We start from the raw sequence: 57671 nt of genomic DNA, 5'->3' as shown, positions 1-57671 counted from the left end.
AAATCAGGGTGATAAGAACATAAATCACGCCGAAGATGAACTGAGCTGTGCCTACACGCGGCTCAAAAGACTGGCTGGACTGAATATGAAAAGCCATGACAATAACCTGTTGTTCTGGAGCAAAGAAGAGATCAGCTCCGTTCCTTATGATTTAACTTTAGTAATGTGGACAGTACCGTAGGCCACTGGCTGGGCTGCAGACCCGTGAAGTGCCTCCGCGCAGGCCGTCAGTCGCACTGCCATAAAGGATGTGTCCATAAATCGACCTGGCCATAGGGATGCTCTCTTATGGAGGCCTTTATGGTGCGGTTCTGGATCTAAAGCGGTATTACTTGATGACCTTGACCAGGCCGGTGTAGCTGCTGCTTGGGTTGAAGGCGCTGAGCTCTTCTTCATCTGTAAATCTTACGGTAACAGCGCAGGAGCCCTGCAGGACCAGCAGAGGATTGTTGGTCATGGAGTCAATGGAAGCACTGCCGCTGAGGTTTACAGGAACCTCGAGGGTGAACTTGTGCTTTTCATTTGCTGGAAGAATATCGCCCTTCATGTTCTGGCTGACAGTAGCTGTCTGCACATTGTTTACGAAAACATCAGCCTTAACGCTCTTGATAGGAAGAGAGGTAGCTGACTTGTGCTCCAGGATATAGGTGATGATGAAGTGAGGATTGTCGCCGCTGCCGTCCAGAGCCAGACTTTCAATTTTCAGGCTGGGAGCGCTGGCGCCCTCAGGCAGGGACTGACAGGAAGCTGCAAAAAACGCGGCAGCTGCAAGGCTGATTAACTTAAGGGATTTGAAAAACCTGGCCATGATATCCACAGGAAAAGAGTTGCCAATACAAGGGTAAGCAGCGTCAGGATGATGCAGGAGCAGCTGGAAAAAGCTGAAAATGCAGACGGGACTGTAATCTGGCCTTTGGAGACTTGCAGTCGATAAAGGCAGGTGCAGGTCCTGATGCTCTGGCATTACAGAGCAATGGCGAGCAGGTGCTGCTGGCAGCTTTGTGGTCATGGATCCTGGTTGCAGGGAACTTGAAAACACAGGAGCTGCAATACCTTATGATGCTCAGAACCGCTTAACCGGACGCGCAATGGAAAGTAATTTTAGCACTAAAGCCCGGCCAAATTGCGCAGCTTGCGATAAATATGCGCGTCGTCATATGCTTGGACATGGCCCTGGTATCAGCATGTTAATCTGCAGTTCAGTGGGGTAAATGAACGTTTGGATAAAGGTATGAACTGTACTGCGGCTGCTGGTCTGGAAGCACTTATTGAGGTCGCAGAACAGGGCGGGTGAATTGGCCGCAAAGTCAGTTACGGACTGATTTGTGCCGTAAAGATGGTTATGGGGGGCCTTAAGATTTGGTGGCTTTTTATAGAGGGGCTATAGCAGCTGATTTTGAGGGAAGTTTGTTGTGAGGCATTGCCGCAGATGAGGTACATCAGCCTTGCATCTGTGCTTTTACGGATGCATGCCAGTTGACCAGGTTCGCGTGATTTAAGCTTCAGGTTAGAAGTGATGTATAGAACTGATAAGAGGTTAAAGGGCTGACTGTGCTGGTCCAATGGCTGGACCATTTGTGTTGTGCACATATGTCTGCGTCAGCAGATGTGGTTGTCAGGTCAGCTCCTGCTGGATTTTATTATCTTAAAGACACTGAAGTTTGTCTGCTGTCAGTGCAAAAGCATGTAATGTATTGCTGATCCGGAACGGGTGATATCCGGATAATGTCTGCTACACAGAAATCTTAAGTCGTTTTTCGTTTTTATGCTGCATCCTTTTTAAGAGGAGCGCATGGTGGCATTTTTGTCTGCCATAAATCAGGATGCCAGTCACCCCTATGCAAGATGACTGACGACATTGTAGTTGTTAGTATGTTTTTAATGGAAATCGTTAAAAAATTCAAGCGAAATTTTTACAGACCGGGCTAAATATTTGATCTGAAATAGATATACATGTGATTTTTAACTGAAATCTGTAAGTATGTGAGAATAATAACTTTTTGCTGATAACCCGGGAGGGCCTGAATCTGCCCCTCCTCAGGATCTGCCTTTGACCCAGCCATTAACCTGGCATCTGTCAGTCAGGTCCAGGCCTTATTGCGGTATGGTCATCAGCACAGGGATAAAGCATTGTTTACCATATGCTTTGATGGGCTGCTGAGTCTTGATATGCCGGTGCTCAGGAAGCTGATCACCGGCATGCAGTGCTGCATTAGCCGGGCTCCGGCGTGCAGTGCTGCACCAGCCGGGCTCCGGCGTGCAGTGCTGCACCAGCCGGGCTCCGGCATGCAGTGCTGCACCAGCCTGGCACCGGCATTCAGTGTTGCAACAGCCGGGCACCGGCATTCAGTGTTGCAACAGCCGGGATCCGGCGTGCAGGGCTGCATCATCTGGGCTCCGGCATGCAGTGCTGCATCAGCTGAACATGGCTGGAACATAGAGTGCCAGGCAGTAGCCTGCGCCCATGAGCCATGCAAAGAGCATCAGTGCCAGGACAAAAGGTCGGGAGCCGGCTGCCTTGAATTTGTCAAAGCTGGTATCTGTGCCAAGGGCGGTCATTGCCATGGTGAGCATAAAGGTGTCTATATACTCAATGGTACCGTTAAGCGGGATCTCCTTGACGGTTTGAGCACCGCAGGCATCCTGAATAAAGGTGTTAATCACGATTACAACCAGAAATCCTATGGCAAAGTACGGAATGGTTATCTGTGATTTTTGCTGGTGGCTGCTCTGCTCAGCGCGGCGGGCACGCTGCCAGGAAAGAGCCATGGCCATGATTACCAGTACCGGAGCAAGCATCATGACGCGAATCATCTTGGTAATGGTTGCTGTGCCTGCAATGCCCAGGGCATCTGAAGGATCCATGGCATTACCGGCAGCTGCCACATGGGCTACCTCGTGCAGGGTAGCACCGGTATAAATCGCTGTTCCCATGTCACCAAGTGCGTCCAGCCAGCCTGCGTAATACATTGCAGGGTAGAGGAACATGGCAATGGTTCCGAAGATAACAACTGTTGACACAGCTACAGCGGTGATGTGGCCAGGGCAGCGCACAACAGATTCAGCGCCCAGAACGGCAGCAGCTCCGCAGATAGCACTGCCTGTTGAGGTCATAAGTGCAGTCTGCTCGTCCATTTTGAGCATTTTGCCAAAGAGTATGCCCAGTAAAATAGTGCTGACTACAATAACAAGGTCTACTACAAAGGCAGGAAGACCTACGGCATAGACATCTGAAAGAGTAAGTCTGAAGCCAAAGAGCACAATGCCTGTTCTCAGGATTTGCTTAGTGCAGAATTTGATTCCTGGAACCCATTGCTCTGGCAGCCTGTTTCGTAATGTGTTGGCGTAAACCGTTCCTATAATGATGCCTATGATCAATGGACTCAAAGAGAGTTTCTTAACAGCCTCAAACTGAGCGATATAGAACGAGGCAAAGGAAAAAACGGCAATTAACATCACACCACTCAGGGTGCCGACACGTTGACCTTTGGAAAACATAGGTTGGTCTCATGCAAGTAAAATTAAGGCTTCTGCATTCCTGTGAAGCGATTGACTGGCGGGCCCTGTCAGTGTCATCCCCCTTGGGAACGCCATCAAGATACGCCAAATGCAAAATCAGATCTAATACTATTTGGTAATGCACTATAACATTTTGTTATAACGGCTTAAGAGCCAGGCATAAGAGTAATTGGATGAAAGCCCATAAAAATAAGGATTTTGGTATATAATCAAACGAACACAAAAGATAAAATTGTCCGCATATAAGGAATGGTTTTACTGTCAAATTTTTCCTGTGGAATAATACAATGTATTTAAAAACAGCCCGTTTTTACAGCATTTTTAATTGAAGGCCATGGCAAGGTGCGGGAAAAGAATGTTTTGGGGGAGCTGATTTGATTAGAAATTTACTGATGTGAAATTTGCCATGATTTTGCGAGGTACTGTAATTTGTTTCCCCTCACTATGGTTATCATGAATGCGTGCATCGCAAGCGTTTACGGTTACAGGGTCACAAGGTATAACCGGGTGAATATTCAGGCAGTAAAATCAGGACTGAGCAACTGCCAGTCAAACAAAAGCCCGCAGCTGTAGGGAAAAATTGAAATATTTGCGAGTACTGATAATTTAATCTGTATTGTTGCGCAGCCATACACCGGCATTAGCCTTAGCTGTAAGGAATAACAGTGCGCATACGTTTGCGGAGCTAATATCCTGGGCCTCTGTGCCATAAGTTATACCTGTTACGCAGAGGTGACATACTCCACTTGATTGCAGAGCAACTCCTGTCATTCCAGGTATTGTCCAGCCCAGCCCATCGAGGCCTCGGCAAGCACGCCGTGCGCAAAGATCAAAACAGGCCCATAAATGCGGCGTCACGGTCCAGGGCATGGCTGAGGCCCTTGGGCCCTCTGTGGATATGAGTGTCCATAAACTGAGGTTATCAGTGACAGTGGATATCTGCACTTCTTTGTCTGAGTGGACAGACTGGCAGTGCTGCAGGCCTCAGCAGACAGGCTGACATGGTCGCATATTGCTGCAGTGGACAGGCTGGCAATGCTGCAGAGCACCGCAGCGGCGCAGAAGCGCAGCTGCACTGCTGCAGTGTGCTGCAGCGCCTGTGCTGCGCTGCTTTGTGTGGCAGCAGATTTTTACGGTGGGGATGGGGACTGGACAGGGAAGCTCGAAGTGGCAGGAACTTTAGAATGTGAGCGGGGATGCCTGCTGGGCGAGCTTTTTTACGTAATCGATAAAGCGTATGGTCATAGCCATCTGGGGGCCAGGGGACTGTACAAAACACAGGGAGCGGGTGAACTTGATGTCCTCTACAGTAAGAGGGCGCAGCAGTCCCTGCTGGACCTCGCGGGCAACAGCATAGCGCGAGAGAATACAGAGGTTTTCCGAGTTCTGGGTAAACAGTTTGATGGCCTCGGTATTGCCAAGGTAAATCTTGATGTTGAGGTCCCTGAGCTTGATGCCGCGACTTACAAGGGCATGCTCAATAGCATCAAGGGTACCTGAACCATGTTCACGCAGCACCAGAGGCAGGGTCATGAACTCTTCAATGGTCAGCCGACCATTGAGACCGATTTTGTTTTTGGCTGCAGTAAGTATGGTCAGCTCATCTTCCATAAATGGAGTATAGGTGAAAGTAGGCATGCGGGTGATGCCCTCTATAAGGCCCAGATCAATGGTTCTTTCATCAAGGGAACGCTCGATAAATCGTGAGTTGCCATTGAGCATGGAAATATCTGCGTGAGGGAAGTCCTCAATGAAGCGGGCCAGGTAGGGCGGCAGAACATACTGGGCAATGGTGGTGCTGGCGCCCATGCGCAGCTGTCCCACATGATCGTTATGCAGCAGATGCATTTCATAGTTAAGAGCGTGGTACTCCTGCAAAATGCGATCGGTATGGTGAAGCAGCAGCTCGCCGGCCTCGGTAAGAGCAATCTTGTTGCCCTGGCGTTCAAAAAGCAGGGCCTGGTACTGATCTTCAAGATTCTTGATATGGCGGGTTACTGCCGGCTGGCTGATAAACAGATCCTGGGCTGCCTTGGTAAAGGACAGATTCCTGGCTGCAGAATAGAATACTTTTAGTCTGAAGTCTGGCATAGTTCTGTCCCTCTGAAACAGTCCTGTTTAGACAGGTCAGGCTGTTGTAATCATGGCGTTTTGTGGCCCCGCTGCCATTATCGCGGCCTCATAACATACAGCCTAATCAGCATGCATGCATTCATTCATTCACATTAACCTGCATGCACCTTAACCTGCATGCAATTTTACCTTTATGTATGCACCTTAAACCTGCATGCAATTTTACCTGTATGCATACACCTTAACCCGCATGTATGCAGCTTAAGCTTTATGCAGACAAAGCCGGGCCCATGGCATTACTTACAAGGTGACTTGCTTATGCGCAGCGTATTTTTTGAAATTGCCTTGCATGGTACCTGGCAGTAATGAGCTGGTCTGGGCATACATGTTATTCCCTGACAGTAGCATTTCAAGCATAGCACAGAGACCATGGCGTATATGAACATCAGTAACTGTTCAGCCTGACAACATAAAGCATAAGTTGGGGACACCTGAGGTGATGATGCAGTTGCCGATGGACGGGATGGGGGTTGGACAGTCTGGCTGAAATCGCATGTATGCCTTATTTGCAGGCTGCTCAAGCCTGCTTTTGTTGCGCTTAAACAGGTCGGGGGGCACTTACTGTTGATGACTGCCATGGGCAGTTGTAACAACTTATGTGCTGTTATGGGGGGCAGGGCAGCATTTTCAGGGGCCTGAGATCGGTGATTTTCAGGGATTTTGCTTGCATTTGAGCCCCTTAAATGGTATAAATTGAGCCACTTTGGACTGCATATCATTTCCTGTGTTCTGTACAGGCTTCAGTTCGGAGGATGGTGGCTCAAATGACCCGCTGTACGGGACTGTCTGTGATTCATCCCGTAAGTCATTGCCACTACGTCATCGCCCGATGGCGTGCAGGCAGATTTCCTGTTTTCTGACCAGCTGCAAGACCGCAGGCGTCAGAGACATTAAAGTTGCCCTGCAAATCAGGTGCAACTTTTAAAAGAAGCCCCAGTATCGGGGCTTTTTTATTTCCAAAAATCCACTCAGCAGTCTTTCAGGCACATCTTTTCTTCCTTAATTTCAGACTTCATGCACTTTACCGGCACAGTGTTCTTTATGCCTGTAACAGTGCTGTCTGTTTTAAAGCCGCTCAGGCTCAAGCAGTGGATCGGACCAGGGTGAGCATTTGCCTTGTCATGGAAAGATTTCCGGTTAAGTACGGATTGCATCCGGCTGAATGCCGGGACGGGAGCAGAGGCTGCGACGTTTTCAGCCCTGCAGTGAGGGTAAGTCGGAAACTGTGTCTCAGTGATAAAGGACAGTGGTAGATTTCGGCGCAGACCCTGTTTTTTAAGAGGTATTAATGGCTGGAAGTTTAGAGCAGAAGCTTCAGGAGCTCATCGAGCCAATAGTCCAATCATATGGCATGGAGCTGTGGGGACTACGTTATCGTGCCGGTAGAAATACCGCACATTTGCAGATTTTTGTAGAAGGCAAAGACGGTGTAGATGCCGATGCCTGTGGTGAAATCACCAACACGCTGTCACCCCTGCTGGACACAGCTGATTTAATTGATCCGGCCTATATTCTGGAAGTTTCGTCACCTGGTATGGATCGCATTCTTTTTACCAGGGAGCAGCTGGCTGCCAGTACAGGTCAGGAGGTCACAGTTTCTTTAAAGATTGCCTCCGAAGGGCGCAGAAAGATTGAGGGCAAACTGTTAAGTGTTGCCGAGGACGGAAGCTTTACCGTCATGGACAAGAATGCCAACAGCGAGTTTGTAATCGCTTTTGAGAATGTTTCAGTGGCACGTATTGTCCCGGATTTTTCAGCATTAATTTAGGAGAGATGCTAAGGCATCATCAAAGAGGTTATACCAGATGGGTAAGGAAATCATTGCGATAGCCGAGGCGCTCTCCAATGAGAGAGCAATTCCAAAGGAGAAGATTTACGAGGCTTTGGAAACTGCTTTGGCAACAGCCACCAAGAAGAAGTACACAGTAGATATTGATGTACGCGTTGAGATTGACCATAAGGAAGGCAATTACACCACCTTCCGTCGCTGGGTAGTAGTGGACACCGACGGTCCGCTGGCCAACCCTGCTCAGGAAATCTCCCTGGCTGCCGCCCGTGAAGAATATCCAAACATTGCTGAGGGTGACATCGTTGAGGATGAAATCCCTTCAGTAACTTTTGACCGTATCACCATTCAGACTGCCAAGCAGGTTCTTTCCCAGAAAGTTAAGAATGCCGAGCGTGAGCAGCTTATTGCCGAGCAGCGCGATCGCCTTGGTCACGTTGTAAACGCTACTGTAAAGCGTCCTGGCCGTGAGTTCATGATTCTTGATCTGGGTAATGGTGCTGACGGTATTCTGCGCCGTGATCAGATGATCCCTCACGAGACCTTTGGCCGTGGCGATCGTATCCGCGTTCTGTTAATTGACATCAAGCCTGAGGGCAAGGGTCCACAGCTGGTATGTTCACGTACTGCTCCTGAGTTCCTTGCTGAGCTGTTCCGCATTGAGGTTCCTGAGATTGGTCAGGACGTCATTGAGATCATGGGCGTCGCCCGTGACCCAGGCTCACGTGCCAAGATTTCCGTACGCTCCAAGGACAAGCGCATTGACCCACGCGGTGCGTGTATCGGTATGCGCGGTGCCCGTGTAATGGCCGTTTCTAATGAGCTTTCCGGTGAGCGCATTGATATCGTTCTGTGGGATGAAAACCTCGCCCAGTACGTTACCAATGCCATGGAGCCGGCTGAGGTTTCCCGTATCGTTATTAACGATGAAAGCCACAGCATTGATCTGGCTGTTGCTGACGACAATCTGGCTCTGGCCATTGGCCGTAATGGTCAGAATGTACGTCTGGCCTCCCAGGTTCTGGGCTGGAATCTTCAGGTTAAGGCTGAGAGCGACATGGATCGCGAGCTTGCTGAGGAAGCTGCTCAGATCGTCAAGTTCTTTGTTGAGAATCTCGACATTGACGAGGAGTTCGCTCAGGTTCTGGCCGATGCCGGCTTCCACACTCTTGAGGAAGTTGCCTACGTTCCAGCTGAAGAGTTCCTTGAGATTGAGGGACTGGACGAGGAGCTGGTCAAGGCTCTGCAGGATAACGCCCGTAAGGCAATTGCCGCTCATGAGGACGAGCTCAAGAGACAGGGTGCAGACGAATTAATCAAGGTTCCAGGTATTGATACCGAGCTGGCCATTGCTCTGGTTGGCAAGGGTATTAAGACCATGGAAGATCTGGCTGAGCAGGCCATCGATGACCTTCTCGATCTGGGTATCGATGAGCAGCGTGCCGGCGATATCATCATGAACGCCCGCAATCTTACCTGGTTTAAGGATGAGAGCACCAACGGTGAGTCTCAGGAAGAGCCTCAGACCGATGCAGCTCAACAGTAAAGGGGAAAGTAACATATGGTAGATGAGACCAAAACCACTGAGGAAAAGTCTCCTAAGCGCATGTCTTTAAATCGTTCTGCCCACTCAACTGTTAAGGTGCAGGATTCCACCGGCAAGCGTAAGGTTGTACAGGTTGTTCACAAGAAAAAGCTGAATTTCGACGCTGAGCAGCTGCGCAAGGAGCAGGAAGAGAAAGAGCGTCTTGAGGCAGAGGCCGCAGCAAAGGCCAAGGCCGCAGCTGAAGCCGAGGCCAAAGCCAGGGCTGAAGCTGAAGCCAAAGCCAGGGAAGAGGCAAAGGCCAAGGCTGCTGCTGATGCTGCTGCCCGCGCTGAGGCCGAGGCCAGGGCCAAAGCTGCCGCTCAGGCTGCAGCAGCTGCCAATGCTGAAAAGGCTCAGGACAAGAACCGCGTAGAGGAAGACGCTGAGACTGCCAAGTTAAAGCGTGCTCAGGAAGAAGAGCAGGCCCGCAAGCTTGAGCTTGAGACTGCACGTCAGGCCGAAGAGGCCCGTCGCCTTGCTGAGGAAAATGAAGAGCGCTGGGCTGCTGAAGAAGAAGAGCGTCGTCGTATTAATGAGTCTGACGGCTTAAGCACCGCTTCTGTTTACGTTCGTGAGGCTGAGGCCCGTCAGGAGCGTGAAGAAGAGAACCGTGGCCGTCACCGTACCAGTGACCGCACTGGCGGCAAGACTGTTACCAAGAAGCGCGAAGACAGCGACACTTCCGGATTTGCAGGCCGTGGTGGCCGTACAGGCAAGAAGGTACAGACCCGCAATCAGCGTTCTGTAAGCGGCGCAGCCAAGGCTAACCAGCAGCAGCATGGCTTCAACCGTCCAGTTGCACCTGTATCACGTGAAGTTATTCTGGGCGAGACCATTACTGTTGCCGAGCTGGCTCAGAAGATGGCCGTTAAGAGCGCCGAGGTTATCAAGTGCCTGATGAAGCTGGGCGAAATGGTAACCATCAACCAGGTTATTGATCAGGGTACCGCTCAGATCGTTGTTGAGGAAATGGGCCACAAGGCTGTTCTGCGTAAGGAGAACGAGCTTGAGGAGTCCCTGCTCGCCGATCGTCAGGTTGACGCCAAGGCTCAGCCACGTGCTCCTGTTGTTACCATCATGGGTCACGTTGACCATGGTAAGACCTCTCTGCTGGACTTCATCCGCAAGTCCAAGGTAGCTGCCGGTGAAGCCGGTGGTATTACCCAGCGTATTGGTGCTTACCACGTTGATACCCGTGGTTCAGGTATTACCTTCCTTGATACCCCAGGTCACGCCGCCTTTACCGCAATGCGTGCCCGTGGTGCTCAGGTAACCGACATCGTAGTTCTGGTAGTAGCTGCTGACGACGGCGTAATGCCTCAGACTCTGGAAGCTATCCAGCACGCCAACGCCGCCAAGGTTCCTTTAATCGTGGCTATTAACAAGATTGATAAGCCAGGTGCCGAGCCTATGCGCGTTACCAACGAGCTTATTCAGCATGGCGTTATCCCTGAGTCCATGGGTGGCGAGGTGCAGTTCGTTGAGGTATCCGCCAAGACTGGTCAGGGCGTTGATGAGTTATTAGAAGCCATTCTGTTACAGTCTGAGGTTCTTGAGCTGACTGCCGTAGCTGAAGGCCTGGCTTCTGGTGTTGTTATCGAGTCCCGTCTTGATAAGGGCCGTGGTCCTGTTGCCTCCGTACTGGTACGTGAGGGTACTCTGCACAAGGGTGACGTGGTTCTGTGTGGTCTTGAGTATGGCCGTGTACGTTCCTTACGTAATGAAAAGGGTCAGAACCTCGACGATGCCGGTCCATCCGTACCTGTTGAGATCTTCGGTCTGTCTGGTGTTCCTGATGCCGGTGACGAAGTTACCGTAGTACGTGACGAAAAGAAGGCCCGTGAAGTTGCTCTGTTCCGTCAGGGCAAGTTCCGTGAACTCAAGATTGCCAAGCAGCAGAAGGCCAAACTTGAGAACATGTTCAAGGACAACCAGGCTTCCGAGCTCAATGTTGTGCTTAAGGCCGATACTCAGGGCTCTGTTGAGGCTATCTCTGATGCTCTTAACAAGCTGGCTACTGACGAGGTTAAGGTTAATATCATCGGCTCAGGTGTTGGTGGTATTACCGAAACTGACGCCACTCTGGCTACCGCATCCTCCGCAATTATCGTGGGCTTCAACGTCCGTGCTGATGCTCCAGCCCGCCGCGTAATTGAGACTGAGGGTGTTGACCTGCACTACTACAGTGTTATTTACGACCTCATCGATGACGTTAAGAGCGCCATGTCAGGTATGCTCAAGGCTGAAGTTCAGCAGCGCATTATCGGTCTTGCTGATGTGCGTGAAGTATTCCGTCATCCAAAGTTCGGCTTCATCGCTGGCTGTATGGTTACCGAAGGCGTGGTCAAGCGTTCCGCTCCAATCCGCGTGCTGCGTGACAACGTTGTTATCTACGAAGGCGAGCTCGATTCCCTGCGTCGCTTCAAGGATGACGTCAGCGAGGTCAAGAACGGCAACGAGTGCGGTATCTGCGTTAAGAACTACCAGGACGTACGCGTTGGAGACCAGATCGAAGTGTTCGAGAACGTCGAGGTCAAGCGTACTCTGTAGTTACGCTTTACCAGCCCCTGAGGCAGCATAGTACTGCAGCGCAATGTGCTGCAGTCACTGCCGCCAGATGGAGCACGTGGGGCTGCTGTGCCTCCGCCCAAAAACTCATACCCATATGGCTTAATGAGTTGGCAGGGCAGCAGGTGCAGTCAGCCCCTTTCATGAAAAAGGCTTCATGCTTTAGATAAGGATGAGGCTTTTTTTGTATTTCCGGCCCCTCTGCACGCAGAGCAGACGCACCAGCTGCGCCTGACGGCCGTGATGCCTGATAAGGGTCATAAAGCTCAGGGCAGGCACGTACACCGCCTCAGCCCGTATTATGCTGCTGTGCATCCTGCAAGCCTGCACCTGCAGCTTAGCATCCTGCAATTCTGCTGCTGCAGCTGACCTGCATGCTACTTAGCAGCATACATCATGCAGTGGCTCAACATGCAGCTGAGCATCAGGCTAAGCCCAACCCAGGGGCTGTCCTGAGTACTGCAGAGCATGTAAGCAGCAGGGCCAGCCACAGGCTGGCAATGCTCAAGTGCATGAGCCTTGCGGCTAATTGCTGGTTTAACAGCGTGAAATGACCGGAAACAGGCCCGTAACCACTAATACACCAACGTAGGACTACGTGGGTCGTGGAGAAAAGCTTATGGCAAAAAGTTATGGACGCAATGAGCGTATTGCCTCTTCGTTATTACGTGAGGCTTCACGCATTCTTGCAACTGAAATTAAGGATCCGCGCATTCAGATGGCCACAGTGACTGAGGTCCGTGTTGCCCCTGATCTGCGTAATGCAACCATTTTCGTATCCTTCATTGATGACAGTGAGGACAAGGTCAGCGAGGCCATGCAGGTGCTCGATAAGGCCAGGGGCTATATCCGCTCTACCATGGCCTCCCGCCTGAAGATGCGCTACATGCCTAAAATCACTTTCAGCTTTGATACCCTGATTAAGGAAAGCATGCGTATCGATGCCCTTATTGCCAGGGGGCTTGGTGATTCAGATGAGCCAGGCCTCAGGGTAGATGAGGACTACGACGATCCTGATTATGACAATGATCAGGATGATGACAGCAACAGCAACAGGGCTGATGACGGCAACTCTGACAAAGACACTTTATAAATCTTTTGAAGAGAGCAAAACTCAGCTGTCATAGCAAGTTTGAAGAAATTTCCAGCTACTGAGAAAAAGTTCTTAAACCTGGATTTTTCGCTGCATTTCAATGAAAAAACCCTCCTTTCTGTACAGATCGGAGGGTTTTTTGTTGATTATTGCTGATTTTTGGGGTTTCATTTTTTGCTTTTATGTATCTATGGGGCGGGCAAAAAATAAAAGGCCTGAGCCTTTTGAATCCTGATGGCGGATGGAGTGAGATTCGAACTCACGGAGGACGCAAATCCTCGACGGTTTTCAAGACCGTTGCATTCAACCGCTCTGCCATCCATCCGCATCGGTTTTGCGCACATTATACCTGGTTTTAACTGATATGCAAGAAAAACAGGTAAAAAGGGTTCACCGCGCCTGCATACAGGCTTTTGTCGGGGATTTACCGTCCACTATGTCTCGTTTAAGGAGTGAGTCAGATGTAGCACCTGTGCCTGGGGCTGCGGCAGTGCCTGTGCCCTGAGTCTGTGGCAGAACCTGTGGCTGAATCTGCGGCAGAGCCTGTGACTGAGTCTGCAGCAGCACCTGTGCCCTGACTGATCACAGGATAAAGCACAGCAGTATGCAGTGGGCAGGCTCTCATTTAGATTTGTGCGCCTGGTTTGAGGGCTCAGCATGGAGATGCAGCTTCAGCTGCATTTTTACTCAGGGCAGGGCGGGGCAGGGCAGGATGGGCTTTGTTGCTGAAAGTCATCAGTGTTGCCGCCATGTGGTTTGCAGCCAGGGGGTATAGCGGCTGACGTTGTCGATGGATTGCAGCTAATTGGGGCATCTGGCACTGATGTTTATGAATGTGAGGACTGTTGCTGTCATTTGGAGATCAATTTTGGAGAGGTGGTGAGAGCTGTATCTCAGAAATTTGGGGGATATTGCTCACATTATGATGGTTTTGCTGCACTGTTTTTGAAGCGTAATTTTAGAGTCGATCTGGGGGAAATTGAGTGTCAATGATGCTCTGTGCGGAAATATTTAGATTCTCTATTCTGATAAATATAATGTTTGACTTTATTTTGTCCTGGCGAGGGCGTGATTTTTGACTTAATTTTGATCTTGAAAAACCGCGTCCAAATTGGTGCGATAATTTTCATTTATGGTGCTTAATTCAGGAATTATGGGGCCTGATTCATATTTTTATTGCCCCATAGGGGCGGGGCGCGTAAATTATCACCATCGACTTCAATCTTGCAATTAAACAGGAGACTTTCCATGTCTTATTCACAGCAGGTTTTCTCTGAGCTTTCCGCTCGTTACTCCTATCAGCCAGAATTCTTACAGGCCGTTGAAGAGGTATTAGGTACCTTACAGCCTGCTCTCGACAAGAATCCTGCCTACCAGAAGAATAAGATCCTGGAGCGCATCGTTCAGCCTGAGCGTGTTATCCACTTCCTTGTACAATGGGTTGATGACAAGGGTGAGATTCAGGTAAACCGTGGCTACCGTGTTCAGTTCAACTCTGCTATCGGTCCTTACAAGGGCGGCCTGCGTTTCCACCCAACCGTTAACGAGGGCGTATTAAAGTTCTTAGGCTTTGAGCAGATCTTCAAGAACTCCTTAACCGGTACCCCTATCGGCGGCGGCAAGGGCGGTTCCGACTTCGATCCTAAGGGCAAGTCTGACAACGAAGTTATGCGTTTCTGTCAGGCCTTTATGGTTCAGCTCTATCGCTATATCGGCAACACTATTGACGTACCAGCTGGTGACATCGGTGTAGGCGGCCGTGAGATTGGTTACCTGTACGGTGCATACAAGCGCATCACCACCTCCTACGAGGGTGTATTAACCGGTAAGGGTCTCAACTGGGGTGGTTCCCTGGCCCGTACTGAGGCTACCGGTTACGGTACTGTTTACTTCGCTCAGGAAATGCTCAAGGAGCGTGGTGACTCTCTTGAGGGCAAGGTCTGTGCTGTTTCCGGTGCCGGTAACGTATCCATCTACTGTTGTGAGAAGCTCTACCAGGTAGGTGCCAAGCCAGTAACCGTATCTGACTCCCGTGGTTCCATTTACGACACCAATGGTATCAACGTTCACATCTTAAAGCAGGTCAAGGAAGTTGAGCGCGCCTCCTTAACCCGTTACGCTGAGCTGGTTCCAACCGCCAAGTATGTTCCTGTTTCTGAGTATCCAGAGGGCAGACACTTTGTATGGACCGTTCCATGTGATGCTGCATTCCCATGTGCCACCCAGAACGAGCTCTTCCTCGAAGATGCCAAGACCTTATTAAGCAACGGCTGTAAGTGTGTTGCTGAAGGCGCCAACATGCCATCCACCATCGATGCCATCAACGCTTTCCTTGCTGCCAAGATTGCCTACGGCCCAGCCAAGGCTGCCAACGCCGGTGGTGTAGCTACCTCCCAGCTTGAGATGGAGCAGAACGCCTCCATGACTTCCTGGTCATTCGAGAAGGTTGACTCCAAGCTGCACGAGATTATGGTTAACATCCACCGTAATGCTGCTGAAACTGCCCGTGAGTTCGGTGAAGAGGGTAACCTGGTATTAGGTGCCAACATCGCCGGCTTCCGTAAGGTAGCTGACGCAATGATTGCTCAGGGTGTACTCTAATCAGCCATATTCAGCTGACCTGATCAGCTGAGCAAAAGATTGAAGCGAGGGCTCGGGCCACCGGAAACTTTCCGGCAGCCTGGGCTCTTAGCTTTTCAAGGGCTGACCAGCAGCCATAATGGCTTCTAACGTCCAATCCTTTCCTGTCCAGTCACATCTCATCTCATCTCATCTAATCTAATATAATCCAATCCAATCCAATCCAATTCATCGTGCCCCTTCCCATCCCGTCATATACCATTTCATCCCATATGATTTAGTCATATCACGTCATTCACTACGCCTTGCACATCACATACTTCACTGCGCCCAGCGCATCACATCCTTCAGTCCTGCCAGCACAGCACATTAAATTCAGAAATTTATTCAGCTCTCTCGCTTGCATCAAATCCATGCTGAGACAGTATTTTCCAATAACGCCTTGACCAGTCCAATGCTGCCTTACTATAAGTTCATTACCCGATGCATGCCATAATCAGTAAATCTCTGTAAATTACTTTATAAAGTGTCATTCAGGTTTGCGTGTCAGAGTTCTTTACTTCTGAATTGGCAGGTTGAGGCGATTAATCGCGACAAGAGTGCGTGTTTCAGTTATTAAATTTCGCAGGCAGCTGCTCCTCCCAGTTTTTCCATGGCTTGCAAGGCATTACCAGTGATGGCCTGCTGCAAAGCGTATAGCGTTTTACATGGGTATTGGGAGGTGCCTTGCGACTGCTCGTACATTTCCGAAATTTCTTTGATTCCGTTAGCTCTTGTTTTATCGTCTGTGCTTTTAGCCCGGCTGTTTGCAGGCGTGTTCATCTAATTATGGCGATCCCTGTAATATCCAAATTTCCTGTCAGCTGACGGGGAGTTACTTCAGTCCTTTTGCTTGCTTCATCTGCAGTGGCCTGGGGCTGTTCGTAGTGATTTGCTGGGGGCAAGGGTCAGTAGTAGCGTGTCATGGTGATGGGCGAAGCTGACGGGGACGAGGCATGGATATGGCTATGGATATGGCTATGGATATGGGGTATGGGTGATGTTTAGGGTTAGTGGAATTTCGGATGCTGATGAGGGAAGCTGGCAGTACTTTCTACAGGTACTTTTGGTGGGGGAGTGTCTTTTCTTATAGATAGGAATATGTGTATATTCGGTCTGTATCAAGTCCGCACTGTAGATGCTCATGTTTTCCTGGATGCCGGTGGTACGTGGTTTAGCTTATGCTTCGCGCAATTTGTTTTGTGGTGGTACTTTTTGATTAGGGGGCTGAAACTTTTTATGAATTTATACAGGTGAATCTGATTTGCAAGATGCAAATATTTTTCATCTGTTTTGCGCAAAGCGGCATTCCTGCGTGGTGGGTCATTATGGGTACATGATCAAGCTCACTATAACAATCTATAGATGTAGCTTTAATTTTTTTGTGATGCTATAAATAGCTAATCATTATTCGTCAAATTACATGGAAAGCTGTATCAATAACACCTCATAAGCAGATGATACAGCAGGCGCAGTATACCTGCGCATTGTGGCAAATCGTTATAAATACGGTGTTTTTGAAAAGCTAATTTGATTTGTTGCATCAGTAAGGCGCATTGTCTGATCGCATGTTTACTTGTAGACAAGTGCTTTGCTGAACATTTCAGTACGTGCAAATCAAACATGTTCTCTGATACCTGTCAAAGCAGGGTACAGAAGATTTCTGGAACATGCCGGTTCATTGAAGAGCCGGTGAACACCTGGAGCAATTTCTGAAAGTAACAGCGGTGTGGTCCCCTTGTATATCATGCCGTGTCTGGCTCCATAGAGCCCTGCCTCCTGACATGCGCAACTGTGCGGGTGTGGGGAGTGGCTGATATGGAGGTCCTTATGCAGCTTATGCATTCAGGCATAGTTGAGCTGTTTTTGGACAGACAAATCCGTATACAGCAGTTTTATGTAACAGGCATGCAGGTCTGGAATTTCCTGGTGCCTGCCAGTCCCTGCCTGTCAGGGACCAAATTACAGTCGCGAGGACTGTGAGTATTTTGCATGACTAATTCATGCTGCGATTGAGCGCTCTGACTGGTTACAGCAGCGCATCTGTCAGACAGACAAAAGGCAGATCTTCATTTCTTTTTTCCCTTTTCTACGCACCATGGGACAGGTAAGCCTGCATCCCACGATTTTTGCCATGCCTGCAATGTACAGGCACGGTCGCCCTGTTGCACCCCAAAAGTTTCTGGTGCTGGTGTTAAATGGCTTAAATATCAGAAAAGGGAGGTATTAAATGACTGATACGTCAAATTGAAAGAGCATCAGCTGGTGCTGCCTAAGCGTGATTTTCATGCTGGTCAGACATGCTTCAATGTGCTGATGTTCTGTTGTTTTTTGCTTTTAATTTTGCTGGTGCCTGAAGTTTATTGATTGTGCGCGCCGCAACCTGATGCCTGACCTGGCAAGGAGCTTTATCGTTCTGGTAATTCCTGCTGGCAACAAAAGTTTGCATTCATGCAGGCCTCAATACGCGGGACAGGCATGCTCTGGCAACGGCCCGGAGCGCTGCGCTACAGTCGCGGCTCCGTTTTGAGTTCGGGGCGCGGTATGACCAGGTAAGGCCAGGTGCGCTTTTCTTTATTTACTTTACTTTGCTTTTTGGCTGGCAGGATGGTCTTTTCGGTACCTGGTGATTAAACAGCTTGCCGGTAAGGGCCAAAGGTCAAAAGGTTTCTTTAATTTTGTAGAAAGGATTTCTGCAGATATATCAGGCTGCTGTCTGATGTGCGGCATCTGTCTCCTGTCTCAGTTTGTTTTCATACAGGAGAGGAGGACGCAGATCTTTCAGAGAGCATGTCCTGATTCCCTTTATTTATTACTGTGTGGTGGGAGCTTCTGCAGTTAAGGCTGTGCCTTGCGCACAGTTATTTTGTTGTGATCAACTATTCTGGATTGTCGTTATGAGTTGGTATTTCAGGCTTCCTATCAAGGTAAAGCTTTTGCTGAGCTTCAGCTGTCTTATTATCCTCACCCTCACCATTACTGGTTCAGCTCTTGTTTCCATGAAAAGGTCTCAGGAAGTAGCTACATACGTGCACTGGACCCTTGAGGAGCGTTATCAGCGAATCAGCCGTGTTAACGATGCCGGACGTAAGCTGCAGAAGTCACTGTTTATTTTCTGTTCTGCCAAGGAGTACGGCTTTAAGGCTCCTACCGTACAGGAAATGACTACCATGGCCAGCAATTTCAGACGTTATGCTGATGCTCTGGTTCCTGGCAGCTACCCAAATGAAATTGGCGGAATTAAGCGTGATGCTGCCAAACTGCTTGATATTCTTGAGCAGCGTGTAGTTCCTCTCGTGCGCGATGATAAGGGCCGTGAGGCTATCTTCGTCTATGCCAATGAGCTGGTGCCTGTTTTTTCTGATATGGAAGCCAAGTTCCAGTACCTTAGCAATGGTTTCTTTACTGAAGTATTCCGTCAGGTGGACAGCATTGCAGAGGACACTCCTGTATATATTGTTCTGGCAATCAGTGTTCTGGCTGTAATCTTTTCCCTGATTATTGCCATGATGACCTCCTCTTATATCAAGAGCGCTGTATTCATGGTAATTCAGGATCTCAAGCGTCTTGAGGAGCAGGACTTTTCTGTTCCGGCTCAGAGCAAGTACAACGATGAATTTGGTTACCTCACCAGATCCCTTGAGAGTCTGCGAGTCAATCTGTCGAGTGATATCAATAATCTGGTTAATCTTGCAGATAACCTTGCAGAGGAAATGCATCATGCCAGCGCTCTGGCCGAGCGTCTTGAGCAACATGCTGCCGAAACCGAAAATCGCTCTATCACAGTAGCAGCAGCGGCCAATCAGATGGTAGCTACCACTGAAGAAATTGCCAAGAACTGCGATCGGGCTGCTTCCATTGCCCAGACCTCTGCAGATAAGACTGCTGAGGGTATGACCAAGGCCAAGGAATCCATTAATGCCATTTATGAGCAGTCTGAAATTACCAAGACCAATGGAAAGCAGATTGAGGAGGTGGTTAACCAGTCACGCAGCATTAACAGCATTGTAAATACCATTGATGAGATTGCTGCCCAGACCAATCTGCTGGCTCTTAACGCTGCCATTGAGGCTGCCCGTGCCGGTGAGGCTGGTCGTGGTTTTGCCGTGGTTGCCGATGAAGTTCGTGCTCTGGCCAGCCGTACCAGCTCCTCTACCAGTGAGATTACCGACAAGGTGGATCGCATGGTAAACGTAGCCAATGAGGCCAATGATTCCATGGGCCGCTCTGTTACTGGCATTACTGCACTTGCTGAAAACACCTCTGTGCTTGACCACGTCTTAAATGACATTCTCAATAACGTACAGAATGTAAACAACCAGATCTCTCAGATTGCTGCCTCAGCTGAAGAGCAGAGCACTTCAAGCAACGAAATTTCCGCTTCCATGCAGGAACTGACCAACACCACCAGGGATGTGGCCAAGATTGCTGAGGAAACCAGCGAACTGGTTAACAACTCATTCAATCAGATTGAGAGCTTCAAGGCGCTGATCGGCCGCTTCAAGCTGTAAGGGCCGACAGTGGGCTCAGTTACGTCACAGCCTGGCTGAGCCAGATCCCGGCGCCAGCTGTGAGCAGGTGCAAGGTTGCAGACGGCCGCTCTCCGGCCTTGCAGGCAGCGCTCAGAGCGGGGCGCCGCAGGCCCTGTGTCCTGTTATTTATTAAAGATTAACTTTCACCTGAGAGCCCATAAATATGGGCTCTTTTTTGTCCTTTGACTTTGACCGGACCCTGAAAAAACAAAAGGTCACCATGGAGGTGACCTTCAGTGTTTCGGGCCGGGCAGCCGCCTGGAGCAGCCGGAAAGCCGCCTTGTGCGGCGGGGCCGGGCTGCCTCCTGGGGCTGACTGGCTGCCGCCCTGCGCGGCCGGGCGGCATTCTGGCGTGGACAGGCTGCACGTGGCGCACCCTGGGCAGCGCGGCATGCTGCCGGAGCTGCAGTTGCTGCGTCGGGATTAGATCTTGTCCAGGCCCAGTACTTCGTTCATGTTGTACAGGGCTGGCTTGCGGCCAGTAACCCACTTGGCGGCGCGGATAGCGCCACGGGCAAAGGTGGCACGTGAGGTAGCTACGTGCTCGATGCCAACCTGCTCGCCGTCGGTCAGGAACAGGGCCTTGTGCTCGCCTACCACGTCGCCGCCACGAATGGAGCTGATGCCTATGGTGCCGTACTGTCTTTCACCGGTAAAGCCATTGCGGCCTGCAACCATGACGTCCTTGAGCTTGACGCCACGGGCTTCAGCAGCAGCCTCACCCATGGCAAGTGCGGTGCCGGAAGGCGCATCTACCTTGTAGCGGTGGTGGGCCTCAAAGATTTCAATGTCAGCATCCTGCATGATGGCAGCGGTCTTCTTAATTAAGGCCAGAATGACATTCACGCCTACGGAGAAGTTGGCGGCAAATACTACAGGAACAGCGCTGGCAGCTGAGTTGATACGGCTCTTTTCCTCATCTGTAAAGCCAGTGGTACCCAGCACTACGGAGCAGCCGTTTTCACGGGCATACTGCAGAACCTTTAAGGAGCAGTCAGGACGAGAGAAGTCGATGAAAACATCAGGAGCAGCGGTGAGCTTCTCTACTGAGTCGACCAGTTCACCATTAAAACCGAGAGGAATCTGAGAGTCACTCCTGGAGATTCCGGAAACAACCTTATATCCTTCCAGTCCCTGGCAGCATTCAAAAATAGCGTGTCCCATGCGGCCTGAAATACCGACGATGCAGACTTTCAGCATATAGAGTACTCCTTTACGTAGACATTTAGATGGCGAACTTTCTCGTCTGTTTTGGTAAATCCATGCTTGAGATAAAAGCGTATGCCTGAGGTATTCATAGGCTCAACACACAGCTTGATCCTTGAGCAGTGGTTGAGATAGCAAACTGTTTCACAGGTAAGCAGCAGAGCGGATGCCAGTCCCTTTCTCATATGGGGAGGGTCAATATACAGGGCATTGATATAGGCTTCTCTGAACTCAGGAATCTGAGCTCCAAGAAAGCCCATAACCCGGCTGTCGTCTTTTCTGTCAACAGCTACCAGTATGGTGTATTTGCCCGAGCGAAAACGCTGGGTCCATACTCTGGTAAGCTCGGGCAGGGTGTAACCTGGTCCTTCAAGTCGGCGCTCAAAAGGAATGGAACGCATCTCTACAGCGGTAAAGAGGGCCACATCTTCCTTGCGGGCAGGGCGTATGTTCCAGAAGCGTCCCTGGGTATTACTGGTTACGTCTCTGTCAGCTGTGATCATTGAGTTCCTGCTGATGTCCAAATCACTTTCCTTGCCTGGTGCACTGTATTTACAGTTCCGTTCTGAATATGCAGCCAGATTGAGGATCCTGGCATGCTGCACAGCAGTTGCTGTCTTTCAGGCAAGTTCTATTGTAAAAATTTTTCCCCAAAATGTCTCAAAAATGCCGTTCAGCCCTTAACTTATAAGAATACTGAGCCCTTTTGGTGCAAAAACAGCAAAGCCTTACTGCCCGGTAACGGACAGTAAGGCTTTGTCATCTTCAGGTACGTGAGGTCAGGCTGGCGCTCAATGGGCCTGTGGGGGCCTTATTTAGCCCTGAGGTTCCTTATGGACCCTGCATCTCATTATGGAGGGGGCTGCTGTGCCTTATGTGGGCCCTGAGGTTACTTATGGAGCCTGCATCTCATTATGGAGGGGGCTGCTGTGCCTTATTGAGCCCTGAGGTTCCTTATGGGGCTGCCTGAGTATTCAGGGGGCTGAGAGCAACAGGTCAGAGAGTTTCGTTGAGCAGCTCGTAGGCACTGCGGCGGGTGGTTTCGGTAATGACCGATCCTCCAATCATGCGGGAGATTTCCTCGATACGTCCCTCGCTGTCGAGCATGGTTATGGTGGAGTTAACTCCGCCCTGCTCATTGAATTTGGCCACTACAAACTGGGTGTGAGCCTTTGCCGCTACCTGAGGCAGGTGGGTTACGGTAATGACCTGAACGTACTGCCCCAGCTCCTGAAGCAGGTCGCCTACAGCTGAGGCGGTGCGTCCGGAGATACCGGTGTCGACCTCATCAAAAATCAGAGTAGGGGTGGATTTGACTGAGGCTGTCAGCACCTCAATGGCCAGGGCAAGGCGTGAGAGCTCACCGCCTGAGGCAACAGCGGCCAGAGGGCGCAAGTCCTGTCCCAGGTTTGCTGAGAACATAAAGCACAGCTCGTCACGGCCCCCCAGGCGAGGACGACCCTCCTCATCACGGCGAATCTGAATGTCAAAGCGGGCATCAGGCATGGCAAGAGTGGTGATCTTGCCTGAGATGCTGGCTGAGAGCTCAGCTGCGGCTTTTATACGGGCCTCGGACAGACGTGAGGCTGCAGCTTCATATTCTGCACGGGCCTTGCGCACTTCTTCTGTCATGGCAGTGATGCGGTCTTTAAGTCCAAGGAACTCAGTTACCTTGCGCTCAATACGATCGCTCATCAGATAGAGCTCACGTGGCAGACAGGAGAAACGGCGGGCCAGGTCATGAGCCTTGCTCATCTTGCCCTCGAGCTCATTGGTGCTCATTTCCATGCCCTGGGATGCCAGATCCTCGGCAATGCTGGTGCCTTCTTCAAGATGGAGAATGGCCGACTCAATATTTTCCATAATGCGGGAAATATCAGGGTCAAAGGCTTTGACCTTGTCCATTTCCATGAGGCGCTCACGCAATATGCTTACTACATTGGAATCGCCACCTTCTACTATGGCCCGGAACTGAGCCAGGATATAGCTGAACTGAGCCTGATGCATGGCACGGTCAAACATGGCCTCAAGGTTTTCATAATCACCCTCCTGAAAATCAAGGCGGCGTAATTCCTCAAGGTCATAGCGATCCTGACGGTAGGTAGCAGCTCCCTGCTTTTGCAGATCAGAGAGTTTTACCAGGTCCTGGCGCAGCTTCTGGTAATTGTTAAAGGCGGTATTGACCTCATTTACCAGAGGGCGGAGCTTGCCAAAGTTATCTACAGTCTCAAGCTGATGCTTTTCATCCATAAGGCGGACACTGGCGTGCTGACCATGAATGGCAACCAGGTGCTCACCAAGGTCGCGCAGCTGGGTCAGGGTAGCCATATGACCGTTGATATAGGCTTTGGACTTGCCCTCAGCTGTAACCACGCGTCGCAGCACCAGGTCTCCACATATTTCAGCTGTGGACAGCATCTCAAGACCTACAGCCTGGCCGTCAGCCTGGTCACATGTCATGGCGGCTGCCTCAGCCTCAGCAGCTGCAGCCACAGCAGCAGCTGCCGCAGTGTCTGCTGTTTCATCAGCACCTGCCGGGGCATCTGATGCCTGGGCAGTCATGGATAATCCTGCTGATCCTTCAGTGCCAGCAGCAACGGACTCCGGCTCTGGCTGGCCCTGGGCCGGGGCCGGGCCCTGGCCATAAGCCTGTGCCTGGTCGGGCGTGGCTGCATGGCTGTGGTGGGCAAGGGCGTTGAGATCTGCTGGTATGGTGGTCTGAGGTCGGGCATTGGCCGCTGCAGCACGGGCAGCTGCCGATCCGTATGGCACCTTGTCATCAAGAAAGCCGTACTCTCCGAGCAGGCCTATAACGCGGGCATTATTTTCAATGGAGAACTGAGCTGAAACCTCCAGCTGCTTTTCTCCCTGACGGACCATATTGGCGTCAGCCTTTGAGCCCAGCACCAGTCCCAGGGCATCAACCACCAGGGATTTGCCGGCACCTGTCTCACCGGTAATGCAGATCATGCCGGGAGTAAAATCTACTTCGGCCTGAACTGACAGGGCAAGATTGCTCAATTTAAGTTGTTCTAACATGGTTGCTCCGCGATCGGGCTGCTGCGCTGGCTCAGCCCCTTAATGATCGAACAGCCCGCCGGGCTGCAGTGCGCGCCTGCACCCTGCGGTGCAGTGAATGCTAATTCTAATCCGAATCGGCCTTTTTCTGGATTACAAATTTATCATAACCAGGTAAAAAAATATTTAGAGCAGCCCCTTAACTGCAATGCTCCCCTTACCACCAGGCATGCCAGTCAGATGGTTATTACAGCTGCCCATTCAAGCAAGGCTGCCCTCAGCCCACATGCTACAGCCATGGGCGCTGACCTGCTGATAGAGCCGTCCTGTATCCGCTGACCGTACGACAGCCATCTGGATACGCAGGCCACGTTCGTGCGGCTGCCATGGCCAGCCATGGCGGCCGGACTATGCATGCCTTGCCATACCATGGCGGCCGGACTATGCATGCCATGTCATGGCAGCAGGACTATACAGGCTGCAGCTGACAAAGCGGGTAGCAGGCAGGGGCAATGATGGCAGGTGTACAAAACAAAAAGGGATCAGTGGAAACTGATCCCTTTTTGTAGGGGCCTGCATTGCCTTGCTTTGTCCTGGCGTGGACTTTATCTTCGGCAGGCGATTGCCCAGAGCTCTGTCCCAGAGCATGGGCTATGGCTCTGAGCCATGGCTATGGCCTTGGGATTGGCCAGCGTCAGCACCTGCGTCAGTGCCTGCATCAGCGCCTGCGTCAGTCAGAAGTGACGAGGCTCTGGCCCCAGCCCAGTTTCTGGCGCAGGATGCTGTAGTAATCGTAGCCCTCAGGGTGGATAAGCTGCAGCGGGGATTCGTGCTGGCTGACGCATACTACGCACTTGGTGTCGGCACGAATGGTTACCTGGCCGTCGCAGTTGACGTTGACCCACTCAGGGACATCTTCTTTGAACTCAAACTCCACTTCAACATTGCGTTTGCCTGGAAGAATGATAGGGGAGCAGTTGAGTGACTGAGGGAACATTGGGACCAGGGAGAGCACATCAAGGTGCGGCTCGATAATAGGACCGCCAGCTGACAGGGAGTAGGCTGTGGAGCCGGTAGGTGTACCGATAATGATGCCGTCACCTCGCAGGGAGTACATGAAGCTGCCATCAATGGAGACGCGGCAGACAATCATGTGTGCCAGAATGCCTGAATGAATGACTGTTTCATTCATGGCAAGGGACTGACCAATCTGTTCTTCGGCGCCGTCCTCATCACGACGGAAAACACGCACATCAAGGAGCATGCGGTTTTCGATGGTGTAGCGGCCCTCAACAATTCTGTTCAGGGATTTCTCGAGGTTCTGCGGACTGACATCAGTAAGCAGGCCCAGATGACCACGGTTAATGCCCAGCATGGGCACGTTGAAATCGACCATGGAGCGGGCGGCGCCCAGCAGTGAGCCGTCACCGCCCACTACAATGATCAGGTCAGCATCACGGATGCCGCGACGGGAAATGATAGGAATATCGTCGAGGTTAAAGCCTACGGCGGTGTTCTGATCGATATAGGCTTCCACGCCCAGATTTTTGAGCAGCTTGGCTACTTCGGAAATGGCTCCGCCTACAGGTCTGTGATAGACCTTGGAGACGATAATGGCCTTGGAGATCCTTTTATTAGGGGTGTGGTTATCGGCAACAGAACTCATAGTTTATCCTCGCAAACTATCTCACTTAACCATTACCAGAGCAGCTCGCCTGACCATGCCTGGCACGATGGCTCAGGTCGGGCTTCATGGAAGCCATGCCCCGGTGCATGCATTAATGCCTGCATGATACAGGCTGTGCCTCATTGCCCGGAACAGTTCAGGTATAAGTCTGAGCGCTGATGCAATGCATTATGGCAGCACCCTCAATGAGCACTGATGCAGCTTTGGTTGTCAACATGGCAGACAGTCCTGTCTTCCACTCCCTGCCTGTCGGGCAGTCATGGTCGCCTCGTACGGTGCCGTGATGAGATGGAGTTCAGCATTTGACAGTTCTCAGGCATACAGTCGTTTGGGCCTGCCTTCGTTTGCTGCCTGCCATGGGGGGCATGGCAGTTCTGCACTGTTCACATCCGTATGAGCTCGGGACTGATCTTTGTACATGGTGCTCTCCAACTGTAAATAACAGTTAAGAGGCAGTCATGCCGCATGGTTAAGGCTGCAGCGGCCGCTTACAGTAGCTGCCATGGGGCAGTCAGCCGCTGGTGAGTATAGTGATGCTTATCTTAACAGTTGATGATCACGGGGATCATCGCGGGCATACTCATATACCCTTATGCCTGATCCTCATTGTTACCTGAGCATCTGGCGGTCTGCTTAGTTTAACCTATTGCCATTTAATTAACAGCGCCGCAACGTGCAAGGAGCGGCGCTGTCTCACTTTTGCGCACGACATTTCCCAGTGGCACAGGGGCATATTCCCACAGGGCTCATACCTCTACAGGGACGCGAACAGGGATAGCTACTGGGCTGAAACATGGTCGAGTGCCGGGACAGCGACTGGGCTGAAACATGGTCGTGTGCCGGGACCGGCTTCTGGAGTTGGGGCTGGCACCAGAGGAGTGGACATATTCTGCTCGGAGTCTTGATGGATGGGCGGGCGGGATTAGCAGGATTAGCCCAGGTGAATTCAGCCATGTCAGGCGGTGCATTATTATTGTGACGGGTTCAAAAGTCGTGTGTGCACTCCTGAGAGGGGCTTATGGACTGACGGAGCTGGCAGGGGGAAATTTTATGATCAGGGCAGGGCCGATAAATCGGCATAAATCAGCGGGTATAAGTGCATTTGACCATGCTTTTGCAATTGCTAAAAAAAGCTGGTAATGATAGTATTGCGCACAAATTTTCAGGCGAATCATGCATGGGAAAACAGCCCTGAGTCAGGTACCTCAACCTTGTGACGCAGCTGCTTTTTCAGGCCTGATACCTGGGTTCCCTTCTTGTTGACAGACAGCGATTCTGTTTCCTCCCTCCTCTTTCTCACTCTCAAATAAACATAAGTTTCAGTGCACACACTTACCAGATCATGCGATTTCTCTGGCTATGGGGATATTGTAAGTTGTGAGGCTGTGCTGAGAGTGTATATATACTGTGAGGGTAATGACGGGGGTTGAGCTGGCCTGATGGCAGGTCGGCGGCATGACAGAAAGCTGCTATCCGGATGTGCTTTACATGTTACAGAAACTGTTCGGTTTTGACCCTAAAGTCCACAGCATTAAGCCAGAGATTCTGGCAGGTATTACTACCTTCCTGACCATGGCTTATATTCTTGCCCTTTCTCCAAACGTACTGGCTGCTGCCGGTATGGACAAGGGTGCCCTGTTCACCACTACTGCAGTTGCTGCAGCATTTTCCACTCTGTTAATGGCCGTTTACGCCAAGCTGCCTTTTGCTCTGGCACCGGGCGTAGGTCTTAATGCTTTCTTTGCCTATACCGTCTGTCTGACCATGGGCTACAGCTGGCAGTTTGCTCTGACCGCCGTATTAATTGAAGGTATTATCTTCATCATTCTGACCATCACCAACATCCGTGAGCAGATAGTAAATGCCATCCCAATGTCATTGAAGTATGCCATCTCTGCCGGTATTGGTCTGTTCATCGCTTTCATTGGCCTGCAGAACTCCCAAATCATTGTCGACAATCCTGCCACTCTGGTGACCCTTGGTGATATCACCCACGGACCTGCTCTTCTGGGCATGATTGGTATTCTGATTACTTCAGTACTGCTCATTCTCAAGATTCGCGGTGCTCTGCTGCTTGGTATCATCCTGACCACTGTCGTAGGTATTCCTCTGGGCATTACCCATCTTGATGCCGTTATCGGTGTTCCTCCATCAATGGAGCCTATCTTCTTCAAGTTTGAGTTCGACAAGATCTTTACCAGGGAGATGGCCATCATTGTCTTTACCTTCCTCTTTGTGGACATATTCGATACCATCGGTACTCTGGTAGGCGTATCCAACCGTGCTGGCATGATCGACAGCAATGGCCGTATCCCTCACTTGAAGAAGGCCTTCCTGACTGACGCTATTGGTACCACTGCCGGCGCCGTTATGGGCAGCTCCACCATTACCACTTTCGTTGAGTCTGCTGCCGGTGTTGCCGAGGGTGGCCGTACCGGTCTTACCTCCTTTACTACCGCTGTCTGCTTCCTGGTAGCCCTCTTCCTTGCTCCATTCTTCCTTGCTGTGCCAGGCGCCGCTACCGCTCCGGTATTAATTCTGGTAGGTCTGATGATGATGAGCCAGGTTCAGAAGATCGACTTTGGTGACTATGCCGAGTCTATCCCTGCATTCATGTGTATCATCATGATGCCTCTGTCCTACTCCATCTCTGAAGGTATTGCTCTGGGCTTAATCTCCTTTGTTCTGCTGCACCTGTTAAGCGGCAAGTTCAAGCGCATTACCATCGCTACCTGGCTGCTTGCTGCTGCTTTTGTGGCCAAGTTCGTGACCATGTAAGACAGCTGCACCAGCCTGACTGCACAGCCCTGAGATTGCCGTGCAGTCATGCAGCACTGCAGTCGTGCATACCAGCTGCCTTTCTCGCAGCTGATGGACAAAATGAAGGTCCTGACATCGCAAGATATCAGGACCTTCGTGCATCTGAGCTCTGGATAAGAGTGCCGATTTCTTACCTGAGAGCAATACATGGCCTGACAGTGCGCTTTGTGACCTGAGCACAATACATGGCCTCATAGTGCGGCGGGCGCGCGCGCCATACTTGTGTGACGCGCTGTCAGGTAGTCGGCATCAGCCGCCGCAGCATCTTCAGCTGCTGCTTTGGGCCAGCGGCGCGCCAGCGCAAGTTCAGTCATGGTGGCTGCAGGTCAGTCTGTACTGAGTACTGCACAGCCGCAACCACCAGTGCTCCTGCCGCTATATGGCCCGACATGGTGGCTCCAGGCATCAGGTGGCTGAGGCTCAGCAGGGCCTGCTGCTGCGCGCTGAGGTCAGCCTGTCAGGTGGTCTCGTGGCTCTGCCCTGTTGGGCCAGGCTGGCCTGCTGTCTGTGGCCGGCAGGCTTGCCAGACCAGGTCGGCTGGCTGTACCTCTTAGCTGGCTGGGCCGGTTGGCAGGCTGGGGCCAGTTAAAACAAAGGGCCCGGACTTGTGGTCCGGGCCCCTGTGCCATGACGGCTTGCAGATATCCAAAATCAGACAGTGAGAGCCGATTCCGGTATCAGATCTGAGTTATCAGATCATGTGCAGACCGTTGATAAGTGGCAGCTGCTTATTGTAGAAGTCCTTGATCAGGTTCTTGACGAGCTTGCGCTGCTCTTCTGGCTCAGTAACTGGCTTGCCCTCGTTGTTGAGAGTGTTCTTGCCGGAGGTCAGGATTTCCATGACGTCCTTTTCCATGACATCGTGGTTCTTAGGTCTGTTGTGCTTGAGGTAAATCTGCAGCACCATCAGGGTTACCTTGCCAACGCTCAGGGCGCCCTGGGTTACAGGGGAGCTCAGGAAGGCAAGAGGAGTGTCATTGAAGTCATTGATAATGCTGATATTCAGTGACTTGCACTTTTCCTCATTGCGGGCAATGGTGTCTGCATCGCAGATAGCCGGCTCACAGTTACCGGAGAATACCAGAGCGTTAACAGCCTCGGTGATGTGCTCAATGCTGACCTTACCCTTAGTGGAGGCAGTAACCTTCTCCTTGATTTCACCAATGGTGTGTGGCTTGTGGTCAGACAGTACCTTGAGCACTGGCTCATAAACATCCTTGCGCAGTTCAGCCTTGCCAAGACGGGAATCAATTGAGTACTCAAAGTCCTCCATGGCCTTGACCAGTACTACGGACAGATTGTCGTACTCACGCTGCTGCTCGGCAGGGCCCAGGCGACGGGCACCCTTGACGAAATAGTCGGTACGGAACTGACGGTTGACGATCAGGTCACGGCAGGTCTCATAAAGAGGAGTGCCACGGAACTGAGCCAGGTATTCCTGCTGTTCGCCGGTCAGGTTGAGGCTGTCCATGAGATCGGTAGCATGGGCTGACAGTGCATACTCAAGCTTGGCAGACTGCAGCTTCTCACAGATTACAGAGTGGTGGGTAACGTCCCAGTATGAATTGAGATATTCGCCTACCAGATAGTGGAAGTCATTTTCAAAGGTCTTGTCGATACGCTTTTCAAGGCCAGGAAATACATTGGCATAGGATGGCTTGACGGCGATGAGCTGCTTGAGGGCATCCTTGACGGTAGCAAGCTTCTGCTCGGCATTCATGTGAGAGCCCAGCATGTGCTTGTTAATCTCATTCATCAGATGGCGCATAGGCTCAAATACGATAAAGCCTGGAGACACATTGTAGGAAATGTAGAATACGCCGCCAACCTTGAGATGCTTGCTGACAAAGTCGATAACAAACTGCTGGTTTTCAGGCGAAATCCAGGACCAGATGCCATGCATGCAGATAAAGTCGAACTCTGGCAGGTCATCACGGTTTGCAAACTGCTCAAAGCTGTCATCACTGAGCAGAACAGTGGTGTGAGCATTATCAGCAAAGTGACGGGCATGGCTTACCTGAACAGGATTGAAGTCATTTCCGGCCCAGCTGGTGTCAGAGGCAGCTGCGTGCATGGTGATGGATACACCCTGGCCAAAACCCAGCTCACAGGCGTTCTTAACACCGCCACCTGACATGTCCGGGAAAGCATAACCCTGAGAAGTAAAAAGATACTTTGCGTACAGAGGGTTATTCATTCTGAAGTAACCAAAGGTGTATTGCAGGTCGGTCTGATAACCCATTGACCAGTCAGCCATGATGTAAGCTCCTGTAAAAGGCATAGTCTGCCGTGCCGGACTGTAAGCACGGTGCTGTATAAATAATTCTTTAAAACGGCAGCAGGCATTACCGGGCCGTATTGTGTCCCTTTGAGGTTTAAGGGCAGGCCCTTGCTCAGGTAATGTCTGCATGTGGTAAAGGAAGACAAAACAGGGGATAGTTGATTAAGTCAGGACATGAAACCGGTGCCATGTATTACCCCTGATATCACAAAACTTCCATGTCCTACTGCTCTGACGGCTTGCAGCCTCTGCTCAGGCACCATACCTGAAGGCAGGCCGTAATAGGAGCGGCTTAAGCTATAAGGCAACTGGAGACTGCTGTCAGCATGCTTTTTCAAGCGTATAAAGCGCCCAGTTTAAGTCGTAAGTATATGAGAAAGTCATCATTTTGCAAGCATGCAAATCAGTCACGTTTAATCAGTGACAGACAGACACTGAAAATATGCCGGGCAAGCCATGCCCTTTGCTTTGCAGCGCGCATACAGTACATGTGCGGCACAGGCATTATGAATGCAGCGCAGGTAGCAGGCGAGCAGCACACAGGTATCACGCAAGCAGTGCGCATGAAGCACATACAGTACGAGTGCGGTACAGGCAGTATGCGTGCGGCGCAGGCAGCAGGCGAGCAGCACGCGGGTTGCAGAGGGATTGGCGTGGTCGTCTGGTGACAAGGGGGCAGACAGGGGCAATGAGGCGGTGGTGTTGTTGCGTTACTGCTCAGGTGTGATGTGACTGGCGGGGTAGGGAGGGTAGTGACAGCTGGGGTGGAACGTATTGGAGATGTAGAGTGAGGATGGGGAGTCTGAATGGGCACAAAGCCCATAAAAATCGCGGTTACAGGTATATGTTGTATCTATGAAAAGTGGCAAAAAATAAAAGGCCTGAGCCTTTTTGAATCCTGATGGCGGATGGAGTGAGATTCGAACTCACGGAGGACGCAAATCCTCGACGGTTTTCAAGACCGTTGCATTCAACCGCTCTGCCATCCATCCGCATCGGTTTGTGGGCACATTATACATGCTTTTAACAAGTATGCAAGACCTGGCTCACAATTTATAAAGATACGGGCCACAGGCTGACCTTGCGGCTCTGACCGGGCTCTCCTGACCGGGCTTGCCTGGGCGGGCGCCGGGCGGGCGCCGGGCGCCAGCAGCGTCGCCAGGCTGGCACGACGGTGACGGGGCGTGGATGCCTGCCTGGGGCGGTTTATGATGGCCGGAGCAGCTGGCCGGGCACAAATGCGCAGGGCAGGACCTTGCGGCCCTGCCCTGCAAAAGGCTGAGTTCAGCTGTGAGTATTACACTTTACCGCTCCGGCTGTCAGGGCCGGGGCGGCGGGGCTTCTCTTCTGGCTGTCAGTCCTTTTTCTTTGCGTCCTTAATCATCTGGTGGAGCTCCTGGATTGAGTTTACGGTAGCAAACTCATTTTCACCAATGGCTTCAACAGTAGCAAAGGCTGCGTTGATGGTGGTGCAGTAGCTTACATGGTACTGCAGAGCGCCACGACGCAGAGAGCGTGAATCCAGTACGGACTGACGGCCCTCAGTGGTGTTGATAACCCAGCTGTAGTGACCTGACTTGATGCCGTCGAGAATGTTTGGACGACCCTCAAATACCTTCTTGACGCGGGTTACTGGCAGACCTGCCTCCTCAAGAACCTTGTAGGTACCACCGGTAGCATCCATTTCAAAACCGGCAGCAGCCAGCTTGCGGCCCAGCTCGGCCAGCACAGGCTTGTCGGAATTGCGGATAGACAGCAGGACACGGCCCTTGCGGACGATCTCACTGTTGGAGGCCAGCTGTGCCTTGGCATAGGCCTCGTGGAAGGTGCGGGCGGTGCCCATAACCTCACCGGTAGAACGCATCTCAGGGCCTAAGATAGGGTCAGAACCTGGGAACTTGTGGAATGGCAGAACCACTTCCTTTACAGAGTAGTAAGGAGGAATTACCTGCTCGGTAATGCCCTGCTCAGCAAGGGATACACCGCTCATGATTCGGGCAGCGATTTTGGCCAGAGGCAGAGAGGTTACCTTGGAAACAAAAGGTACGGTACGGGCAGCGCGTGGGTTTACCTCAATGAGGTAGATTTCATCATCACGAACAGCCAGCTGTACATTCATCAGACCGCGTACGTCCAGCTCCATGGCCAGATCGCGGGTGATCTTGACAATACGCTCCTTGATTTCCTCGGACAGATGCCATGGTGGCAGTACGCAGGCAGCATCACCGGAGTGAACGCCACACTCCTCAACGTGCTCCATAATGCCGCCGATTACGACGTCCTTGCCATCGCATACAGCATCAACGTCAACCTCAATGGCGTGATCCAGGAACTTGTCGAGCAGTACCGGAGACTTGTTGGAAACCTTGACGGCCTCGTTGAAGTAACGGCGCAGATCGTCCTCGTCATAAACCACTTCCATGGCACGGCCGCCCAGTACATAGGATGGGCGTACTACCAGAGGATAGCCAATCTGCTCGGCGATGGAAACGGCCTGATTTAAGGAAATGGCAGTACCGTTCTTAGGCTGGAGCAGGTTGAGCTTCTCAACGGCTTCCTGGAAGCGCTGACGATCTTCAGCCTTGTCGATGGCATCAGGTGAGGTACCGATGATTGGTACACCGGCCTGCTCAAGCTTGCGGGCCAGCTTTAATGGAGTCTGACCGCCAAACTGAACGATAACGCCCTCAGGTTTTTCAACACGGGCAATTTCCAGAACATCTTCAAGAGTTACAGGCTCAAAATACAGACGATCGGAAATGTCATAGTCGGTAGAAACGGTCTCTGGGTTGCAGTTGACCATAATGGTCTCGAAACCGTCCTCACGTAAGGCCATGGAGGCGTGCACGCAGCAGTAGTCGAACTCGATACCCTGACCAATACGGTTAGGGCCGCCGCCTAAAATCATGATCTTGCGACGGTCGCTTGGATTGGCCTCACACTCCTGCTCATAGGTGGAGTACATATAGGCAGTAGGAGTTGAGAACTCGGCAGCACAGGTATCAACACGCTTGAAGGTTGGATAAACCTCATGCAGCCAGCGACGCTCACGAACCAGATCCTCGGTGGTGTTGAGGATTTCTGCAAGACGGGCATCGGAGAAGCCACGGGACTTGAGATCGTGCATCTCTTCGGCGTCAATGGACTTTAAGGTACGGCCTGACAGTGACTTTTCAATGTCGATGAGTTCCTTGATCTGGACCAGGAACCATGGATCGATGTTGGTGTACTCAAAGAGCTCCTCAACAGTCATTTCCATACGGAAAGCATCGGCAATGTACCAGATACGGTGAGCTCCGGCTTCCTCAAGCTCATGGAGCAGCTTGGTGCGGGCTTCCTTGTGGCTCATGTCCAGACGAGGATCAAAGCCGCTCTTGCCGGTCTCAAGACCACGCAGGGCCTTCTGCAGTGACTCCTGGAAGGTACGGCCGATAGCCATGACCTCACCTACTGACTTCATCTGAGTGGTCAGACGGTCATTGGAGTTAGGGAACTTTTCAAAGTTGAAGCGTGGAACCTTGGTGACTACATAGTCAATGGAAGGCTCGAATGAGGCAGGGGTCAGATTGCCGGTAATGTCATTGCCCAGCTCATCAAGGGTGTAGCCAACTGCAAGCTTGGCAGCTACCTTGGCAATAGGGAAACCGGTTGCCTTGGAGGCAAGGGCTGAGGAACGGGACACACGTGGGTTCATCTCAATGATGACCATGCGGCCGTCCTTAGGATTGATACCGAACTGTACGTTGGAACCGCCGGTCTCAACACCGATCTCGCGTAATACGGCCATGGAGGCGTCACGCATGATCTGGTATTCCTTGTCGGTCAGGGTCTGGGCAGGAGCAACAGTGATGGAGTCACCGGTGTGAATACCCATGGCATCGAAGTTTTCGATGGAGCAGACTATGATGCAGTTGTCCTTGCGGTCACGCACCACTTCCATCTCGAACTCTTTCCAGCCGATCAGGGATTCGTCAATGAGCAGCTCGTGAGTAGGGGAGCTCTCAAGACCCTTGGTACAGATTTCTTCAAATTCTTCAGGATTGTAGGCAATACCACCACCGGTGCCACCCATGGTGAAGGATGGACGGATGATACATGGGAAGCCTACTTCGCTCTGAACCTGCCAGGCCTCTTCAAGAGAGTGGGCAATGCCTGAACGTGGGCAGGAAAGGCCAATCTTCTTCATGGCCTCATCAAAGCGCTCACGGTTCTCGGCCTTGTCGATGGTGTCGGCATTGGCACCGATCATCTCAACGCCGTACTTCTCCAGTACACCATGACGCTCCAGATCAAGGGCGCAGTTAAGTGCAGTCTGACCACCCATGGTAGGCAGAACAGCATCAGGACGCTCCTTTTCAATAATGCGCTCAACTACACGCCAGTCGATAGGCTCAATGTAGGTTGAATCAGCAATATTAGGGTCGGTCATAATGGTAGCCGGATTGGAGTTGACCAGAATGACGCGGTAGCCCTCTTCACGTAAGGCACGACAGGCCTGGGTACCGGAGTAGTCGAACTCACAGGCCTGACCGATAACGATTGGGCCTGCGCCCAGAATCAGAATGCTCTTTATGTCAGTACGCTTTGGCATTTACTTCTCCAGTCCTTTACTTGTGATTTTGACGCATCAGCTCGATGAAGTGATCAAAAAGTGGCTTTGGATCGTGCGGACCTGGACTGGCCTCAGGGTGACCCTGGAAGCTGAATGCAGGTACGTCCAGACGCTCGATACCCTGGAGGGAACCGTCGAACAGGGAGAAGTGGGTTGCCTTGACATTGTCAGGCAGGGTGTCCTTATCAACGCAGAAGCCGTGGTTCTGAGAGGTGATATAGACAGTATTGGTGGCAGTATCACGTACCGGATGGTTGGCACCATGGTGGCCAAACTTCATCTTGATGGTACGGGCGCCTGAGGCAAGACCAAGCAGCTGGTGGCCAAGGCAGATGCCAAATAAAGGAATCTTGTGCTCAATAAAGGTCTTAATAGCCTCAATGGCGTAGGTACATGGCTCAGGATCGCCAGGACCGTTAGACAGGAAAACGCCATCAGGATTGAGCTTGAGGACATCATCAGCAGGGGTTGTGGCAGGTACTACAGTCAGGCGGCAGCCACGCTGAGCCAGCATACGCAGGATGTTGATCTTGACGCCAAAGTCATAGACCACAACATTAAATGGCAAAGAGGCAGGGTCCTGCTTTGCATAGCCTGAACCAAGGGTCCACTCGCCATCGGTCCACTCATAGATCTTGTCGGTGGTAACAACCTTTGCCAGATCCTGACCCTTCATGGAAGGGCAGTCCTGGGCCATTTTTACGGCCTGCTCTGGAGTGATGGAAGGATCAGTGGTCAGACAGCCGTTCTGGGCACCCTTTTCACGGAGGATACGGGTAAGCATACGGGTGTCGATACCGCTGATGCCTGGCTTACCATACTTGGCCAGAAAGTCGCTCAGGGAGATTTCGCTGCGGAAGTTGGAGGCTACAGGGGAAAGGTCACGAACAATCAGACCCTGAACACAGACCTTGTCAGATTCCATGTCCTCGGAGTTGATGCCGTAGTTGCCGATGTGAGGATAGGTGAGGGTAACCATCTGACCGGTGTAGGAAGGGTCGGTAAGAATTTCCTGATAGCCAGTCATTGAAGTGTTGAAAACGACTTCGCCAGTTAGGGTGACACCTGAGGCACCAAAGGCTTTGCCTTTGAATACAGTGCCATCAGCGAGTGCAAGGATTGCGGTACTTGCCACAAATACCTCCAATAATTCGAGCTGATAAAACCGACTTGACGGAGAGTGCTGTCAGCATGAACGGACAAGGTTATCAAACCTGATACGGTGCGGTGCATTGAAGTGCAGCGCAGTGCGCAGCCTTATGCGCATCATGGTCCTGCAGGCCCCGGGACAGCAGCCTGAAAAAGTTATGGTAAAAGCAGGCTGATTAAAGGGTGTAACATCGTCAGCAATAAGCGCCATTTGCGAGCAAAAACACGATTTGCATGCAGCATAAACGGGCTAGATGCTGTTACAACTAACCAGATAAAGGGGATGGCCAGGGTCAATGGATTTTATAGGGGCGGGAGCTTAATCTTATCTCCTCGGCCCTTAACTTCTGTTTGACTGGAGCTCAGCATTTACTGAGCTGTAAGCAATTTAATTCAGAAGCGCGACAGCTGCATACTGAGCTTTGCCCTGCAGGGCAAATCATGATAACTGTCTGCAATATCCATTGAGAGCTTTGATTAAGCCTGTAATGATGGCTGCAGGAAGCCGATACTCTCAGAAAAACGCCAGAGTCACATCAGAGATCAATATTAGATGCTGCCAGGTGACGGGAGCTGGATAATCTTTGAGTTCATGTGCTGAAAAAACACGACAGCCAAAGTCACGGTTATTTTAGCGAAATTCGTCACAAAATCAAGCAAGCAGCGGCCCAAATCATGCCATGGCCGCCCGCTTTAAGCTACTATTGATCTCTTTTTCCGTTCCGCCCCGTCATTGTGCTCCGCCACTGCCAAATTACAGCCCCTGACAAACTGACAGGCCCATGCCATACCCCGCAAGATCAACCTCAGTGCTGCCACCTTACAGCTCAGCCTGCCAGCCAGAACACGTCCATGCAGCACCGCATGCCAGCCAGAAAACGGCCAGCCTGGCAACTGTGCTGCATTCCATAACAGGGCAAGGCAAGCTGCTCTGCCATCCAGAAAACGGCCAGCGAGTCAGCACCGCATGCCACCAAGAAAACGGCCAGCCTTTGGGCATAGCCTAATTTCCCTGAGCTCAACAGCTGATACGTATGACAGTCAAGTTCGTCTAGCCCACAGTTCTTACGGCCAGAGCCTCCATCCAGTCAGACTTTACTGAAACAGCCAGTGTCCATTGCCCTTGCTGTCTGCCATGAGGCAGACAGTTGAGGCACGCGCTTGCGTGAGCTGACGGGGCGGCTGTCTTTATCGTCCTGAACCAGCTGGACGAAGACAGGCACCTTGCACCTGATCTTCACAGGCTTCAGCAGCTGGGCAGGATGGCCGTATTTATCAGGCAGGGTGCGGCTTACAGCAAAAGGGGCGAGAGCCGCTGCAGCATCACTCCTCGAGTATGTTGTTCAGGAAGGTAAAGAAGTCTGGAGCCAGTTCCTCCATATTGTCGATTACGGCCAGGCGGATGCAGTCAGCTTCGGCCTGTTCCATAACCTTATCACAGTCATCGTCCAGCTCGTCGTCATCACAGTCAGTATCATCATCGTACTCGTCGTCATCATCCTCTTCATAAAGCTCATCAGTTATGTCAAAGAGGATCTCGTGATCAATCTGGCAGACAGGGCAGCTGTACTGGTCTGGCATATTCTCAAGGTCAATGAAGAGAATGAGGCTGTGCTCCTCGTCCCAGGCAAAAGGCAGAAAGCCTGCTTTTACCAGGGCTGGATTCCATGCATTCTTAAGTCCTGCAAAAGGCTTTGACACAGGGTGTCTGCCAACAGGGTCATCAAAATAATGATGGTAGACAGTGAAATAGGCAATCAGGCATTCAGGAGGGTTGCATCCTGTCTCTGAGAACATGCTGAGAACGTCTTTTTCACTGACAGTGGATTCTATGAGCTTCCATTGCTTCCATTCATCCTTGCTGTCAGGATCAAGCCACATGGCCTTATCCTTTTCTTCAAGCGGCAGCTTCAGGGCTCCCTCAAAAGAGGCAGCTTCTTTTTCGTACATGCGCTCAAAGAAGTTGCGCATAAAGTCGCGGCTGTTCTTAGCTTCTTCCATAATTGCCTCCCATAAATCAAAGCTGTATGCATCCTGTTAGCGAACTGCCTGGCGCCAGCAAAAGAGCATGCATTCAGTCACCGTCCTGCCCGCTGACATCAAAAGCACGGGCATCCTGTTACTGTCGTGCCGGGCGCAATCAAAAGCACGGACAGTCTGTTATCGTCCTACCGGGCACAATCAACAGCACGGGCAGTCTGTTACCGTCGTGCCTGGCGCAGCAAAATCCCAGGCAGCCTTTGCAAAGGCCGGGACATTTAGATCCAGTATGCCCGGCTGCATCATGTCTGAAAAGTACTTATCGGCTGTCCAATTCAGTAGTACCAGCACAGATGGCGTGTCCGCAGAATTTACTATGGATTCTGTTTGTTCTGCCAGCCATAAGTCCGGCAGGGCCACGCATGAAGAGGGCAGTCGGAAGTGAAATTTACTGCCGTACAGCCTGGGCTCCATTTGGTGTCCTTTGTCAAAGCTCTATGAGCCTCGTGGGCACAGATGGCAGATGCTGGTACAGAGAGCAGATGCGGGCGCCGCTGCAGGCATATGCCTGGTTGCTTATGACAGAGGGGCTTACCGAAACCGGTAAGGCAGCTTAAGCTAAACTCCTTTGCCTGTCAGTTAGCGGGTGTTGGCAGCTCCAAAGGCTGGTGCTACAGCCCGATCAGGCAGTATCTGAAGCTGTCGGGCTGGCAATATTGTGTCTGAAAAAGGCTTATAAAAGCCAATTGTTAAAAAATCTTCAAATTTTTGAAAAAAGTGCTTGCGTTGATGGATTATTTTAGTAAAATAGCACCCCGTCAGTTCGCAACAGCGAATGTGACAGGAAGTTGAAAGGGCAACCGTATGGGTTGTTAGCTCAGCGGTAGAGCAGTGGACTTTTAATCCATTGGTCGAGGGTTCGATCCCCTCACAACCCACCATCGACTTCTTGCTGTCTTGTCTGGGTCGTTAGCTCAGCTGGTAGAGCAGCGGACTCTTAATCCGTTGGTCGCGGGTTCGATCCCCTCACGACCCACCATTCAAGTCAGCCAATCCCATACGTGGGTCGTTAGCTCAGCTGGTAGAGCAGCGGACTCTTAATCCGTTGGTCGCGGGTTCGATCCCCTCACGACCCACCACGTTATGGATGCTTAGCTCAGTCTGGTTAGAGCATCTGCCTTACAAGCAGAGGGTCATAGGTTCGAGTCCTATAGCATCCACCATTTCAAAAAAGAAATCCTAATGGGTCGTTAGCTCAGCTGGTAGAGCAGCGGACTCTTAATCCGTTGGTCGCGGGTTCGATCCCCTCACGACCCACCATTATGGATGCTTAGCTCAGTCTGGTTAGAGCATCTGCCTTACAAGCAGAGGGTCATAGGTTCGAGTCCTATAGCATCCACCATTTCTTTGGGAACCGCAAGGTTCTTTTCTTTTATCTGTATGTTGTATCTATGTAATACCGTTAAATCAGGTAAAAATCAGGAATCTTGTCAATCCATGCCTCAATCTTGCCGCCACATGGCATCCCGCCCTGAACATCACTCAGGTCCCGTCCGGGCCTGTCCAGTCCTGGCCAGTCCTCCCGCTGCCCTGCCATCCTGCCGCGATCGCGGCTGCCTTTCCTTCCTGGACCTGACAACGGCCACAGTAATCAACTGGCTTTGATCCTGAGCCTGAACCTGACCTTTTTCCAGACCGCCGATCGAGCCTGGTGTGAACTTTAAGCCATGGCTGCAGACCTTTGCATAAGGGCCAGGCCATCGGGCCTGCTGTGCTGCAGCAGCATGGCCCTGTTGGCATTGATGGTCCGGGCAGGCTGAAATGGCTTTTGCGGGCATGGGGCATGTGCCTGACTTAGCTGCACGAGGCGTGCGGCCGGTCAGGCGCGGGTCTGTCAGCCTCGGGTTTTGCCAAAGACCTCAACTACATTGCCATCGGGGTCCAGGCAGCGAAAACAGCTCATGCCGCTCTTGCCCCATGGGGCCGGGGTGCTGAGGATCTTGACTCCGGATGAACTCAGGCGGCTGAAGCTCAGATCCAGATCGGCCACCTCAATGTAGATTAAAGAGCGCAGACCCAGCCAGTCGTCCATACCGGCCTTGCGGCTCAGATAGTCGCTGCTTACCAGCACCAGACCCTGCTCAAAGGATACGGTGCCTGCATTTTTCTTCTTAACCCTCAGACCAAGAGCGTCGCGGTAGAAGGCAAGGGACCTGTCAAGTGAGGCTGCAGTGAGCTTGAAGCCGGCCTTAAGGCAGACAGGAGCCGGGCTGACAGCGCCGTCAGGCCGCTCCTGCTGCAGGGGCGGCATCTGCTGTTGTGCTTGTGGCTGCGCTGCCGGGACAGCCACAGCGGCTGACATGCCCGGCGCTGTGGCAGCATCAGCGCCGCCGACAATATGGTTGCCGGCCACAGTCTGATTGCCTCTCTCTGAGGGGCTCTGTCCTGGCAGCTGGCCAGCTGACTGCTCCGGGCGGAGTTCACTGTTGTGGCTGTTGCTGACTGTTGCAGGGCTGACTGCATGGCCTGCGCTCTGCGCCGAGCCGGACTCGATGCCGGGCTCGGGGGCTGGCTGAGGTGCTGGATCGACCTTTATCAGTATGTTGATGTACATAGACTGGCCGTCAGCTGTGACAAGCGCGCAGGTAAGTCTCTGTCTGGCAGGGTTAAAGGCATGGCCGGTGAAGAATGCTGCATGAGCTGTGCGGCCGTCAGGAAGCATGACCTCACCAATGCTTATGCCCTTGTCCTCACCATTTTCCTGATGGCCCTGGTAATGAGCTTCTGTCAGCGGCAGTGAGTCTGATGGTCCCGGGTACTGGCTGAACAGCCATTTCTTCCACTGGGCAAGCTTCTTTTCTGATGGTACTTCAGCGTTCGGGCTTAAGGTGTAGAGGGCGGGGCCGGCCGGTTCAAGGGGATCTGAGGAAGCTTGTGCAAGCTTGAGGGCATAAGCGCAAAGACAGGCCTCATCCTGAATATGGCTGCGTACCTGCGCAAGCCAGGCGCTGCCTTTCATGCAGCCGAGCAGTCCGCCGCACATTGAGGCTATGGTGTCGGTATCCGAGCCTCGGGCAAAGGCCGCGCTTATCACTCCTTCAACCGGCTGGTGCTGCCATGACTGAGCAAGGTATATGGCAGCTGCTGCGGCTACTGTTCCGGCGCCTTTAATCGCCGGGTCAAAGCAGTGCAGTGCGGTCATGACCTGCATGTCCTTCTCATGACCGGCACCGCCCTTAGCCATGCTCTGTGCAGCAATGGTCAGGTATTGTCTGAGGCTGTCTATGGCCTCGCCCCACTTGCCCATCCAGTCGTAGGAGCAGCCGTCAACTCCGGCCGTCCAGTCCTCAGGAAGAACTCCTCTGTCAGGCAGCATTGACCACTGAGCGATATTGCTGAGCATAATGTCAGCTATGTTGATCGGAGCGGAGCTGCCGGGACTGGCACCAGTGGCGGACAGGTCGAGCTGGTAGTGCTGCCCTGCACTGACGGTATTGATGCTGTGTCTTATCATCAGCCACAGAGCGTATCCATAGGCCAGGGCACCTGCAAGGGCCACAGGGTGGCCATGGGTGGTGATACCGTCGATAAAGATGCGCTCAGCCGTCAGCCTGAAATCGCTGCGAAATCCCCTGATGACATGAGGCAATACCCTCATGGCAACGCCATTGCCGCCGGCCATGAAGTAATCTTCACGGCTCTCAGGCGGCAGGCTCTGACTCCATGGTGCCTGTCCTGCTGCCCAGGCCTTGATGGACCTTTTGGTGGCGCCGCCGCCACCTCTTTCATACATGGCCCAGAAAGGCAGTTCCCTGGTGGTGCTGTGCTCAAACCAGCGCTCACCCATCAGCAGGGAGCGGCTGACACACATAATCATCTGGGTATCATCAGAGCAGGTGCCCGGCTTCATGCTTTCGCGGTACCGGTAAGCGCCATAACTGCCAATTCTCTGCCAGGAGCGCAGCATGAAGCGCGGGATGCTGTCATCGGCGTCTACCTTGTTGCGGCCGGCTCTTTCCCAGGGCCAGCCCAGAGCATCGCCATATGCAGCTCCCAGCATGGAGCCGATGGCCATATCTTCGACATTAATTTCCATTGGCAGCTCACTCATATCTCAAGCCCGTCCCGTTCAAACCATTGCCCTGCCAGGATGCTGCCCCGGCCGGCCCGGCCATGCCATGCCCGGGCCGGACAGCGGCGGAAGCCGCTGCAGCCATGGCGGACGTGGCGGCCGTATGGCCGGGGACAGCATCATTAAGGGCGGGGGCATGTCAGCTCTTGAAGAGCTTCATTTCAGGTTTTGCGGAGTTTTTGATGGCATTGGTCATGGCGACCTTGTCGTAAAACTCAGGGCAGACATACATTGGACACTCAAGCTCTACCTTGAGAATCTTCAGCCTGGTCAGTTCCATCAGGGCCTGTTTTTCACTTTGAAAAACAATGCCTGTGATGTCAGAGGACGATATCTGACCCTGGACCATGACCTCAGCCTGAATGTTGGTCGGGACCTCGTGCATGTGGCGGGAGCCGCGTCTTACAGTGTTGGGGCCGGGCGGACTTACGTCATAAAGTGAGTCAAAGCCCTCGACACCGGAGCATACATATGCGCCGCCGCCGGTTGCGGCATTGCACGGACAGAAACGGCTGCTCTCAAGCCAGATATAGTCAGGCCTGATCAGCAGAACGGCCCAGTCCTTGAACAGAATCTCGCGGCCACGGGCTGTGGTGAAGTAGAAGACATTGGGATATTCAATGCTGCAGCAGATCAGATCTTCATGACGGTCATAGCGGTTCTCATCGCTGGCATTGAAAGGCATTCTGAACTTCTTGAGCGTATTGGTAGCCTGCAGTCCTGACTGGTCGCCAAAGATGTGGGCAAGATTGCGCGACTGGGTGAAGTGACACAGCCTGGTAATCCCGCGTTCTTCAACCAGATCACGTACCTCGACATCAATGTCGGCGCTGTCCAGAGTATTCACATCAGCAATCATACCGAGCCCTCCTGATACAGTGACTGGTCATCAGGCATCATGGCCGTAAGATTGTCCACAAACATAATATGCAGCTCCTCTCTGGCTCTGGTCACAGCTACGTACAGAGTCTTGTACTCCTTGATCATGCGGCTGAATGCATACTTGTCATCTTCAGTGACAGTGCGGGGATCGCTGAAAAAGCCGGCATCCATGTAAGGTAGCACTACCACGTCAAACTCCAGACCCTTGGCCGAGTGTATGGTGGAAACATAGATGCCCGGATTATCAGGAGTCATCTTGTCGTTACCGCCATTGGCAATGGTCTGGGATCCGAAAATGCTGTTCTTGACCTCATACATCTGCTTGCGGGTCGATACCAGAATGCCGATACGCTGCTTGCGGGTGTTGAACCTGTCTGTAATGTCCCTGAGCATGTTCATGCGGCTGTCGAACCTGGAACACTTGTACAGGAAAGGCTTCTGGCCATGACCATGAGGAGTGCTGCTGTCACTGAGGTTCTTGTCAGGGCTGTCCTCATCTTCGTAACTTTCAGCAAGGGTACGGGCAAGGTTGAAGATCTCGGCAGTGTTGCGGTAGTTTTCAGTCAGGCGCCATACCTTCTTGATGTTAAGACCGGCCTTCTTCCAGCTGATGCGCGGACCGTAGATCTGCTGAGCTTCATCGACGAAAAAGGTCAGTGAGCCCGGCTTCTTATTTGACTGGGCAGAGTCAGGGCTGTTGCTGTCAGCGTCTGTGCTGTCGGCCGGATCAGAGTCGTCCAGATCATAAGAATCGTCATCAGCATCTATCTTAACATCGCCGTCCTCGTAGCTTACAGCCTCAGTAATGCCCAGACCACCGCAGGCACTGCCCAGGGCCCGTATCAGGCACAGAGGCAGGTCCTGTCCCTCATCGATAATCACATGACGATAAGGGAAGGATATCTTTCCGGCCTCAAGCTCTCTGCACCAGTCGACAACCACCAGATTCCAGTCATAGTCAAAGCCGCTCTTACGGAGAAGTTTGAGGTAGCTCTCCATCACCTGATACATGTAAGGTCTCTGGGCACGCAGCAGGACATGACGGCCACGGCCGATACGCTCGGCTTCAACATACTCATCTACCGAGCTGATGCCCATGCGCAGTATCCACTCAATCTCGTCCTTGAAGAACTCAAGAGGGCGCCTGAAGAGGCTGACCTCGCTGTTTTCAGCCATGACTTCGGCTACTGCCTTTGAGATGAGCTCATCGCCATCTTTTGCTGACGGGTATTTGAAGGAACGCTTGCCCTTGAGGCGGCACAGGTCAGCCACTATCAGCCTGTGATAGTTGGCAGCCGTTACACCATGCCGCCCCGGAACACTCAGACCCTGCTGTCTGATGTAGCCTTCAATGCTGGAGCACAGTGATTTGTTGTAGGTCAGTATCAAAGTGCGGCCGCTGTGCTCAAGACCAGGCTCAGTCATAAACTGTGCCCTTAACAGAGCCATGGTTGTCTTGCCGCTGCCGGCTACACCCTGTACAACCGAGTGGCCGGTTACCGGCAGGTAGAGCACCTCTCTTTGCCTTTTGAGTGGCCGGATAAAGCCACTGCCGTGTAATGAGTTCATATCATCTCTCTGATGTCGTGATTGAGCCTGGCACCCTGTCACAGCCAGGCTGCCCGACGCACTGCGCGCGCGGGCATAAGCCTGCAGCCATGCAGCTGATGCGGCTGCTGCAGCTGCCGCCTGAGCGGCGGCCCTGCCTCATATTAACCTGTGGCCCTGCATCATATGCAGAGCTTTGAGCGGTGCCAGAGCTGTCTTTACGTTGTGATTTCTTCTTACTTTCCTGATGCAAATGGTTGCTTGCCTGCAATTGAGGCAAGGAGGCATTGTGATGTGGGGTTGCTGTGTTGAGGCTTAGCGGTATCGGGTCAGAGTCGGGCTGATGCCCCTGTTGATCTTATTGAGCAGGGGATAGGTGACGTAGAACATATGCTCGATGTAGATGGGGATATTGGTTCTTATGTTGTTTGTCGCGAGGCTTTCAATGGCCCGGTCAGCATCCTTTTGACTCTGGAAAACCATTCCTGTGATATCTGATACTGCAATTCTTTCAGCAATCAGGGCCTCGGCCTGGATATCAGTAGGAGCACAGACCAGCTGTCTGTCAGGTCGGGTAATCTCTGAGCCTGCAGACTTGTCAGCAAACATGGCTCTGAAAGCAGTCGGGCCTTTTGATATGTACTTGCCTTTGCCACGGGAGGCGTTGCAGGGACTGAGCAGAGTTGAGGCTCTCCACAGGTAAGACGGATTAATAAGCAGGACCACCCAGTCATCAGGGCTGCGCTCACGGGCTTTGGCAAAGAAGAAGGCATTGGGAAACTCAATGGAGCAGCAGACACACTCAGGATGGCCTTCCCAGCGGGAGTTATCGCATGGAGTGTAGCTGAGCCCTGTACTGTTCATGTAGCTTATGGGCAGCAGGCCCATGTTACCCTTGAGAATGCCGATGAGATTACTGCACCTGGTAAAGTGACAGAGCTTTGTAATGCCCCTTTGCAGGGCATCTTCTTTGACCTGTTTGTAGATGTAAATAACATTACTGGCAGGCTGAGCTGGAGCCGTGCCTGCAGTGCCCCCGGCAGCGTTACCGGAGGCAGTACCGGCATCTGGATGAGCCGGTGCAGCAGGTTGTCTTCGTGGCGGTGACATCTGTGCATTGGCAGCAGGCTTTGCATTGTTGGCCTGTTTTGGCTGCAGTTGCAACTGTGGTGTCTGTGTGGACGGTGTCGGCCGGGAAAGTGGCCTTGCAGCAGCCTTCTGATTTACCAGTCCTGATCCAGCCTGTGAGTGTAAGTATGGATTGCCGTACTTGCGTGAGCTGCGGCCTGATTTTTTGTTGGACGCCTCATTAAGGTATCCAACCAACCATAAAAGGCCAAAAACAATAATGAGCCAGAACACAATCGTCACCTCTCATTTGAACAAATTTGTCTGCCGGGCAGATCGGCAGGTATTCATTCATTCATTCAGTGAAAGCATAAGTGACATACAGGTATCAGCTGGCAGAGAAAGCTGATATCTCTGTACGGACAGGCACAGGCATCATAAAGGCAGAATTCAGACCGTATCCTGTGGATGCTTGATGTTGCTCACTATGATTCAGGTTTGCACCGTCATTTATACAGTATTTGGGGGATTATGACCATGCATTTTGTCGGCTATGAGTGCTGTCTTAACCCATAAGTTGCCAGCGAATGACAAAAATGTGAGCCAGCGCAACGCCTGGCCAGGCTATGAAAACAAAAAAGCCGTCTGTACTGGAGACAGGACGGCTTTTGAGTATGGCCAGCTGCGGTGCAGCATGCAGCCTGCCTGCAGCCACTGGCATTTGATGCAGGCAGGGCGGTCGGTGCGCGGGCGCCGCTCAGGGAGCCCGGTGGCTGCAGAATGGCAAGGCGCCATGGCGCATGGCCTTGATGGCCTGCGCTTCAGGACTAACGTGCTGCTGGTGGAGTGGTGTTGTTGTTGCCCTGAACGATCTTCATGGCGGAGCTGATGAGGCTGGTCATGTCACCCAGGTTGGCAGGTACAATCAGGGTGTTGTTGGTACGGGCCATTTCACTGAAGGCCTGAACGTACTTCTCGGCCACCTGCAGGTTAACGGCAGTCATGCCACCCTTGGCCTCTGTGGCCTCGGCAACTTTGCGGATAGCTTCAGCAGTGGCGGTAGCAATGGCCAGAGTAGCGGCAGCCTGACCTTCGGCCATATTGATTTCAGCCTGCTTTTCACCTTCGGAGCGGGCAATGGCAGCCTGCTTTTCACCGGTAGCAAGATTGATCTGCTCCTGCTTGCGGCCCTCAGACTCGGCGATCAGAGCACGCTTTTCACGCTCGGCGGTAATCTGCTGCTGCATGGCCTGCAGAATAACAGCCGGAGGAGTCAGATCCTTGATTTCATAACGCAGTACCTTTACACCCCAGTTAAGAGCAGCATCATCAATGGCTGATACTACTTCGGAGTTGATGACGTCACGCTCTTCAAAGGTCTTGTCCAGCTCCATGCGGCCGATGACCGAACGCAGGGTGGTCTGAGCCAGCTGGGTAATGGCGATGACATAGTTGGAGGTACCATAGCTGGCACGCATAGGGTCAGTTACCTGGAAGAAGAGCACGCCGTCTACACTAAGCTGAGTGTTGTCACGGGTGATACATACCTGAGCCGGGGTATCCAGAGGAATTTCCTTGAGGGAGTGGCGGTAGGCCACGTTGTCAATGAAAGGAATTATGAAGTTCAGACCAGGGTTGAGTACGGTGTTGAACTTGCCAAGACGCTCAACTACCCAGGCTGACTGCTGAGGTACTACCTTAATACCTTTGTAGGCAAAGACAACAGCCAAAAATACAAAAACTATGGCAAAAACCAGCGGTGCGGAAATGATGTCGAAAATGGTCATTTTTGTTAAAGGATCGAGTCACGCAGATACCAGTTTTTACTGACCACAGCAGGGCAGTAACAGCATTCTGCAAAGACAATTTCCATCTCCTGATAAGTTAATGTTGACTATTCTGCTGACAAGGACCATGGCATGACTTTCACCATGGATCCTGATTCATGGCCCCGGACACATAAATGGCATGCCATGCAATACCATGCAAAGCCTTGTATGGGAACACCCAGGATATACAGGCATTGCCCAGGGGGTAAGTAAGCGCTGTTATCTGTCCTGACGTTCAGCGCTGCTGGAGTCCTGTGCTGATAGTGCAATGTCTAATTCGGGACGTCTGAGGATGCTGCTTTAGATTGCCCCTGTGGCTGATCAGTGTTGGCGCTTTGTAAATCTGAAGATAAAGTGTCTGATTTGTTCTGTGAAGGATATTCACATACTTTCTGACCAAGGATGAGCTGAGTGCCGTTGACTGCACTGATGATCCATATGCCGGCACTTACCGGGCCTTCAGAGGCAAAGGCCTCCCACTGAGCGCCTCTGTAAGTTACGCGTGCGGAGCCATCTTCCCTGATGCTGGCAGGCTGTACGGTAACTCTCTGACCAATGTCCAGCACGTTATTGCTTTTGTCTCTGGAGGTACGCAGTTTTTTGCGCAGCACGAATGAAAGAGATGCTGCAATAATGGTGACAATACCCGCTGTCATGGCCTGAGCGGTAAAGGTACCATCCATCCATGCAGCAATGCCTCCGGCCAGGGCTCCAAGAGCCAGAGCCATAAGGTAAAAGCTCATGATATTGATCTCTATAATGATCAGGATCAGAGCTGTAACAAACCATGCAATATAGATTGAGCTCATAACCACACTCCTCTAATTAAAACCCCGTGGTCACATGTCTGCATTAAGGGGAGCTAACCACAAAGCTCCATCGGCCATTGTGTTCTTCATACTGCCACTGAATCTTTCCAGCTCTCTGTCAGGGCCATCATGCACATGCAGATATGCTGCCGCCTGCCAGTGCTCAGTGCAGTATGGCTGCGACCAGCCTGAATTCACTGCAGTATGCCATATGACAGCCAGTGCTCACTGCAGTCTGGCGGTGTCCTGGCTGTAAACACTTCAGTCTTTGTGCAGCCTGCTGGTATCTCACTGCGCTGTTGCTGCATGACCATAATAACGTATGTATCCTGAGGCTTGCCACAGCAAGGCTTACTGTCTGTTTCTGGATTTCTTTACGGCGTTCATAGTAATAAAAAAAGGAACTATGAACATGAATACCATGATTGGCACGGCCTCCTCAATGTTAAAGTTGCCGAGTATCAACATCAGTACGCCCATAGTCCAGAACAGAATCAGAGGCAGGAATCTGTTGTCCTTTTTACTTCCTGAAGATCCTTTTGCCATGCCCTGAACATTGCCTGCCATATTGTTACCGGCAGATCCGCCGGCCTGACCATGCACAGCACCAGTTAATGCAGCTTGCTGCCGGGCATTATTGCTGCGTCTTTGCACCGGATTCTTCTGCCCTTTAATGCCGGTCAAATTTCCCGACCCGCCTGAGGCTGGCGCGCCTGCCTGTGCTGAATTACTCTTGGCCGTGCCCCTGGGGCCACTGCGGTCAGCCTGGAGTGCCTTAGGGGCGCTTGCGCTGTTGTGAGAGTAAAAGGAGCTGTCCTTGCGGCTGAAATTGCTTTCATTGCGCTCAAATGAGCGGTCCTTGCTTTTAAAGCGCTCTGAGCCTTTGAATGAGCTGCTGGCACGATTGAAATTTGAATCCCTGGTGTGCAGGACTGGCTGCTTGCGACTGAATCTGTTCTGACCGGCTGAAAAGTCTACATTGTGAGCACAGGATCCGCTGGTAAGACTGTTGTTTGCTTTGCGGGCACTGGAGCTAATCTCCTGCATTGTGTTTTCATGCTGTTTGCGAATACTGCGCATGCTTCTGGCATTGGATCGGGAACCGGCCATATCTCCATTGAGCTTTTGCTCGGCAGCAGCTTTATTAATAGCAGCATTATGAGCTGACAGACTGTGTATTTCGTCAATGAATTTTACGAAGTCGCCATTTTCCGGTTCAAAAAGGGCATTTGTTTTCACTGCCGTCTCCTTTGCTCAACATGATGACTGTTCAAATTAACAATAGCACAGTATCTGCCACTGATATCGCAACGGCCAGTAAAACATTATCAGGTAAGTCTTAGCATCAGCCGGCGCTGCTCACGATGACATATTTCATCATATAAATGAACCATGAAGTCTGCAACTATATAACGGTACTGTAAGCAGGTCCTGGTTGCAGGATTTCAGAAAAGGCGAGAGCGTACCTTTATATGGGGGGACATTGGAATGACAGGAGCTGCTCGCCTGGGTGGGAGCTTTGGATGGGCAGGAGCGGGGCGGCAGGATAGGAGCTGGACAGTAGGGGGAGGGCTTTGGATGGGCAGGAGCTGGGAGACAGGGTGAGGGCTTTAGATGGGCAGGGGCTGGGCGGCAGGGTGGAGGTTTTAGTGTTTTCAGTGTTTTTTCAGAGTTATTGCATTTATCTTCATTAATGGGAGGCGGGAGCGCAGGCCGTCTGGAAATAAATTTTATATGGCTCAGGGAGGGCATAGATAAGCAAAAGGGGGATGGAAAAGGCGTGGGGTCGGGATTTTCAGGGGGTAGCTGCCAAAACTGTGATCTTTGTGCTTGCAAAATCTGAAAAATTACTTTGTCGGTTATGCGTCATATATCAGTCTTTTTGATATAATCTGCCAAATTTTAGTTAAGGAGGCATTTATGCTGCGCATCGTTGAAGAAGCCCTGACCTTTGATGATCTTTTATTAGTACCAGCACACTCTACAGTGTTGCCAAATACTGCTGATTTAAGCACTTATTTAACCTCCAACATCAAGATCAACATCCCGATGATTTCATCGGCTATGGATACCGTTACCGAGTCCAATCTGGCTATTGCCCTGGCTCAGGAAGGCGGTATCGGCTTCATTCACAAGAACATGCCTGTCGATCGTCAGGCCGAAGAGGTTCTGCGCGTCAAGCGTTTTGAAAGCGGCATGGTTACCAAGCCTGTAACCATTACTCCTGATGCTACTCTGGCTGATGTCCGCTCCCTGACCTCCAAGTACGGCTTTGCCGGCTTCCCTGTAGTTGATGAAGCCAGCAACCTCATGGGTATTATCACTGGCCGTGATGTACGTTTCCTTACCGACCTGAGCTTGAAGGTGGCTCAGATCATGACTCCTAAGGAGCGTCTGGTTACTGTGCGCGAGAACACCCCACGTGAGGAAGTGGTAGAGCTCATGCAGAAGAACCGTATTGAAAAGGTTCTGGTAGTTGATGATGCTTTCCGCTTAAAGGGCATGATTACCGTAAAGGACTTCAACAAGGCCGCCAACAAGCCAAATGCCTGTAAGGATGCCCTGGGCCGTCTGCGCGTAGGTGCAGCTATCGGTGCCGGTCCTGGCAATGAGGAGCGTGCCCGTGCTCTGGTTGAAGCCGGTGTTGACGTATTACTGGTTGATTCCTCCCACGGTCACTCCCAGGGTGTATTAGACCGTATTTCCTACTTACGTAAGACCTATCCTGATCTGCCTATTATTGGCGGTAACGTTGCTACCGCTGCCGGTGCCCTGGCTCTTGCCGAGGCCGGTGTCAGCGCTGTCAAGGTAGGTATTGGTCCAGGCTCTATCTGTACTACCCGTATGGTTACCGGCTGTGGCGTCCCTCAGATGACTGCAATTTCCAATGCTGTTGAAGCCTTAAAGGGTACTGATATCAAGGTTATTGCTGACGGCGGTATCCGTTACTCAGGTGATATTGCCAAGGCTCTGGCTGCCGGTGCCAACTGCGTCATGGTAGGCTCCATGTTTGCCGGTACCGAAGAGGCTCCAGGTGAGATTGAAATCTACCAGGGCCGTTCTTACAAGTCCTATCGTGGCATGGGTTCTCTTGGCGCCATGTCCAAGGGTTCTGCTGACCGTTACTTCCAGACTGACAATGCTGCTGACAAGCTGGTTCCAGAGGGTATTGAAGGCCGCGTTGCCTACAAGGGTGCCCTGCGTGGCATTATCCACCAGCAGATGGGCGGCCTGCGTTCAGCCATGGGTCTGACCGGCTGTGCCACCATCGATGATCTGCGTACCAAAGCTCAGTTCGTCCGCATTACCGGTGCCGGTATGCGCGAGTCCCACGTACACGACGTAACCATCACCAAAGAGGCTCCAAACTACCAGAGCCAGTAATCACAGCATGCTCATGATGCTCAGAATGCTCACAGACTGCAGTAACGGCTGCAGTCGTTGAGAAGCTCTGAGCACAGAGATCTGGTCCATGGCAGCAGTATTAACGGTGGCTGCCGGGCCTGATGCTCAATCCGGCAATTACAGGTTTCTCCTGTAATTGTCTCTGCCTGCAAGGTAAAAGTCAGGACATTACCGTAGCAGGCACAGAGCATGACAGTTCAGTAAGGCTGGCCTCCTTAACTAAAAATCGGCCCTGCTGACCTGAGGAGCCCCGACAGGGATATACCCTGCCGGGGCTTCGTGTATTCAGGTGCGGCAACAGCACTGCTGCCGGAGCAGGCAGCCATGCAGGCAGCCATGCAGGCAGCCATGCAGGCAGCCGCAGGGCTGGCTGCAGGCCATTGAGATGTCCAGCAGGGCGGCCTTGCTGCCATTGTGCCTGGTTGCATACGGGTTGGGGGCAGCTGCCTGCCTGTCTTATATGGCAGCCTTAGGGGACTGGCAGGGAAAATCAGATAAATTGCCCCTGTTTCGTGCCGCAGGGGGCATGGTAGGGTAAAATTATCCATTTATTGTGTGGCAGTGCATGAGCGTGCTATTTAAAGCTTATGCATGGGGCCACCAGCAGGGCTGCTGTCAGGCAGCACAGGCTCTGTCAGAGATTACAGGGCTGCAAAACTCACTTTAGATGCAGGTTTATTCCACTGATGACCAATATTCATTCTGAGAAGATCCTGATCCTTGACTTCGGATCACAGGTTACACAGCTGATTGCCCGCCGCGTAAGAGAGATCGGCGTATATTGCGAGATCTATCCTTTCGATGCCGATGTCGAGCGCATGAAGGAATTTGCTCCTCAGGGCATTATTCTCTCGGGCAGTCCTGAGTCCACCACCGAGGAAGGCTCACCACGTGCTCCAGAGTGGGTATTTGAGGCCGGTGTTCCTGTCCTTGGTATCTGCTACGGTCTGCAGACCATGTCTGTGCAGCTGGGCGGTAAAGTTGAGGGCTCTGACAAGCGCGAATATGGCTATGCTGCCATGGATGTAGTTGCATCCTGCCCGCTCTTTGACGGCCTTACCGATCACGAAGGAGCCAGCCGTCTGGACGTCTGGATGAGCCATGGTGACAAGGTTACTGCCGTCCCTGAAGGCTTTGTAACCGTAGGTTCCACCGACACCTGTCCATATGCTGCTGTCTATGATGAAAAGCGCCGTTTCTTTGGTGTTCAGTTCCACCCTGAGGTAACTCACTCAAAGCAGGGCGGTGAATTCCTGCGCCGTTTTGTTATCGATGTCTGCGGCCTGCACGGCCTGTGGTCTTCAGGTGCCATTATCGATGACGCCGTAGAGCGCATTCGTGCCCAGGTGGGCAGCTCCAAAGTGCTGCTGGGACTGTCTGGTGGTGTTGATTCATCTGTTACCGCTCTGCTGCTGCACAAGGCCATTGGCGATCAGCTGGTCTGTGTGTTTGTAGATAACGGTCTTCTGCGTCTTAATGAGGGTCAGCAGGTTAAGGAGATGTTCTCCGGCCTTGGTCTGAACATTGTCTATGCTGATGCCAGCGAGCGCTTCTTAAAGGCTCTTGAGGGTATTTCCGACCCTGAGGCCAAGCGTAAGGCTATCGGCCACACCTTCATTGATGTCTTTGCCGATGAAGCCCGCAAGCTCGACGGCGTTGACTTCCTGGCTCAGGGCACTATTTACCCTGACGTGGTTGAGTCTGCCCAGACCAAGTGTGGCAAGGCTCATGTCATCAAGTCCCACCACAATGTAGGCGGTCTGCCAGAGGACCTCAAGTTCAAGCTTGTTGAGCCTCTGCGTGAGCTCTTCAAGGACGAGGTACGCCGTATTGGTGTTGAGCTGGGCCTGCCAGTCAAGATGGTACAGCGCCACCCATTCCCAGGTCCTGGTCTTGGTGTCCGTGTTCTTGGTGAGGTTAAGAAGGAGTATCTGGATCTGCTGCGCCAGGCTGATGCTATCTTTATGGAAGAGCTCAATTCAAGTGGCTGGTATGACCAGGTAAGCCAGGCCTTTACTGTCTTCCTGCCAGTGCGCTCAGTGGGTGTTATGGGTGATGGCCGCCGCTACGACTATGTGGTCTGTCTGCGTGCAGTAAAGACCATCGACTTCATGACTGCCAAGTGGGCCGAGCTGCCATATGATCTTCTTGGCCGCATTTCCAACCGCATCATCAATGAGGTCAATGGTATTTCCCGCGTCTGTTACGACGTTTCCGGCAAGCCACCAGCAACTATTGAGTGGGAGTAATTCCCATCTGTCTGCAGCATGAGTGTTCCATGATGCCTCTACCTCTGGTGCTCAGGTGCCCCATGTAGCACTGATCATGCTGCAGCACGTAAATACAGCAGGCCCGGTCTTCTGTCGCTGCTGTGAGTCTCAGGCTCACAAAGGCTTCAGGACCGGGTCTTGCTGTATTTAGAACACAGGGCCTGAGTGCAGATTAAGGCTGATCCTGGCCTGCGACCATGTGCTGTGGTTACGTGGCGTATGAGGTGATCTGCCAACAGGCTCTTATGCTTATCTGGCTGAATTATCAACAAAGCTGTGGTTATGCTGCTTATTGCAGCTGTCATATATTGTCACCTGAGGGGGTTATATGGAGCAGTATCTTTCATACTGAGAGGCATACAGGTGATGATGCGGTACTCATGGGGTACTCTGATGCGCAACGTGCCTATGCAATTTCTGTCCTGGAGCGGTACTTTAGCTGTAAAGGGCAGAATCATGCCACAATTTTCTGGTCTGCAATGCGCCCTTATGTCATCGCAAACAGCTGTTCCCGGGCTGTTTGAAGCTCTGCAGATTTACGTTACAGCTCACCCCCGATTTCAATGGCTGCTCATATAGCCATGAGCCTTATCATTCCCCTGGAAGCTGTAGACCTGGCAGTGGCTGCAAAGCTGTATTCACTGTGCTCTCACCCTGGCCTTGCTTCGGCATATGGCCCAGATTTCAGCATGTTGCTCCATCCAATGGGTATTCTTACCTCTCTTCAGCCCTGTGCTTGCCCGGGCTTTTTTGTACACTTCCTTCCCGTCTTTTCCCTGCCCAGGTCCCGGGGCGCTGATTCCTGTGTTTTTCTGCCTTGAGTGCTTTTTAAAGCACGCCTGCCCGCCTTGTTTATGTCTGCAGTGCATCCTGCCGGCTCGCCGTCCGCTATTCATGCCCTACTGGGCGAATGACGGCCGTCCGGGATGAATGATCGCCGAGCGTGCCGAATGCCTGCCAAAAGTGATGAATGCTGACCATTCGGGCTGCATGCTGACAGGACCTTCTGTCTGATGTTCAGTATGGTGATCTGCTTATGTCTTATGCAGTCAGCTCATCAGTTTTATCAGCTTATGTGATGAAGCTCACTTCACTTTTATAACTTTTCTTAATGAGACAAAACTATACTGTGATGGTGACTGATATATCTGCAGCAGTAATGTATGTATTCATCTGCTTGCAGGCAGATCATGATGGTCACATGCCAGATGTCTGTAATAATCAGGGATCATGCTGCCTCAGAGATAAGATTGTTGATGTGCACATAGTGCTTATGCACCATGACATTGACATGCTTTGAGGCCATCAGTTTCTTGATGATCTGCCCTGTGCTATGGGCGCTGGTTCTTTTCAATGCCTTGCCATGCCGGCCTCAGACAGGCTGTGCGGGGCCATGCCAGGCCATGCCGGGACATGCATGGCTGAACCTGGCATGCCAGTACAGTACCAGGCGTGGTTATTTCTGTTGTCATGTTGTTATCTGGAGGCAGATTATGGGGATGAGTGAGCTGATGTTGCCTGAGTTTGATGCTCTGAGTGATGAGCGTCGTCAGCAAATTATGGAGCTGATTGCACAGCACACCGGGGTCCGGCTGCTGCGTATTGAGCGCTTTGAGCGCTGGGGCCGCAGCTGCACTACCGGTGTTTTTGAGGCTCACGGCCGTGAAATGGTACTGGTTCCGGGAGCTGAGGTTACTCTGGGCTGGGATCACTTTGAGCAGGGCCTTGATGAAGATACCACTGAAGAGCTGAACTGTGTCATGGATGAGTATGAGATTGACTGCTCCATACCTGAGCTGTTGGCTCAGGGCATGACTGCTGTACGTTCTTTCACCGCACCTCCGCTGCTGGTGGCCCGCCGATATGAGCCTCTGGGCTGGGAGGAGGTCGATGTTAACGACAAACGTATCCTGCCAAAGTGGAGGAGCAGCCTCAGGCAGCTTGAAAAAGATCATGACAGACGTAGCATTGAAATTCACAAGACGGTACGTTTTGAAAAGAAAGGAGATCAGATCAGGGCATTTCTGGCCCATGAGGTCACCTTAAAGGAGCTCAAAGAGCTGTTGAGCCGTCAGGGCTTTACCATGGCTACGGCTGACGAGTGGGCATGGCTGTGCGGAGGTGGATGCCGCACATTATTTGCCTGTGGTGATTACTTTACATCTGACATGTGTATTAAGTACTTCAAAGAGGATGGTGACGATCGTCCTTATACCCTTGAGGAGCCTAACTTTTTTGGCCTGTCCATAGGCTATGACCCGTACCAGTATGAGCTGGTAGACGCAGAGGAAAGAACAGTATGCGGAGGTGACGGCGGCTGCAATATCTGCGGTGGTCTTGGTCCTTATATGGGTTATCTGCCGGCCTCACCCCATGCCCGTCCTCAGGTAAAAGGTGGTCAGCAGCTCAATATCAACTTTGACTTCTGCCGTCCTGTTATCAGGCTTGATGACCTTAAGCTTTAACCACCAGCCATTGCCCGGTTTCTGTACCTGTCATATCGTCTCAGGATAAAGTATGCTGCCAGTCTGCAGCGGCCGGGCTGTCAAATTCTGGTGTGCTGGCGTACCTGTCCCCGGCAGGTTGATCAGGCTGATCTTCCCCCGGCAGATCGACCTGGCAGGCCTGCCCCGCAGGTCTGCCCCGGCAGGTTGACCCCTCCCCGGCAGGCTGGACCCGGCTGGGCGGGCAGTTATAAAGCTTTGAAACAGCCGCTGTCACAGGTCCAGGGGCATCTTTGATTTTTTGTGTAAGCTAAGGAGATTTTATGAGTGTATCGACTCAATGGCTGGAAAAGTATGAGGCCATAAAGGAGAGCCTGCGCTGCAGGACAGATCTGGACTCCTATTTCACCCAGGAGCAGATAAAAGGGGTCAGACTTGGAAAGGTAGATCTGGGCATGGTGCGTTTTCCTTCTGGAAAGGTCATTGCCTGCGATCCATTTATCGAGCTTGAAGATGTTCAGCCATTTATTCAGAGTATTGAGCCGGGCAGCTATAAGGTTGATCTGTGCATTGCTCTGTATGAGCAATGGGGAAATCGCTGTGCCTGTGCCCGACTGCTTGTTTCTGATGAAAAGCCGGTGCGTTATGAAATGGCCATGACCGGTCAGGAAAATCTTGATGAGGAGTTTGATCCTG

31 protein-coding genes and 8 tRNA genes (2 of these 39 cut by a window edge) are annotated in these 57671 nt (G+C 51.9%); 17 read left to right on the top strand and 22 right to left on the bottom strand.

Annotated features, from left to right (window positions below; all coding sequences use genetic code 11):
• The 4 genes from MXE39_RS02095 to MXE39_RS02080 form a co-directional block, all read right to left on the bottom strand.
• Window positions 1–97, bottom strand: the beginning of a protein-coding gene (locus MXE39_RS02095) for a hypothetical protein (protein ID WP_246976682.1). 746 nt of this gene lie to the left of the window's left edge; only the first 97 of its 843 coding nucleotides appear in the window; the start codon lies at window positions 95–97; its stop codon lies beyond the left edge, outside the window.
• Window positions 98–328: 231 nt separating this feature from the next.
• Entirely contained in the window at window positions 329–808 is a 480-nt protein-coding gene (locus MXE39_RS02090; RefSeq protein ID WP_246976686.1) for a hypothetical protein, read from the bottom strand.
• A 1607-nt stretch (window positions 809–2415) separates the two neighbouring features.
• On the bottom strand, window positions 2416–3498 hold the full coding sequence (locus MXE39_RS02085) for a YeiH family protein (RefSeq protein WP_246976689.1): 1083 nt from the start codon (window positions 3496–3498) through the stop codon (window positions 2416–2418).
• Window positions 3499–4698: 1200 nt separating this feature from the next.
• Complete coding sequence (locus MXE39_RS02080) at window positions 4699–5610, bottom strand: LysR family transcriptional regulator (RefSeq protein ID WP_246976691.1); 912 nt, start codon at window positions 5608–5610, stop codon at window positions 4699–4701.
• Between the two features lie 1330 nt (window positions 5611–6940).
• Here MXE39_RS02080 and rimP point away from each other — a divergent pair.
• From rimP to rbfA, 4 genes are all read left to right on the top strand, one after another.
• Entirely contained in the window at window positions 6941–7420 is a 480-nt protein-coding gene (gene rimP / locus MXE39_RS02075; protein ID WP_246976693.1) for a ribosome maturation factor RimP, read from the top strand.
• Between the two features lie 37 nt (window positions 7421–7457).
• Window positions 7458–8984 (top strand): transcription termination factor NusA, encoded by a 1527-nt coding sequence (gene nusA, locus MXE39_RS02070; RefSeq protein ID WP_246976695.1) that lies wholly within the window; start codon window positions 7458–7460, stop codon window positions 8982–8984.
• A 15-nt stretch (window positions 8985–8999) separates the two neighbouring features.
• Window positions 9000–11573, top strand: coding sequence for a translation initiation factor IF-2 (gene infB / locus MXE39_RS02065; RefSeq protein WP_246976697.1), 2574 nt, complete (start codon window positions 9000–9002; stop codon window positions 11571–11573).
• 637 nt (window positions 11574–12210) lie between these two features.
• The gene (gene rbfA / locus MXE39_RS02060; RefSeq protein WP_246976699.1) at window positions 12211–12684 is read left to right on the top strand and encodes a 30S ribosome-binding factor RbfA; all 474 of its coding nucleotides are present in this window, start codon (window positions 12211–12213) and stop codon (window positions 12682–12684) included.
• Between the two features lie 235 nt (window positions 12685–12919).
• On the opposite strand, the gene MXE39_RS02055 is transcribed toward rbfA, so the two are convergent.
• A tRNA-Ser gene (locus MXE39_RS02055) sits at window positions 12920–13009 on the bottom strand.
• Between the two features lie 923 nt (window positions 13010–13932).
• Between MXE39_RS02055 and gdhA the strand changes: the two genes are divergently transcribed.
• Window positions 13933–15285, top strand: coding sequence for an NADP-specific glutamate dehydrogenase (gene gdhA, locus MXE39_RS02050; protein ID WP_246976701.1), 1353 nt, complete (start codon window positions 13933–13935; stop codon window positions 15283–15285).
• 594 nt (window positions 15286–15879) lie between these two features.
• On the opposite strand, the gene MXE39_RS02045 is transcribed toward gdhA, so the two are convergent.
• Window positions 15880–16086: a hypothetical protein gene (locus tag MXE39_RS02045; protein ID WP_246976703.1), complete on the bottom strand. Its 207-nt coding sequence runs from the start codon at window positions 16084–16086 to the stop codon at window positions 15880–15882.
• Between the two features lie 2114 nt (window positions 16087–18200).
• Between MXE39_RS02045 and MXE39_RS02040 the strand changes: the two genes are divergently transcribed.
• The gene (locus MXE39_RS02040; RefSeq protein ID WP_246976705.1) at window positions 18201–19814 is read left to right on the top strand and encodes a methyl-accepting chemotaxis protein; all 1614 of its coding nucleotides are present in this window, start codon (window positions 18201–18203) and stop codon (window positions 19812–19814) included.
• A gap of 444 nt (window positions 19815–20258) precedes the next feature.
• On the opposite strand, the gene dapB is transcribed toward MXE39_RS02040, so the two are convergent.
• The 4 genes from dapB to MXE39_RS02020 all read right to left on the bottom strand — a co-directional run bounded on the left by dapB (window position 20259) and on the right by MXE39_RS02020 (window position 25725).
• The gene (gene dapB, locus MXE39_RS02035; RefSeq protein WP_246976709.1) at window positions 20259–21035 is read right to left on the bottom strand and encodes a 4-hydroxy-tetrahydrodipicolinate reductase; all 777 of its coding nucleotides are present in this window, start codon (window positions 21033–21035) and stop codon (window positions 20259–20261) included.
• Window positions 21029–21565 (bottom strand): GNAT family N-acetyltransferase, encoded by a 537-nt coding sequence (locus tag MXE39_RS02030; protein WP_246976712.1) that lies wholly within the window; start codon window positions 21563–21565, stop codon window positions 21029–21031. Before MXE39_RS02030 ends, dapB begins: the two co-directional genes overlap by 7 nt.
• 472 nt (window positions 21566–22037) lie before the next feature.
• Entirely contained in the window at window positions 22038–24080 is a 2043-nt protein-coding gene (locus MXE39_RS02025) for a DNA repair protein RecN (protein ID WP_246976716.1), read from the bottom strand.
• A gap of 709 nt (window positions 24081–24789) precedes the next feature.
• Window positions 24790–25725: an NAD(+)/NADH kinase gene (locus MXE39_RS02020; RefSeq protein ID WP_246976719.1), complete on the bottom strand. Its 936-nt coding sequence runs from the start codon at window positions 25723–25725 to the stop codon at window positions 24790–24792.
• Window positions 25726–27234: 1509 nt separating this feature from the next.
• Here MXE39_RS02020 and MXE39_RS02015 point away from each other — a divergent pair.
• Window positions 27235–28524: an NCS2 family permease gene (locus tag MXE39_RS02015; RefSeq protein ID WP_247073741.1), complete on the top strand. Its 1290-nt coding sequence runs from the start codon at window positions 27235–27237 to the stop codon at window positions 28522–28524.
• A 733-nt stretch (window positions 28525–29257) separates the two neighbouring features.
• Here the strand turns inward: MXE39_RS02015 and MXE39_RS02010 are convergent.
• The 5 genes from MXE39_RS02010 to MXE39_RS01990 form a co-directional block, all read right to left on the bottom strand.
• Entirely contained in the window at window positions 29258–30823 is a 1566-nt protein-coding gene (locus MXE39_RS02010; RefSeq protein ID WP_246976725.1) for a class I SAM-dependent methyltransferase, read from the bottom strand.
• A gap of 926 nt (window positions 30824–31749) precedes the next feature.
• Window positions 31750–31839 (bottom strand) — tRNA-Ser (locus MXE39_RS02005).
• 362 nt (window positions 31840–32201) lie between these two features.
• On the bottom strand, window positions 32202–35438 hold the full coding sequence (gene carB / locus MXE39_RS02000; protein WP_246976727.1) for a carbamoyl-phosphate synthase large subunit: 3237 nt from the start codon (window positions 35436–35438) through the stop codon (window positions 32202–32204).
• Window positions 35439–35454: 16 nt separating this feature from the next.
• Window positions 35455–36594: a glutamine-hydrolyzing carbamoyl-phosphate synthase small subunit gene (gene carA / locus MXE39_RS01995; protein WP_246976730.1), complete on the bottom strand. Its 1140-nt coding sequence runs from the start codon at window positions 36592–36594 to the stop codon at window positions 35455–35457.
• A gap of 1337 nt (window positions 36595–37931) precedes the next feature.
• Window positions 37932–38609 (bottom strand): hypothetical protein, encoded by a 678-nt coding sequence (locus tag MXE39_RS01990; RefSeq protein ID WP_246976734.1) that lies wholly within the window; start codon window positions 38607–38609, stop codon window positions 37932–37934.
• A gap of 845 nt (window positions 38610–39454) precedes the next feature.
• Between MXE39_RS01990 and MXE39_RS01985 the strand changes: the two genes are divergently transcribed.
• From MXE39_RS01985 to MXE39_RS01960, 6 genes are all read left to right on the top strand, one after another.
• Window positions 39455–39529, top strand: a tRNA-Lys gene (locus MXE39_RS01985).
• A gap of 22 nt (window positions 39530–39551) precedes the next feature.
• Window positions 39552–39627, top strand: a tRNA-Lys gene (locus MXE39_RS01980).
• Between the two features lie 24 nt (window positions 39628–39651).
• Window positions 39652–39727: transfer RNA gene (locus tag MXE39_RS01975), tRNA-Lys, on the top strand.
• Between the two features lie 6 nt (window positions 39728–39733).
• A tRNA-Val gene (locus tag MXE39_RS01970) sits at window positions 39734–39811 on the top strand.
• 21 nt (window positions 39812–39832) lie between these two features.
• Window positions 39833–39908 (top strand) — tRNA-Lys (locus MXE39_RS01965).
• Window positions 39909–39912: 4 nt separating this feature from the next.
• Window positions 39913–39990 (top strand) — tRNA-Val (locus MXE39_RS01960).
• Between the two features lie 492 nt (window positions 39991–40482).
• Here the strand turns inward: MXE39_RS01960 and MXE39_RS01955 are convergent.
• The 7 genes from MXE39_RS01955 to MXE39_RS01925 all read right to left on the bottom strand — a co-directional run bounded on the left by MXE39_RS01955 (window position 40483) and on the right by MXE39_RS01925 (window position 50095).
• Window positions 40483–42699: an ADP-ribosylglycohydrolase family protein gene (locus MXE39_RS01955; protein ID WP_246976737.1), complete on the bottom strand. Its 2217-nt coding sequence runs from the start codon at window positions 42697–42699 to the stop codon at window positions 40483–40485.
• 160 nt (window positions 42700–42859) lie between these two features.
• Window positions 42860–43579: a DarT ssDNA thymidine ADP-ribosyltransferase family protein gene (locus tag MXE39_RS01950; protein ID WP_246976740.1), complete on the bottom strand. Its 720-nt coding sequence runs from the start codon at window positions 43577–43579 to the stop codon at window positions 42860–42862.
• Window positions 43576–45171, bottom strand: a complete 1596-nt coding sequence (locus MXE39_RS01945; protein WP_246976743.1) for a 3'-5' exonuclease — start codon at window positions 45169–45171, stop codon at window positions 43576–43578. Before MXE39_RS01945 ends, MXE39_RS01950 begins: the two co-directional genes overlap by 4 nt.
• A 294-nt stretch (window positions 45172–45465) precedes the next feature.
• Window positions 45466–46260, bottom strand: coding sequence for a DarT ssDNA thymidine ADP-ribosyltransferase family protein (locus MXE39_RS01940; protein WP_246976746.1), 795 nt, complete (start codon window positions 46258–46260; stop codon window positions 45466–45468).
• Between the two features lie 785 nt (window positions 46261–47045).
• The gene (locus MXE39_RS01935; protein ID WP_246976748.1) at window positions 47046–48005 is read right to left on the bottom strand and encodes an SPFH domain-containing protein; all 960 of its coding nucleotides are present in this window, start codon (window positions 48003–48005) and stop codon (window positions 47046–47048) included.
• 314 nt (window positions 48006–48319) lie between these two features.
• Window positions 48320–48856, bottom strand: coding sequence for an NfeD family protein (locus MXE39_RS01930; protein WP_246976751.1), 537 nt, complete (start codon window positions 48854–48856; stop codon window positions 48320–48322).
• 351 nt (window positions 48857–49207) lie between these two features.
• The gene (locus MXE39_RS01925; RefSeq protein ID WP_246976753.1) at window positions 49208–50095 is read right to left on the bottom strand and encodes a hypothetical protein; all 888 of its coding nucleotides are present in this window, start codon (window positions 50093–50095) and stop codon (window positions 49208–49210) included.
• A 681-nt stretch (window positions 50096–50776) separates the two neighbouring features.
• Here MXE39_RS01925 and guaB point away from each other — a divergent pair.
• From guaB to MXE39_RS01905, 4 genes are all read left to right on the top strand, one after another.
• Complete coding sequence (gene guaB / locus MXE39_RS01920; RefSeq protein ID WP_246976756.1) at window positions 50777–52240, top strand: IMP dehydrogenase; 1464 nt, start codon at window positions 50777–50779, stop codon at window positions 52238–52240.
• A gap of 704 nt (window positions 52241–52944) precedes the next feature.
• Entirely contained in the window at window positions 52945–54510 is a 1566-nt protein-coding gene (gene guaA, locus MXE39_RS01915) for a glutamine-hydrolyzing GMP synthase (protein WP_246976847.1), read from the top strand.
• Between the two features lie 1514 nt (window positions 54511–56024).
• Window positions 56025–56996, top strand: coding sequence for a hypothetical protein (locus MXE39_RS01910; protein WP_246976759.1), 972 nt, complete (start codon window positions 56025–56027; stop codon window positions 56994–56996).
• Window positions 56997–57298: 302 nt separating this feature from the next.
• On the top strand, window positions 57299–57671 hold the 5' portion of the coding sequence (locus MXE39_RS01905; RefSeq protein ID WP_246976762.1) for a DUF4241 domain-containing protein. 374 nt of this gene lie beyond the right edge of the window; 373 of the gene's 747 nt are visible here — the first part of the coding sequence; the start codon lies at window positions 57299–57301; the stop codon falls past the right edge of the window.

This window comes from Anaerobiospirillum sp. NML120511 (assembly GCF_023050955.1).
Taxonomy (GTDB): Bacteria; Pseudomonadota; Gammaproteobacteria; order Enterobacterales; family Succinivibrionaceae; genus Anaerobiospirillum.
The sequence above is the reverse complement of the archived record's forward strand: the minus strand, read 5'-3'. Positions and strand labels throughout refer to the sequence as shown.

Coding starts and splice junctions, on each gene's coding strand:
- MXE39_RS02085 (WP_246976689.1), bottom strand. CDS start 3,498: ATGTTTTCCAAAGGTCAACGTGTCGGCACCCTGAGTGGTGTGATGTTA.
- guaB (WP_246976756.1), top strand. CDS start 50,777: ATGCTGCGCATCGTTGAAGAAGCCCTGACCTTTGATGATCTTTTATTA.
- MXE39_RS02010 (WP_246976725.1), bottom strand. CDS start 30,823: ATGGCTGACTGGTCAATGGGTTATCAGACCGACCTGCAATACACCTTT.
- MXE39_RS01910 (WP_246976759.1), top strand. CDS start 56,025: ATGGGGATGAGTGAGCTGATGTTGCCTGAGTTTGATGCTCTGAGTGAT.
- MXE39_RS01930 (WP_246976751.1), bottom strand. CDS start 48,856: ATGAGCTCAATCTATATTGCATGGTTTGTTACAGCTCTGATCCTGATC.
- MXE39_RS02025 (WP_246976716.1), bottom strand. CDS start 24,080: ATGTTAGAACAACTTAAATTGAGCAATCTTGCCCTGTCAGTTCAGGCC.
- MXE39_RS01950 (WP_246976740.1), bottom strand. CDS start 43,579: ATGATTGCTGATGTGAATACTCTGGACAGCGCCGACATTGATGTCGAG.
- MXE39_RS01955 (WP_246976737.1), bottom strand. CDS start 42,699: ATGAGTGAGCTGCCAATGGAAATTAATGTCGAAGATATGGCCATCGGC.
- MXE39_RS02045 (WP_246976703.1), bottom strand. CDS start 16,086: ATGAACACGCCTGCAAACAGCCGGGCTAAAAGCACAGACGATAAAACA.
- MXE39_RS02040 (WP_246976705.1), top strand. CDS start 18,201: ATGAGTTGGTATTTCAGGCTTCCTATCAAGGTAAAGCTTTTGCTGAGC.
- MXE39_RS02090 (WP_246976686.1), bottom strand. CDS start 808: ATGGCCAGGTTTTTCAAATCCCTTAAGTTAATCAGCCTTGCAGCTGCC.
- gdhA (WP_246976701.1), top strand. CDS start 13,933: ATGTCTTATTCACAGCAGGTTTTCTCTGAGCTTTCCGCTCGTTACTCC.
- infB (WP_246976697.1), top strand. CDS start 9,000: ATGGTAGATGAGACCAAAACCACTGAGGAAAAGTCTCCTAAGCGCATG.
- MXE39_RS01945 (WP_246976743.1), bottom strand. CDS start 45,171: ATGAACTCATTACACGGCAGTGGCTTTATCCGGCCACTCAAAAGGCAA.
- MXE39_RS02015 (WP_247073741.1), top strand. CDS start 27,235: ATGTTACAGAAACTGTTCGGTTTTGACCCTAAAGTCCACAGCATTAAG.
- MXE39_RS01990 (WP_246976734.1), bottom strand. CDS start 38,609: ATGGAAGAAGCTAAGAACAGCCGCGACTTTATGCGCAACTTCTTTGAG.
- MXE39_RS02020 (WP_246976719.1), bottom strand. CDS start 25,725: ATGAGTTCTGTTGCCGATAACCACACCCCTAATAAAAGGATCTCCAAG.
- MXE39_RS02080 (WP_246976691.1), bottom strand. CDS start 5,610: ATGCCAGACTTCAGACTAAAAGTATTCTATTCTGCAGCCAGGAATCTG.
- rimP (WP_246976693.1), top strand. CDS start 6,941: ATGGCTGGAAGTTTAGAGCAGAAGCTTCAGGAGCTCATCGAGCCAATA.
- MXE39_RS01940 (WP_246976746.1), bottom strand. CDS start 46,260: ATGTCACCGCCACGAAGACAACCTGCTGCACCGGCTCATCCAGATGCC.
- rbfA (WP_246976699.1), top strand. CDS start 12,211: ATGGCAAAAAGTTATGGACGCAATGAGCGTATTGCCTCTTCGTTATTA.
- nusA (WP_246976695.1), top strand. CDS start 7,458: ATGGGTAAGGAAATCATTGCGATAGCCGAGGCGCTCTCCAATGAGAGA.
- MXE39_RS01935 (WP_246976748.1), bottom strand. CDS start 48,005: ATGACCATTTTCGACATCATTTCCGCACCGCTGGTTTTTGCCATAGTT.
- carB (WP_246976727.1), bottom strand. CDS start 35,438: ATGCCAAAGCGTACTGACATAAAGAGCATTCTGATTCTGGGCGCAGGC.
- dapB (WP_246976709.1), bottom strand. CDS start 21,035: ATGCTGAAAGTCTGCATCGTCGGTATTTCAGGCCGCATGGGACACGCT.